Here is a 55,922-nt window from a genome sequence, read left to right on the forward strand (position 1 = left end):
CCTTCGACCAGTGGGGGGTCGAGCTGGGGAAGGTGCTGGCCCAGCGCATCGAGCCGGCGTTGACGGAGGGGGCGGAGGTGGCGGGGTTGGATGCGTCCACCACGGCGCTGGTCGCCAAGTATCGGGAGCTGCGGGGTCGGTAGGGTTGTGTTTCGCCCCCGCAGCCACCCGTCTCATCCCTGGGAGCTGCGCCCCCTGACCCCCCGCTACGGCCCTGAACGGGCCTTGTCCTCAATCGCCGGACGGGCTGGTTTTTCAGCCTCTCCGGCGATTGAGGAGCGGGGGTTCGGGGGCAGCGCCTCCGAGGAGGGGACGGGTCAGGGTGACGCCGGTGGGTACAGCGTCCTCGGGAGTTGGGATGCTGCCGCCGCGTCCAGTAGCCACAGGGTGCGTGACCTGCCGTACGCGCCTGCCGCCGGCGCCTGGATCTCGCCCGCGCCCGACAGGGCTATGGCCGCCGCACCCGCCTTGTCCTCGCCCGCCGCCAGCAGCCATACCTCGCGGGCAGCGCGGATCGCCGGGAGGGTGAGGGTGACCCGGGTCGGTGGGGGCTTCGGGGCGCCGTGGACTCCTACGACCGTGCGCTCCGTTTCCCGTACCGCGGGGAGTTCCGGGAAGAGTGACGCCACGTGGGTGTCCGGGCCCACACCGAGCATCAGGACGTCGAACGTGGGCACCGCACCATGGTTCTCGGGGCCCGCCGCCTTGGCCAGATCCGCCGCGTACGCCTCCGCCGCCGCCTCCACGTCGGAGCCGTACGGGCCGTCCGACGCGGGCATGGCATGGACGCGGGACGGGTCCAGCGGCACCGCGTCCAGCAAAGCCTCCTTCGCCTGGGAGACATTGCGGTCCGGGTCGCCCTCGGGCAGGAAGCGTTCGTCGCCCCACCACAGGTCGAGCCGGGCCCAGTCGATCGCGTCCCGGGCGGGCGCGGCGGCCAGGGCGGCCAGCAGACCGTTGCCGTTGCGGCCGCCTGTGAGAACCACCGACGCCGAGCCCCGCGAGGCCTGCGCGTCCACGATCGTCGTGATCAGGCGGGCCGCCGCGGCCTGGGCCATCAGCTCCTTGTCGCGGTGGACGGCGAGCTGCGGTGCCGTACTCACTGTGCGGTCACCTTCTTCACCGGCGGCATCTTGGCCGGCGTCGCCCTTTCCGGGGCATCAGACGCACTCGCCTTGTCCGCGGGCGCCTTCTCCGCCGGCGCCGGCGTCTCGGGTGTCGTCGAAGCGGTCAGCCGCTCCACCCCGTACCGCAGCGCCGACGCGTAGGTATCGTCCGGGTCCAGGCGCCGCAGTTCCTCCGCCATCAGCTCCGCCGTCTCACGGCGCTTGAGCGCCACCGCGCGGTCCGGCTGGCCCTCGATGGAGAGGGTCGCCAGGGAGCCGTCGGCGCGGTCGAGGGTGATGGGGCCCGTGCTCGTCTTCATCCGGACCGCCGTCAGGCCGGGGCCCGAGGACAGGGAGCGCTTCACCGGGACGTCCAGACGGTCCGCCAGCCACATCGCCAGCAGCTCGCAGCTGGGGTTGAACTCCTCGCCCTCCACCTCGACCGCGGCCACCTCACAGGTGACCTGGTCCAGAGCGGCGGCCAGCATCGAGCGCCACGGGGTGATGCGGGTCCAGGAGAGGTCCGTGTCGCCCGGCGTGTACGCGTCCGCGCGCGCGGCCAGCTCCCGTACCGGCTGCTCGGCCGCGTAGGTGTCCGTCACCCTGCGCTGTGCCAGGGCGCCCAGCGGGTCCTTCGCCGGGTCCTGGGGGGCGTTCACCGGCCACCAGACGACCACCGGGGCGTCCGGCAGCAGCAGGGGCAGCACCACCGAGTCGGCGTGCTCGACGACCTCGCCGTACAGGCGCAGGACGACCGTCTCGCCGGAGCCCGCGTCCGCGCCCACCTTGACCTCGGCGTCGAGACGGGACGTCGTACGGTCGCGGGGGGAGCGGGAGACGCGCTTGACGACGACCAGGGTGCGTGAGGGGTGCTCGCGCGAGGCGTCGTTCGCCGCCTTCAGGGCGTCGTACGCGTTCTCCTCGTCGGTGACGATGACGAGGGTCAACACCATTCCGACGGCCGGGGTGCCTATGGCCCGACGGCCTTGCACCAGCGCCTTGTTGACCTTGCTGGCCGTGGTGTCCGTGAGGTCGATTTTCATGGGCGCCGCCAGCTCCGTCCGTCTCGTTCGAGCATTTCGTCCGCCTCGACGGGGCCCCACGTGCCCGACGGGTACTGCGCGGGCTTGCCGTGCTTGTCCCAGTACTGCTCGATCGGGTCGAGGATTCGCCAGGACAGCTCGACCTCCTCGGTGCGCGGGAAGAGATTGGAGTCGCCCAGGAGGACGTCCAGGATCAGGCGCTCGTACGCCTCGGGGCTCGACTCCGTGAAGGACTCGCCGTACGCGAAGTCCATGGACACGTCCCGGATCTCCATCGAGGTGCCGGGCACCTTGGAGCCGAAGCGGACCGTGATGCCCTCGTCGGGCTGGACGCGGATGACGATCGCGTTCTGGCCCAGCTCCTCCGTCGCCGTGTGGTCGAAGGGGGAGTGGGGCGCCCGCTGGAAGACCACCGCGATCTCGGTGACGCGACGGCCCAGGCGCTTGCCGGTGCGGAGGTAGAAGGGGACGCCCGCCCAGCGGCGGTTGTCGACCTCGACCTTGATCGCCGCGTAGGTGTCGGTCTTCGACTTGGGGTCGATGCCGTCTTCCTGGAGGTAGCCGATGGCCTTCTCGCCGCCCTGCCAGCCTGCCGCGTACTGCCCGCGGACGGTGTCCTTGCCCAGGTCATGCGGCAGTTTGACCGCGCCGAGGACCTTGGTCTTCTCGGCGGCCAGCGCGTCCGCGTCGAAGGAGGCCGGCTCCTCCATGGCAGTCAGCGCCATCAGCTGGAGGAGGTGGTTCTGGATGACGTCACGGGCCGCGCCGATGCCGTCGTAGTACCCGGCCCGGCCGCCGATGCCGATGTCCTCGGCCATCGTGATCTGGACGTGGTCCACGAAGGACCGGTTCCAGATCGGTTCGAACATCTGGTTGGCGAAGCGGAGCGCCAAAATGTTCTGGACGGTCTCCTTGCCCAGGTAGTGGTCGATCCGGAAGACCTGGTCCGGGGCGAAGACCTCCTCGACGGTCGTGTTGAGCTCCTCGGCCGACCTGAGGTCGTGACCGAAGGGCTTCTCGATGACCGCGCGCCGCCAGGAACCCTTCTCCTGGTCCGCCAGACCGTGCTTCTTCAGCTGCTTGATGACCACCGGGAAGGCGGACGGCGGCACGGAGAGGTAGAAGGCGAAGTTGCCGCCCGTCCCCTGTGCCTTGTCCAGCTCCTCGATCGTCGAGCGCAGCCGCTCGAAGGAGTCGTCGTCGTCGAAGGTGCCCTGGACGAAGCGCATCCCCTGGATGAGCTGCTGCCAGACCTCCTCACGGAACGGCGTACGGGCGTGCTCCTTGACGGCGTCGTGGACCTCCGCCGCGAAGTCCTCGTCCGCCCATTCGCGCCGGGCGAAGCCCACGAGGGAGAAGCCCGGCGGCAGCAACCCGCGGTTGGCGAGGTCGTACACGGCAGGCATCAGCTTTTTGCGTGACAGGTCGCCGGTGACCCCGAAGATGACCAGGCCCGACGGCCCCGCGATACGCGGGAGCCGTCGGTCTGCGGGGTCACGCAGCGGGTTGCTGCTTGACAAGGTTTCAGCCCTCCGACGGGGCGAGGCGCGTCAGTTCCGCCTCGGTCGACTTGAGCAGGTCGGTCCAGGACGCCTCGAACTTCTCGACGCCCTCGTCCTCCAGGAGCTGGACCACTTCGTCGTACGAGATCCCGAGCTTCTCGACCGCGTCGAGTTCGGCGCGTGCCTGCTCGTACGTACCTGCGATGGTGTTGCCGGTGATCTGACCGTGGTCCTCGGTGGCGAACAGGGTCGCCTCCGGCATGGTGTTCACCGTGTTCGGCGCGACCAGGTCGTCGACGTACAGGGTGTCCTTGTACGCCTTGTCCTTGACGCCGGTCGAGGCCCACAGCGGACGCTGCTTGTTGGCCTGCGCCTTGTCGAGGGCCACCCAGCGGTCGGACGAGAAGACCTCCTCGTACGCCTGGTAGGCGAGCCGCGCGTTGGCCAGACCGGCCTTGCCGCGGGCGGCCTTGGCCTCGTCGGTGCCCAGCGCGTCGAGCCGCTTGTCGATCTCGGTGTCCACGCGGGACACGAAGAAGGACGCCACGGAGTGGATCTTCGACAGGTCCAGGCCGCGCTCCTTGGCCTTCTCCAGGCCCGCCAGGTAGGCGTCCATGACCTTGCGGTAGCGCTCCAGCGAGAAGATCAGCGTGACGTTGACGCTGATACCCAGGCCGATGACCTCGGTGATCGCCGGGAGACCCGCCTCGGTGGCCGGGATCTTGATCAGGGTGTTCGGGCGGTCCACCAGCCAGGCAAGCTGCTTGGCCTCGGCCACGGTCGAGAGGGTGTTGTGGGCGAGACGGGGGTCGACCTCGATGGACACCCGGCCGTCCTGGCCCTGCGTCGAGTCGAAGACCGGACGCAGGATGTCGGCGGCGTCACGGACGTCCGCCGTCGTGATCATGCGGATGGCCTCTTCGACGGTGACCCTGCGGGCGGCGAGCTCGGTGACCTGCGGCTCGTAGCCGTCACCGCTGCTGATCGCCTTCTGGAAGATCGACGGGTTGGTCGTGACGCCCACGACATGCTGCTGGTCGATCAGTTCGGCGAGGTTGCCGGACGTGATCCGCTGGCGCGACAGGTCGTCCAGCCAGATCGCTACGCCTTCCTCGGAGAGGCGCTTGAGTGCGTCTGTCATGGAAATGCATCTCCTACGTGTCGGTATGTCGGCGTCAGCGCTGGGCTGCGGCGATCGATTCCCTGGCTACCGCGGCGACGTTCTCGGCAGTGAAGCCGAACTCCTCGAAGAGGACCTTGCCGTCGGCGGACGCACCGAAGTGCTCCAGGGAAACGATGCGACCCGCGTCCCCGACGTACTTGTGCCAGGTGAGACCGATACCGGCCTCGACCGCGACGCGCGCCCTGACGGACGGCGGAAGGACGCTCTCCCGGTACCCCTGGTCCTGCTCCTCGAACCACTCCACGGACGGCATGGACACGACCCGTGTCGGCACGCCCTCCGCCTGGAGCTGCTCACGCGCCCCGACGGCCACGTGGACCTCGGAACCGGTGGCGATGAGGATGACCTCGGGCGTGCCGCCCTCGGCCTCGAAGAGCACGTAACCGCCCTTGGCCGCATCTTCGTTGGCCTCGTACGTCGGTACGCCCTGGCGGGTCAGCGCGAGACCGTGCGGGGCGCCCTTGCCGAAGACCTTCGTCCAGCGCCCGAGGATCTCGCGCCAGGCGATGGCCGTCTCGTTGGCGTCGGCCGGGCGCACGATGTTCAGGCCCGGGATGGCGCGCAGCGTCGCCAGGTGCTCGACCGGCTGGTGCGTCGGGCCGTCCTCGCCGAGGCCGATGGAGTCGTGCGTCCACACGTACGTCACCGGTACGTGCATCAGCGCGGACAGCCGTACCGCGTTGCGCATGTAGTCGGAGAAGACGAGGAAGGTGCCGCCGTAGACACGGGTGTTGCCGTGCAGCGCGATGCCGTTCATCTCGGCGGCCATCGAGTGCTCGCGGATACCGAAGTGGATCGTGCGGCCGTAAGGGTCCGCCTCCGGCAGCGGGTTGTCCGCCGGGAGGAACGAACTCGACGCGTCGATCGTGGTGTTGTTCGAACCGGCCAGGTCGGCCGAGCCGCCCCACAGCTCCGGGATGACCGCGCCCAGCGCCTGCAGGACCTTGCCCGACGCGGCGCGCGTGGCGACGCCCTTGCCCGCCTCGAAGACCGGGAGCTTCTCCTCCCAGCCCTTGGGCAGTTCACCTGCGGAGATCCGGTCGAACTCGGCGGCGCGCTCGGCGTTGCTGTTGCGCCACTCCTGGAACGACTTCTCCCACTCCGCCTTGGCCTGACGGCCGCGCTCCAGCGCCTCGCGGGTGTGGTTCAGAACCGCGTCCGAGACCTCGAAGGACTGTTCCGGGTCGAAGCCGAGGACGCGCTTGGTGGCCGCGACCTCGTCGTCGCCGAGCGCCGAGCCGTGCGCGGCCTCGGTGTTCTGGGCGTTCGGGGCCGGCCAGGCGATGATCGAGCGCATCGCGATGAACGACGGCTTGTCCGTGACCGCCTTGGCGGCCTGGACGGCGTTGTAGATGGCGTGCGGGTCGAGGTCGCCGTCCGGCTTCGGGGCGATCCGCTGCACATGCCAGCCGTACGCCTCGTACCGCTTGGCGACGTCCTCCGAGACGGCCGTCTCCGTGTCGCCCTCGATCGAGATGTGGTTGTCGTCCCACAGCAGGACCAGGTTGCCGAGCTTCTGGTGCCCGGCCAGCGAGGACGCCTCCGCGGAGATGCCCTCCTGGAGGCAGCCGTCACCGGCGATCGCGAAGACGAAGTGGTCGAACGGGGACTCCCCTTCGGGGGCCTCCGGATCGAACAGACCGCGCTCGTAGCGGGCCGCCATGGCCATGCCCACGGCGTTGGCGACACCCTGGCCGAGCGGCCCGGTCGTCGTCTCGACGCCCGTCGTGTGCCCGTACTCGGGGTGACCGGGGGTCTTGGAACCCCACGTCCGGAACGCCTTCAGGTCGTCCAGCTCCAGGCCGAAACCGGCCAGGTACAGCTGGGTGTAAAGGGTCAGCGACGAGTGGCCGGCAGACAGGACGAAACGGTCGCGCCCGACCCAGTCGGCGTCCGCCGGGTCGTGCCGCATCACCTTCTGGAAAAGGGTGTACGCGGCGGGGGCCAGGCTCATCGCCGTACCGGGATGGCCGTTGCCGACCTTCTGTACGGCATCGGCGGCCAGGACGCGGGCGGTGTCGACGGCCCGCTGGTCCAACTCGGTCCACTCGAGGTCTGTGGTGGTCGGCTTGGTGCTCACCCTGGGTCAGGGCTCCTCTCCACATGTCTAATGCCGGCGTCCTCGGTGTCCACCGGCTGCCGAGGGCTGACACCCTCGGCCTTTGTCGAGCCTACCCCCGTAAGAACGTGCGGTATTTCGAGTCATTCCAGACTGGCGGGACCGCTTCACATCCGCCTCCCGACCGCTGCCGGACTGCAATACGAAGCGGACCGCCCAACTGCTCAACCGAGCCACGTCACGCCCGTCACAAAGCACCCCCCAACACGACCCCACCCCCGCGAAGGGCGGGGTCTGGGCAACGTCTACAGTGGCGTGGTAAGCGCGAGCCTTTACCGGGACTTCACACCCGAGGGCTTGTTGGAATGTCTCTGTCAGGGGTGTGCGTGACGGCCGTTGAATCCCGTCCAGTGGGGATGACCGGGACGAGCCAGAGCCCGAGCCACCGGCCGTTCGGGGCCCGGGTCATGGCGTTCGTAGCTCTCACGAAGCCGCGGATCATCGAGCTGCTGCTCATCACCACCGTACCGGTGATGTTCCTGGCGGAGCAGGGTGTACCGGACCTGGGACTGGTCCTGCTCACCTGCCTCGGCGGCTACCTCTCCGCGGGCGGCGCCAACGCGCTCAACATGTACATCGACCGTGACATCGACGCGCTCATGGACCGCACCTCGCAGCGTCCGCTGGTCACCGGCATGGTCAGCCCCCGCGAGTGTCTGGCCTTCGGTATCACCCTCGCCGTTGCGTCCACTCTCCTCTTCGGCCTCACGGTCAACTGGCTGTCGGCCTGGCTGTCGCTGGGCGCGCTCCTCTTTTACGTGGTCATTTACACGATGATCCTCAAGCGGCGTACGTCGCAGAACATCGTGTGGGGCGGCATCGCGGGCTGTATGCCGGTCCTCATCGGCTGGTCCGCCGTCAAGGACTCGCTCTCCTGGGCGCCGCTCATCCTCTTCCTGGTCATCTTCTTCTGGACCCCGCCGCACTACTGGCCGCTGTCCATGAAGGTGAGGGACGACTACGCGCGCGTGGGCGTGCCGATGCTCCCGGTCATCGCATCCAACAAGACGGTCGCCCGCCAGATCGTGGCGTACAGCTGGGCGATGGTCGTCGTCTCGCTGCTGCTCACGCCGCTCGGCTACACCGGCTGGTTCTACACGGCGGTCGCGCTGGCGGCGGGCGGCTGGTGGCTGTGGGAGGCGCACGGGCTGCAGAGTCGCGCGCGGGCGGAGGCGACGGGCGGCAAGCTCAAGGAGATGCGGCTGTTCCACTGGTCGATCACCTATGTGTCGCTGCTTTTCGTGGCGGTCGCGGTGGATCCCTTCTTGCGGTGACGCTCTGTGGGCGCGGGCGGACGAGGGGCGCTGGTCGGCTGAGGGTCCGCTGTGGCCGGTCGCGCACTTCCCCGAGCCTCCTGTGGGGCGCCGCTGCCGGCCGGGGGGGCGTGGTCAAGGCCACTCGGCCCGGCCGTCGCCGTTTGATCTACCCGTCGGTAGCATCCTGACCATGGCAGATACGCAGGAGCGCACGGCGGCCAAGCTCGCCAAGCAGATCAACGGCTTCGCCAAGGAGCACGGCGGCGCCGAAGGACAGGTCGCGTACATCGGGGAGCGCGGGGCCAGGATCGTGCTCGTCGGTGAGGACGGCGGCTGGGGCGACCTCGTGGCCCCCACCTACGCGATCGCACGACAGGCCGTCGAGAAGGCCGGCATCACCGTCCACGAGGACTTCGACGGCGAGTTCGCGGCCAAGGTGACGACCGGCCCGTACGAGTGGACACGCATGGCCGGGATTCAGGTGGGCGGGCCGAGCAACTCGTGAGGCCGGGGAGTGGCCGATCGGCACCGGTCATTCCCACGGGGTGTGCGAGAGCAACACCTGATTGTCGGTTCACCCGTTAGGACCGTAGGAACACACGGTCCAGACACGGGGAGCCCGGATGATCGAAACGCCGTCCCTCGTGGACCAGTACTGCCACGGCGTACTGCGAACCGAGCTGGGCCTCGGCACCTTCGAGGCCCAGCTCGCGCGTACCGAGGGCCCGCCCGCCGCCGGAACCACCCTCTTCGACACCCAGACCGGGTTCGCCGTACGCCGCTGGTGCCCCCCGCTGCTCGGCCTGGAACCGCATGCTCCCCCCGCCCGCTATCTCGCCCGGCGCCGTGAACTCGGCGTACTCGAATCGGGCCGGCGGCTGCTGCGGGGCAGCGGAATCACGACATATCTGGTGGACGCCGGGCTGCCCGGCGATCTCACCGGGCCCGGTGAGATGGCCTCCGCCGGTGCCGCCGACGCCCAGGAGATCATCCGGCTCGAACTCCTCGCCGAACAGGTCGCCGACACCTCCGGCACCGTCGAGTCCTTCCTCACCAACCTCGCCGAGTCGGTGCACGGCGCGGCGAAGAGCGCCGTGGCCTTCACCTCCGTGGCGGGCGTACGGCACGGACTGGCCCTTGCACCCGATCCACCCGGGCCGGGGGAGGTGCGGGGAGCGGCGGGCCGCTGGCTGGCCGGACGCCGGGTCGGCGGCGCGCTCAGCGACCCGGTGCTGCTGCGCCATCTGCTGTGGATCGCGGTCGCCTCGGGCCTGCCGCTCCAACTCCACGCCGGGCTGGGCGAACCGGGTCTGCGCATCGACCGCACCGACCCGGTCCTGCTCACCGACTTCGTCCGCGCGACGGCCGGCCTCGGCACGGACCTGGTGCTGCTGCACGGGTACCCGTACCACCGCCACGCGGCCCACCTCGCCGGCGTCTTCCCGCACGTGTACGCCGACCTGGGCGCCGCCCTCGTCCGTACCGGTGCCCGGGCCGCCGCCGTCCTCGCCGAGATACTCGAACTCGCCCCCTTCGGCAAGATCCTCTTCTCCAGCGGCGCCCAGGGTCTGCCCGAACTCCACGTGGTGGGCGCCCGTCTCTTCCGCGAGGCCCTCGGCCGGGTGCTCGGGGGCTGGGTCGCCGAGGGGGCGTGGTCGCTGGGAGACGCGCAACGGGTGGCGGGGCTGATCGCGGCGGGGAACGCGCGGCGGGTGTACGGGCTGCGATAGCTGTACAGACTGGGGGCATGACGACACCCGGGACCCGGGCGGATGCCCTGACCGAAGCCTTGCTGGACCGCTAGCGGCGTGCCGAGCTGACGCGGAGCTACCTGGGCGCCGCGATCGACCGCCTGGTGACCTCGTACACGTGACCTCGCACGACGTGACGCACGCACGCGTGCGTCACGTCTTCGGCCTACGCGCGCGTGCCTACCGTCGCCTCGGTCGCGGGGCCGGCGGGTACGCCGGCCGGTGCGGTGGTCCCGGGGCGCTCACGCAGGGCGAGCAGGACCCGCAGGACCGCGATCCACACCAGCGCCGAGCCGAGCATGTGCAGGCCGACCAGGACCTCGGGGAGGTTGGTGAAGTACTGGACGTAGCCGAGGACACCCTGTGCGAGCAGGATCAGGAACAGGTCCCGCGTGCGGTCCAGGGGGTCCTTCGGGGCGTCGACCGCCCTGAGGACGAACCACAGGGCGAACGTCAGTGTCACCACGATCCAGGCGAGCACCGCGTGCAGCTTGCTGACGTTCTCCCAGTCCAGCGGCATGCGCTCGATCTCGCTGGAGTCGCCCGCGTGCGGGCCCGAGCCGGTCACCACCGTGCCGACCGCGATCAGCAGTACCGTGGCGACCACCAGGAACCACACCAGCTGCCGCACGGCCCTGCCGACCAGCGGGCGGGGCTCCTCGTCGCCCTCCCTCGTGCGCTGCCACATCACCACGGCGACCGCGATCAGGGCGGAGGAGAGCAGGAAGTGGGCCGCGACCGTGTACGGGTTGAGGCCGACCAGGACGACGATGCCGCCGAGGATCGCGTTGCCCATGACGACCCAGAACTGCGTCCAGCCGAGCCGGGTGAGGGAGCGTCGGTACGGCTTCTCCGAGCGGGCGGCGATGATCGCCCAGCCGACCGCGGCGCACAGTACGTACGTCAGCATGCGGTTGCCGAACTCGATGACGCCGTGCACGCCCATCGCGCTGGTGGTCGTCAGCGAGTCGTCGGTGCACTTGGGCCAGGTCGGGCAGCCGAGGCCCGAGCCGGTCAGCCGTACGGCACCGCCGGTGACCACGATGACCACCGACATGACGAGCGCGGCCAGCGCCGCGCGCCGCACCGTACGGGGATCCGGTGTCCAGCGGGCGGCGATGAAGGCGAGCGGGTTCCGCACGGCGGACAGGGCCTCGGCGGGGGGCATCTTTGGCACGCGTCCCATCGTAGGCGGCTGCTTGTGCACGCTTTCACGAGGGGTCCCCGGCCCCTCGGTCACTCCCAGCGGAAGAACCGGCCGGCCGCGGCCAGCCCCAAGACCGCCCACACCGCGAGAATCCCCAGGTCCCCCCACGGCATGCCGGCACCGTGCTGCAGCACGTCCCGCAAGCCGTCCGACAGAGCCGAGATCGGGAGCAGGGCCAGTACGTCCTGGGCGCCCGGCGGGAAACTGTCCAGCGGGACGATCACCCCGCCGCCCACCAGGAGCAGCAGGAAGACGAGGTTCGCGGCGGCCAGCGTGGCTTCCGCCTTCAGGGTGCCCGCCATCAGCAGGCCGAGCCCGGAGAAGGCGGCCGTGCCGAGGAGGAGCAGGAGGAGTACGGCGAAGGGGTTGCCGTGCGGGGACCAGCCGAGCGCGAAGGCGATCCCGGTCAGCAGGACTACCTGGAGGATCTCGGTGACCAGTACCGACGCCGTTTTCGCCGTCATCAGACCCCAGCGGGGGAGGGGGGACGAGGCGAGCCTCTTCAGGACCCCGTAGCGGCGCTCGAAGCCCGTCGCGATCGCCTGGCCCGTGAACGCCGTCGACATCACGGCGAGCGCGAGGATGCCGGGGGCGAGGAAGTCGACCGCCTTGCCCGCGCCCGTGTCGATGATGTCCACCGAGCCGAACAGCAGCAGAAGCAGGGCGGGAATGACCACCGTCAGCAGCAACTGCTCGCCGTTGCGCAGCAGCATCCTCGTCTCCAGGACCGCCTGCGCCGCGATCATGCGACGGAGCGGGGCCGCTCCGGGCTGCGGGGCGTAGGTTCCGGTGGCGGTCGTCATGAACGCAGCTCCTTGCCGGTCAGCTCCAGGAAGACGTCTTCCAGGGTGTGCCGTTCCACCGAGATCCGGTCCGGCATCACCCGGTGCTGGGCGCACCAGGACGTCACCGTCGCGAGGAGCTGCGGGTTGACCTTGCCGCCGACCCGGTAGGCGCCCGGGGTCAGCTCCGCGGCCGTGCAGTCCGCGGGGAGGGCCTTCAGCAGGGAGCCCACGTCCAGACCGGGCCGGCCCGTGAAGCGCAGGGTGTTCTCGGCGCCGCCCCGGCACAGCTGCTCCGGGGTGCCCTGGGCGATGACCTTGCCGGCGTCGATGATCGCGACATCGTCGGCGAGCTGCTCGGCCTCGTCCATGTGATGGGTGGTGAGGATGACGGAGACGCCGTCGGCGCGCAGGTCGCGGACCAGGTCCCAGGTGGCGCGGCGGGCCTGGGGGTCGAGACCCGCGGTCGGCTCGTCGAGGAAGACCAGTTCCGGGCGGCCGACGACGGCCATAGCGAGCGCCAGGCGCTGCTGCTGGCCCCCGGAGAGACGGCGGTACGTGGTCCGGCCGCAGTTGCCGAGGCCGAGGCGTTCGGCGAGGGAGTCCACATCCAGCGGGTGCGCGTGCAGTCTGGCCACGTGGCGGAGCATCTCGTCGGCGCGGGCGCCCGAGTAGACGCCGCCGGACTGGAGCATCACGCCGACCCGTGGACGCAGGGCGGCGGATTCCCGTACCGGGTCGAGGCCCAGGACGCGTACCGTCCCGGAGTCCGGTCTGAGGTATCCCTCGCAGGTCTCGACGGTGGTCGTCTTGCCCGCGCCGTTCGGACCGAGTACGGCGGTGATGCCCGCCGCGGCCACCAGGTCGAGGCCGTCCACCGCGGTCTTCGTGCCGTACCGCTTCACCAGGGCCTGGACCTGGACCACGGGCTCGCTTCGCATGGGTCCAGAGTCTAGGTACGGGAGGCGCCGCCCAGGTGCACGGGGCCCGGGTCCGGCCTTGCGCAGGCCCGGCGTCGGCCCTGCTCCCGTGCTGCTCGGGACCGGTCACCTGATCGATCAAAGATCGTTTGCGCAGGTCAGGTTAGGTGAGCCTAAGTGATGCAGGGCACCATCGAGTGGGCCGGACGCGGGTTGCCGCGCTCTGAGGAATTACGCAACAATGGTGTTGTGAAAAACGTCGGCGAGGATCGGGAGGCTCCCATGGGCGCCCCCCAGGAGGAGTTCACGACCGGTGAGCGCTCGACGCGCAACCGGGTCGTTCGGTCCATCCTGGACCACGGTCCGTCGACCGTCGCCGAGCTCGCCGGTCGACTGGGCCTGACCCATGCGGCCGTACGGCGTCACCTGGACGCGCTGGTGGCCGACGACGTCGTACAACCGCGTGAGCAGCGGGTCTACGGCGCCCGTACCCGTGGCCGGCCGGCCAAGGCCTTCGCGCTCACCGACTGCGGGCGCGACGCCTTCGACCAGTCCTACGACAAGCTCGCGATGGACGCGCTGCGCTGGATCGCCGCGCGCGAGGGCGGCGACGAGGCGGTTCTCACCTTCGCGCGTGCCCGGTTCGCCGAACAGGCCGCGAACTACCGCGAGGCGGTCGAGGCCGCAGGCCCCGAGGAGCGCGCCGAAGCCCTGGCCAAGGCCCTGAGCGCGGACGGGTACGCTGCTACGGCGCGTAGCGCACCGGTCGGAGAGCAGCTCTGCCAGCACCACTGCCCGGTGGTCCACGTCGCGGAAAAGTTCCCGCAGCTATGCGAGGCGGAAACCGAGATCTTCTCCCAGCTGCTCGGCACACATGTCCAGCGGCTCGCGACCATCGCCCACGGCGACGGTGTGTGCACGACGTTCATCCCCAAGGCCTCGCACGCCTCGCCTCCACCCGCTCCACAGTTGTCCACCGCCACCCATAAAGCATCTGCAAGTACCGCCGGGAGGAACCCAGCATGACGCTCCCCATCGAGGAGACTGCCCACCCCGAGCTCGAGGGTCTGGGCACGTACGAATACGGCTGGGCCGACTCCGACGTGGCCGGTGCCTCCGCCAGGCGCGGCATCAGCGAGGACGTCGTCCGAGACATCTCGGCGAAGAAGTCCGAGCCGGAGTGGATGACCAGGCTGCGTCTCAAGGGCCTGCGCCTCTTCGACAAGAAGCCCATGCCCAACTGGGGCTCGGACCTGTCGGGGATCGACTTCGACAACATCAAGTACTTCGTGCGTTCCACGGAGAAGCAGGCGGAGTCCTGGGAGGACCTGCCCGAGGACATCAAGAACACGTACGACAGGCTCGGCATCCCCGAGGCGGAGAAGCAGCGCCTCGTCGCCGGTGTCGCGGCTCAGTACGAGTCCGAGGTCGTCTACCACCAGATCCGTGAGGACCTGGAGGAGCAGGGCGTCATCTTCCTCGACACCGACACCGCGCTGAAGGAGCACCCGGAGCTCTTCAAGGAGTACTTCGGGACCGTCATCCCGGTCGGCGACAACAAGTTCGCGTCGCTGAACTCGGCGGTGTGGTCGGGTGGCTCCTTCATCTACGTGCCGAAGGGCGTGCAGGTCGAGATCCCGCTCCAGGCCTACTTCCGTATCAACACGGAGAACATGGGCCAGTTCGAGCGGACCCTGATCATCGTCGACGAGGGTGCCTACGTGCACTACGTCGAGGGCTGCACGGCGCCGATCTACAAGTCGGACTCCCTGCACAGCGCGGTCGTCGAGATCATCGTCAAGAAGAACGCCCGCTGCCGCTACACGACCATCCAGAACTGGTCGAACAACGTCTACAACCTGGTCACCAAGCGCGCCGTGGCGTACGAGGGCGCGACCATGGAGTGGATCGACGGCAACATCGGCTCCAAGGTGACGATGAAGTACCCGGCCGTCTACCTGATGGGCGAGCACGCCAAGGGCGAGACCCTCTCCATCGCCTTCGCGGGCGAGGGCCAGCACCAGGACGCCGGCTCCAAGATGGTCCACATGGCGCCGAACACCTCCTCCAACATCGTGTCGAAGTCCGTGGCGCGCGGTGGCGGCCGTACGTCCTACCGGGGTCTCGTCGAGATCGGCGAGGGCGCCCACGGCTCCAAGTCCAACGTGCTGTGCGACGCGCTGCTGGTGGACACCATCTCCCGCTCCGACACGTACCCGTACGTCGACGTCCGCGAGGACGACGTGTCCATGGGGCACGAGGCGACCGTCTCCAAGGTCTCCGACGACCAGCTCTTCTACCTGATGAGCCGCGGTCTGTCCGAGTTCGAGGCGATGGCGATGATCGTGCGCGGCTTCGTCGAGCCGATCGCCAAGGAACTGCCCATGGAGTACGCCCTTGAGCTCAACCGGCTGATCGAGCTCCAGATGGAAGGCTCGGTCGGCTGATCGCCGGTCGCCGTCCCATCAAGCCCCTTACGCAGGAAAGAGAGCAGACCGACAGCCATGGCTGAGGCTCAGAACATCCCGGTGGGTTCCACCACCGCCGGCTCGATCGCGGTCGCGGCCGCGGCCGAGTCGACCGTCGCCACACGCATGAGTGCGCCCCCCTCCTTCGACGTGGCGGACTTCCCGGTCCCGCACGGCCGCGAGGAGGAATGGCGGTTCACCCCGCTGGAGCGCCTGCGCGGGCTGCACGACGGCACCGCCGTCGCCACCGGCACCGGTGTGAAGGTGGACGTCCAGGCACCCGAGGGCGTCACCGTCGAGGCCGTCGGCCGTGACGACGCGCGCCTCGGCCGCGCCGGCACCCCCGTGGACCGTGTCGCCGCCCAGGCGTACACCGCCTTCGAGGTGGCCGGTGTGATCACCGTCCCCAAGGAGACGGTCCTCACCGAGCCGATCCGTGTCGCCGTCCACGGCGAGGGCGGTGTGGCCTACGGCCACCAGATCATCGAGCTGGGCGCCTTCGCCGAAGCCGTCGTCGTCATCGACCACACCGGTGACGCCGTGCTCGCCGCCAACGTCGAGTACGTCCTGGGCGACGGCGCCAAGCTCACCGTCATCTCCGTCCAGGACTGGGACGACCAGGCCGTGCACGTCGCCCAGCACAACGCGCTGATCGGCCGCGACGCCACCTTCAAGTCCTTCGTGGTCACCTTCGGCGGCGACCTCGTACGCCTCCACCCGCGCGTCGCGTACGCGGGCCCCGGTGGCGAGGCCGAGCTGTTCGGCCTGTACTTCACGGATGCCGGCCAGCACCAGGAGCACCGCCTCCTGGTCGACCACAACACCCCGCACTGCAAGTCGAACGTGGCCTACAAGGGTGCGCTCCAGGGCGAGGGCGCCCACGCGGTGTGGATCGGCGACGTGCTGATCGAGGCCAAGGCCGAGGGCACCGACACGTACGAGCTGAACCGCAACCTGGTTCTCACGGACGGCGCCCGCGTGGACTCCGTACCGAACCTCGAGATCGAGACCGGTGAGATCGTCGGCGCCGGGCACGCCAGTGCCACCGGGCGGTTCGACGACGAGCAGCTGTTCTATCTGATGGCCCGCGGCATCCCGGCCGACGAGGCCCGCCGACTGGTCGTCCGCGGCTTCTTCGCCGAACTGGTCCAGCAGATCGGCGTCGACGACATCGAGCAGCGTCTTCTCACGAAGATCGACGAGGAGCTGGAGGGGTCGGTCTGATGACTGTCTCTCCGACGTTCGTACGCGCCTGCGGGCTGAGCGAGCTGGACGAGGACACCCCGAAGCGGGTGGAACTCGGCGGCACGCCGGTCTCGGTCGTCCGTACCGAGGGGGAGGTGTTCGCGATCAACGACATCTGCTCGCACGCGAACGTCTCACTCTCCGAGGGCGAGGTGGAGGACTGCCAGATCGAGTGCTGGCTGCACGGCTCCAGCTTCGACCTCCGCACCGGCAAGCCGTCCGGCCTTCCCGCGACGCGCCCCGTCCCCGTATACCCCGTAAAGATCGAAGGGGACGATGTGCTCGTCTCCCTCACCCAGGAGTCCTGAGGCACCCATGGCAACGCTTGAAATCCGAGACCTGCACGTCACCGTCGAGGCCGACAACGCCACGAAGGAGATCCTCAAGGGTGTCGACCTGACCGTGAAGCAGGGCGAGACGCACGCCATCATGGGCCCCAACGGCTCCGGCAAGTCGACCCTCGCCTACTCGCTCGCGGGTCACCCGAAGTACACGATCACCCGCGGCACCGTGCTGCTGGACGGCGAGGACGTCCTGGAGATGTCCGTCGACGAGCGCGCCCGCGCGGGCCTGTTCCTGGCGATGCAGTACCCGGTCGAGATCCCCGGCGTCTCCGTCTCCAACTTCCTTCGTACGTCCGCCACCGCCATCCGCGGTGAGGCGCCGAAGCTGCGCACCTGGGTGAAGGAGGTCAAGGAGACCATGCAGCGCCTCCACATGGACCCCTCCTTCGCCGAGCGCAACGTCAACGAGGGCTTCTCCGGCGGCGAGAAGAAGCGCCACGAGATCCTCCAGCTGGAGCTGCTCAAGCCCAAGATCGCGATCCTCGACGAGACGGACTCCGGTCTGGACGTCGACGCCCTGCGCATCGTCTCCGAGGGCGTCAACCGCGTCCGCGAGAGCGGCGAGGTCGGCACCCTGCTGATCACGCACTACACGCGCATCCTGCGCTACATCAAGCCCGACTTCGTCCACGTTTTCTCCGACGGCCGGATCGCCGAGTCCGGCGGCGCCGAACTCGCCGACAAGCTGGAGAACGAGGGCTACGAGGCTTACACCACGAAGGGTGGCGTATCCGCGTGACACAGCTGCCTGGCCTCCTCACGGATACATCTCAACTACTTGACGAGGCGATCCGCAAGGACTTCCCGATCCTCGATCGGGTCCTCCACGACGGCAAGAAGCTCGTGTACCTGGACAACGCGGCGACCTCCCAGACGCCCCGCCAGGTGATCGACACTCTCTCCGAGTACTACGAGCAGCACAACGCCAACGTGCACCGTGGCATCCATGTGCTCGCCGAGGAGGCCACGGCGCTGTACGAGGGCGCGCGCGACAAGGTCGCCGCGTTCATCAACGCGCCCAGCCGTGACGAGGTGATCTTCACCAAGAACGCCTCCGAGTCGCTCAACCTCGTGGCCAACATGCTGGGCTGGGCCGACGAGCCCTACCGCGTCGACCACGAGACCGAGATCGTCATCACGGAGATGGAGCACCACTCCAACATCGTGCCGTGGCAGCTGCTCGCGCAGCGCACCGGCGCGAAGCTGAAGTGGTTCGGCCTGACCGACGACGGCCGCCTCGACCTCTCGAACATAGACGAGGTCATCACGGAGAAGACGAAGATCGTCTCCTTCGTGCTGGTGTCCAACATCCTGGGCACGGTCAACCCCGTCGAGAAGATCGTGCGCCGCGCGCAGGAGGTCGGGGCCCTGGTCCTGATCGACGCCTCGCAGGCCGCCCCGCACATGCCGATGGACGTCCAGGCCCTCCAGGCCGACTTCGTGGCCTTCACCGGCCACAAGATGTGCGGCCCGACCGGCATCGGGGTGCTGTGGGGACGCCAGGAGCTGCTGGAGGATCTCCCGCCGTTCCTGGGCGGCGGCGAGATGATCGAGACCGTGTCGATGCACTCGTCGACCTATGCTCCCGCCCCGCACAAGTTCGAGGCGGGCACTCCGCCGATCGCGCAGGCGGTCGGCCTCGGCGCGGCGATCGACTATCTGTCGGCCATCGGCATGGACAAGATCCTCGCCCATGAGCACGCGCTCACCGAGTACGCGGTGAAGCGGCTCGGGGAGGTCCCCGACCTGCGGATCATCGGCCCGGCCACGGCCGAGGACCGGGGCGCGGCGATCTCCTTCACGCTCGGCGACATCCACCCGCACGACGTGGGCCAGGTGCTCGACGAGCAGGGCATCGCGGTCCGCGTGGGCCACCACTGCGCCCGGCCGGTCTGCCTGCGCTACGGAATTCCTGCGACCACGCGAGCGTCGTTCTATCTGTACTCCACGCCGGCCGAGATCGATGCTCTGGTCGACGGACTGGAGCACGTACGGAACTTCTTCGGCTGAGGAGCTGGCTGAGTCGTGCTGTGTTTTCCCGGGGGACAGCCCCCGGACCCCCGGCCGGAAAAGCACGTGGTGCGAGCCTTGGTAGAGACGCGAGGTTGATGGGTGTGAAACTGGATTCGATGTACCAGGAAGTCATCCTGGACCACTACAAGCACCCGCACGGGCGCGGTCTTCGGGACGGCGACGCCGAGGTGCACCACGTCAACCCGACGTGCGGCGACGAGATCACCCTGCGCGTGAAGTACGACGGCACGACGGTCAGCGATGTCTCGTACGAGGGTCAGGGCTGCTCGATCAGCCAGGCCTCGGCCTCCGTGCTGAACGAGCTCCTGGTCGGCAAGGAGCTGTCCGAGGCGCAGAGGATCCAGGAGACCTTCCTGGAGCTTATGCAGTCCAAGGGCAAGATCGAACCGGACGACGCGATGGAGGAGGTACTGGAGGACGCGGTCGCGTTCGCCGGTGTCTCCAAGTATCCGGCCCGGGTGAAGTGCGCGCTGCTGAGCTGGATGGCGTGGAAGGACGCGACGGCCCAGGCACTGGGCTCGGACGCCGCCGAAAGGAAGACGGCATGAGCGAGACCATCGAGATGAAGCCGGCCTCGGAGGACGAGGTCCGCGAGGCGCTGTACGACGTCGTCGACCCGGAACTGGGCATCGACGTCGTGAACCTCGGTTTGATCTACGGCATCCACATCGACGACGCGAACATCGCGACGATCGACATGACCCTGACGTCGGCGGCCTGCCCGCTCACGGATGTCATCGAGGACCAGGCCAAGTCCGCCACGGACGGCCTCGTCAACGAACTGCGCATCAACTGGGTGTGGATGCCGCCGTGGGGCCCGGACAAGATCACGGACGACGGGCGGGACCAGCTCCGGGCGCTCGGGTTCAACGTCTGAGAGCCACTCGAACCAACACAACACCGCACACGAAGGCGGCGGCACCCGAGCAGGGTGCCGCCGCCTTCGTGTGCGTCTCAGGCGAGTGGGGCCACCACGCGGAAGGAGAAGTCCTCCCGGTTGGTCGTGTTGTAGCCGTACGGGTCCAGACGCAGCTGGAAGTTCTTGTGGCGCAGCGCGTGGTTGGGGTAGTTCACCGACTGCAGCACCGCCGCGCCCGTATACCCCGAGTACCCGCCACAGAAGGTGGCGTCCTGCTTGAACAGCGAGGAGCCGTCGTTGCGGTCGGCGCGCAGGATGAAGTTGCGGTGGCGCAGGTACTTGCCGTCGTGTGTCTTGAACGAGTAACACGAGCTGTTGGACAGCCCCTTGACGACACTGAAGGTGGAGTCCTCGCGGGACTCCGGGCCGCGGACCTGATCGAGCTTCACCAGGCCGTCTGACACGTGCCAGTAGCGACCGGGGTAGTTGGCCGACTCGACGGACCTCAGGAGGGAGGAGTCCGGCGCCGTGGGAGCGGCCGAGGACTTGCTGGGGGACGGGGAAGCGGCGGGCTTCTCGGGGCCCTCCGAGACGGGAGCGGAGGCGGAGCCCTTGGCGTCCGGGGCGGCGGGTGCGGGGGTCGTGGCGGCCGGTGCGCTCGGCTGCGCCGACGACAGGCCGCTCTTCCCGCTCGGGGGCGTGGCCGCGGACGCCGTCGGGGAGGCGAAGGTGAGGAGACCGGGATACGTCGAGCCGGGCGACGGCACGGGGGCCTTCGCCACCGGGACCGGCTCCTCGGCCTGCCGCTCCGTGATGATGATCGCGGTCACACAGGCGGCCACGACCGACAGGGCCAGGGTGCCCGCCATCCAGAGCCGCCGCGTCCCGGGCACGCGTGAGGCGTCCGGGGCCCAGCCGTTCTCCCACGGTTGAGTTGGGATGGGCCGGGGCTTTTCTTCTGTCATGCGCTGTTCCTCCGGCGTCGCCTGTGGCGAACGTGTGAACGAGTGGTTGAAACAGTAATGGACGCGAGGCTAGGTGACGTCCAGTGCCGTGAGAAGGGTTGTTTCCTCAATGAGACCGAGTGCTGGGGGAGTTGGTGGCCTGGTGCGCAGTGGGGGTGGTTTTGGGTGGCCGCTGTGTACGAGTGTACGTATCGATGCGTACACTTGTACACATGGGATATCTGCTGCTGGTCGGAGCCATCGCCGCCGAGGTGGGCGCCACGACCGCCATGAAGTACAGCGACGGTTTCAGCAGGCTGTGGCCTTCCGTGCTGACCGGACTGGGCTACGCCGTCGCGTTCGCGCTGCTCGCACAGACGCTGAAGACGGTGTCCGTCGGTACGGCGTACGCGATCTGGTCGGGGATCGGGACCGCGGCCGTCGCGACGATCGGCGCGGTGTTCCTCGGGGAGGGCGTGAACGCGGCCAAGGTCGCCGGGATCGTGCTCATCATCTGCGGGGTCGTCGTGCTCAACATGGGCGGTGCGCACTGATGGGGCGGCGGTACGACCCCGAGCGGCGCCAGCGGATCATCGACGCGGCGATCCGGGTGGTGGGGGAGAGGGGGATCGCCGGGCTCAGCCATCGATCGGTCGCCGCTGAGGCGGATGTGCCGCTGGGTTCCACGACGTATCACTTCAGAACGCTGGACGAGCTTCTGGTCGCCGCGCTGAGGCAGGCGAACGAGGGGTTCGCGAAGGTGGTGGCCGCGAGGGGTGGGCTGCGGGACGACCGGGTCGATCTGGCGGGGGAGCTTGCCGGGTTGCTGGGGGAGTGGCTCTCGGGGGATCGGGCGGGGGTCGAGCTGGAGTGCGAGTTGTATCTGGCGGCGGTTCGGCGGCCGGCGTTGCGGCCTGTTGCGGCTGAGTGGGCGGAGGGGGTTGTGGAGTTGCTGGTGGGGCGGACGGATGCGTTGACGGCTCGGGCGCTGGTGGCGGTGATGGACGGGATGTGTCTGCAGGTGCTGCTTACGGGGGGTGCGTACGAGGAGGAGTTTGCCCGGGAGGTGTTCGGGCGGGTGTTGAAGGGCTGACGTGGGTACAGCGTGGGTCGTGGTTCTCGCCCCCGCAGTCCCTACCCGTCCCGTCCTCGGGGGCGGCCTCTCTGCCCCCGAAGCCCTGCTCCTCGAACTCCCGCAGAGGAGGGTCCCCCGAGGGGCTGGATCTTCCCGGGCGGCGCAGACATGTCCAGCGCCCCTCGGGCACTTTCAGCGCCGGCCCGCATCTTCGGCCCGTCCGGCGACGGGGGGCGAGGCTGTTCAGGCCGACAGCGGGGGGCTGGGGGTGACAGTCCCAGTGGGCGGTCACCGCAGTGTCGGGGGGCCTCTGCCCGGTCCTTGAGATCCGCTCCGTACCGGTTCGCCCGGGCGGGCTCCCTCAAGTTAGGTTTTCTCCATGACCGACACGACTGCTTCCCGCACCACCGGCGCCGTGGCCGCCGGGCTTGCCACCGTCGCCGCCGACGGCACCGTTCTCGACACCTGGTTCCCCGCCCCCGAACTGTCCGCCGAGCCCGGCCCCGCCGGTACCGAGCGGCTGTCCGTCGAGCGGGCCGTCGAGGTACTCGGCGAGGGTGCGGCGAAGGCGGTCGGGCCGGACGCGCGCCGCGGTGTCGAGGTGGTCGCGGTCCGGACGGTCATCGCCTCCCTCGACGACAAGCCGCTGGACACGCACGACGTCTACCTCCGCCTCCACCTGCTCTCACACCGGCTGGTGCAGCCGCACGGCCAGAGCCTGGACGGTATCTTCGCCCACCTCGCCAACGTCGCCTGGACCTCGCTCGGCCCGGTCGCCGTGGACGACGTCGAGAAGGTGCGGCTCAACGCCCGCGCCGAGGGCCTGCACCTCCAGGTCACCTCCATCGACAAGTTCCCCCGTATGACCGACTACGTGGCCCCCAAGGGCGTCCGCATCGCCGACGCCGACCGGGTGCGCCTCGGCGCGCACCTCGCCGAGGGCACCACCGTCATGCACGAGGGCTTCGTCAACTTCAACGCGGGCACGCTCGGTACGTCGATGGTCGAGGGCCGTATCTCCGCCGGTGTCGTGGTCGGCGACGGTTCCGACATCGGCGGCGGTGCCTCGACGATGGGCACGCTGTCCGGTGGCGGCCAGGTCCGTATCACCATCGGCGAGCGCTGCCTGATCGGCGCCGAGGCCGGCGTGGGGATCGCGCTCGGCGACGAGTGCGTGGTCGAGGCCGGGCTGTACGTCACCGCCGGCACCCTCGTCACCATGCCTGACGGACAGATCGTCAAGGCCCGCGAACTCTCCGGCGCCTCCCACATCCTCTTCCGCCGCAACTCGGTCACGGGCAGGGTCGAGGCCCGCCCGAACAACGCGGTCTGGGGCGGTCTGAACGACATCCTGCACAGCCACAACTGACGTACCCGTACGGGTGCCGGCGTCGGCGCCCAAGATCACGTACGGGTTGCTCCGCGTGACCTCGCCGGGCTTCAGGCAGATGAACGGGTGGACACAGGGTCCGATCAACTGCCCGAGCAGAAGCACAGGACGAGGGGTGGAGCAATGACGGACGAGCGGTCGAGGATCGTGGCGCGTTGGCTGACGGGGGCGGTCTCCGCAGCGGTGGTCTGCGGGATCCCCGCGGGGACGGCGTACGCGGACGAGACCAACACGGGCTCGCACAACGGTCCCCGGGTCGGCCTGGTCAACATCGGCCAGGTCGACGATCCGATGGAGGACGTGCTGGAGCACTTCCTGCTGTTCGGCGACGGGCATCGCTGGGACTGATCTGCGGTTCAGAACAGGAAGGGCCGGGGTCCGTACCGCGCGCACCGAAGCGACGGTACGGACCCCGGCCCTATCCGGTTCCCGGTCCGCGGTCTCCGGTGGGGCGGCTACATGGTCAACTCCTCGTACGCCGCCAGCAGTCCGTCCGTCGACTCCCGGTCGGCCGGTCGCAGCGGCGCCCGTACCGGACCCGAGGGCAGGCCGAGCGCGCCGAGCAGGGCCTTGGCCGTCACCGCGCCGGGCAGCCCCGACGCCATCATCAACTCGGTGAGCTGAAGCGTCCGCCGCTGGCAGCGGGCGGCCTCGGTGCTTTCTCCCGCGTCGAACGCGTCGATGACGGCACGGAACTGACGGGGAATCACATTGGCGACGGTGCTCATGTAGCCGGTGCCGCCCAGCGCGTACAGCGCCAGCACGTATTCGTCGCAGCCCGTGTAGTACGCCAAGCCGGTCCGGGCCAGTACCTTCTGAGTGCCCATCAGGTCGTATGCGCAGTCCTTCACGGCGACGATTCTCGGGTGACCGGCCAGCCGGATCATCGTCTCCGGCTCGATCCGGACGCCGGTGCGGCCCGGGATGTCGTACAGCGCGAGAGGCAGGCCGGAGGCGTCCGCCAGCTCCCGGAAGTGGGCCTCCAGCGCGTCCTGCGGAGGTCGGCTGTAATAGGGCGCGACCGCCAACAGGGCGTCCGCGCCCGCCTTTTCGGCCGCCAGGGCCAGCTCGACGGAGTGCCGGGTGTCCGCGGTGCCGATGCCCGCCACGATCGACGCCCGCGCACCGACCGCCTCCCGTACCGCCCGTACCAGCGCCGACTTCTCCGAGTCCGTCGTGGTCGGGGACTCACCCGTCGTGCCGGAGAGCACGAGGCCGTCGCAACCCCCGGCCACCAGCCGGTCGGCGAGCCGCTGCGCGCCGCCGAGGTCCAGGGCGCCTTCGGCGGTGAAGGGGGTGACCATCGCGCACAGGGCGCGGCCGAAGGGCGGGGCGGGGTGTGCGGGAGAAGCGGGTGGTGTTGTCATGCGAGTAGTCTCGGCGGGACATCTGTGAAGCTCTACTTAATTCTCTTACCTGGTATTGGTAAGTGATGCTGAGGTGAGGTGGGGTTCGAGGGTGTCCGAACTCGTGGGCTCGTCCCTGAATGACGGGACCTCGCCGGACTCCCTCGCCGACTACTTTTCTTCCCTGGACAAGAAAAGTGTTCGGTGAGACAGTGGAGCCATGCTGGACGTCACCGTGATCGAGGACCCGGCGGCCGCCGCCGTCTCGCTGGACCCCACAAGGGGCCGGCTGCTCGCCGAGCTGGCCGCCGGGCCCGCGTCGGCCGCCATGCTGGCCGGCAAGGTCGGACTGCCCCGGCAGAAGGTGAACTACCACCTCAAGGCGCTGGAACGGCACGGCCTGGTCGAGCTGGCCGGGGAGCGCCGCAAGGGCAATGTCACCGAGCGGCTGATGCGGGCGACCGCCGCGTCGTACGTCATCTCACCGCTCGCCCTGGCCGCCGTGCAGCCCGATCCCGACCGCTTCCGGGACCAGCTCTCCGCGCGCTGGCTGCTGGCGGTCGGGGCGCGGCTGGTGCGGGACGTCGGCACGCTGATCACCGGCGCCACCCGGGCCCGAAAGCGGCTCGCCACCTATGCGCTCGACGGTGGGGTGCGGTTCGCTTCCGCCGCCGACCGGGCCGCGTTCATCGAGGAGTTGACGGCGGGCGTCAGCGCGCTGGTGCGCAAGTACGACTCGCCCGATGCCGAGGGCGGGCGCGATCACCGGATCGTCGTGGCCGTGCACCCGACGGTCAAGCCCCGGGCCGACGAAGCGACTTCGAGCGCGACAGACACCGCAGACACCGCAGACACCGCGGACGTCGCAGAGATCCAGGAGTGAGCACCATGTCCGAGGACGTGTCCAGGGAATTCGAGATCGCGCGTGAGTTCGAGGTCGACGCCCGCCCTGAGGAGGTGTGGGAGGCGATCACCACCGGGACCGGCGGGTATCTGTGGCCGATGGAGCCGCCGGAGCCCCGCGTCGGCGGCAAGGGCCCCTTCGGGTCCACGGTCACCGCCTGGAACCCGCCGCACCGCTACACCAACCGCGTCGAGGACGTCGAGGGCATCGCCGAGCAGACCGTCAACCAGCTCGACTACACCGTCGAACCGCGTGACGAGGGCCGCCGGGCCTGGGTGCGTTACGTGCACAGCGGCATCTTCGTCGACGACTGGGACAACCAGTACGACGGCGCCGCCAGGCACACCGACTTCTATCTGCACACCCTGCGCGAGTACCTCACCCACTTCGCGCCCCGGCCGGCCGCCTTCGCGACCTTCGACGGGCCCGAGGCGTCCAAGGCCGCAGACGCTCTCGCCGTCGTCGGACGGGCGCTCGGTGTCGGGGAGGACGTCTCCGCCGGTGCGCGGGTGACGGTCCGGGGGCCGGACGAGTTCGACGCCGTGGTCGACTTCCGCGACCCGTACTTCATCGGGCTGCGCACGGACAGGGGCCTGACCCGCGTCTTCGGGCGCAACCACTGGGGCTATCCGGTCGGCATCTCCCTGCACGACTTCACGCCGGGCGCCGACATCAAGGAGTGCGAAGCCGCCTGGCAGGGCTGGCTGAACGGTGTGTTCAGCCAGCCCTGATCCAGCCCTGATTTAGAGGGAGTTACGGCTTGAAGCGCAGCACCTGCGGGTCGTGGTCGCTGATCTGGTCGTTGAACTCCGCGTTGATGTGCACGGAGTCGTAGTCGAAGTCGCAGCCCCGGCTGATCGACGGGCTGACCAGGATCTGGTCCAGGACCTGGCTGTTGCCCTGGTAGTCGTAGGTGTAACGCTCGCTCTTCGGCAGCGACTTGATCGCCGACCACAGCGCGCCGCCGCTCTCCAGCAGCTTGGTGGTGTCGGAGAACTCGAAGTCGTTGATGTCGCCGAGTGTGACCACGTGCGCGTTCTTCTGGACCTTCAGGATGTCCTTGACGAACCCGTTCACCGAAGTCGCCTGGAGGTGACGCTCGGTCTCCGAACTGCGCGTCGGCGGCTGGTACTGCGCGTGCAGGCTCTGGTCGCCTCCCTTCGAGGCGAAGTGGTTGGCGATCAGGATGACGGTCTTGCCGCGGAAGACGAACTCGCCCACGAGAGGCTTGCGGCTGTTGTCCCAGGCCGGGTTGGACGGGTCTATTCGGCCCGGGGAGACCGTCAGTGCCGCCTTGCCGCGCTCCCTGGTGACACCGGCGGCCGTCGTGGCGTCGCCGCCCGCGCGGTCGGTGAAGGAGACCCGCGCCGGGTTGAACAGGAACACCTGACGGATGTTGCCGCCGGGCTGGCCGCCGTCCGTGAGGTCGACCGGGTCGATCGAGCGCCAGTCGTACGCCGGGCCGCCCGCCGCCACGATCGCGTCGATCAGTTTCTCGACCGTCTGGTCGGCGGCGACCGTACCGTCATTCGTCGCGCCGTTGTTGTCCTGGATCTCCTCCAGGGACAGGATGTCGGGCGACTGCAGGTTGTTCACGATCGCGGCGGCGTGCTCCTCGAACGTGGCGTCGGACGGGTCGAGGTTCTCGACGTTGTACGTCGCCACCGCCAGCTCGCTCCGCGACTGCTTGCGGGTCGTCTCGCGTTCCAGGCCGCCCTGCTTCAGGGTGCCGATCTCGTTGGCGACGAGGGTGTAGCCACCGAACCGGGTGTAGTCCAGCGGGCCGGTGGTGGCGCCCTTCAGGCTGTCGCCGACGTTCGCGGCCGGGAAGTCGGCGACCGCGCCCAGGGACTGGATCTGGATCCGGCCCGTGTTCTGCGAGGTGTACGCGCCGTACACCGTGCCGCCGCGTCGGTTGGCGTTCTCGCGCGGCTTCACCGTGACCCACAGCTCGGTGTACGGGTCGGTGGCGGTGACCACGCGGGCGTCCTTGACCTGGACGTTCATGCCCTCAAGGGACTCGTAGTAGTCCAGGGCGTACTTCTTGGGCCGCAGCGTCAGCGCGTTCACCGAGCCGCTCGCGGCGCTGTCGCCGGCCGGGGTGTATGCGGCCGGTACGGACCTGGCGTCGACGACCGTCGCGGCCGGGACCGCGTTGCCGCTGGAGACGACGGTGACCGTCGGCTTGACGATCTCCGTCACCGACTGGTTGCCGGACGACGCGCCACCCGGCACGTACTCCGAGACCGTGCCGGTGACGGTGACCGAGTCGCCGACCGCGACGGCCGGCCTGGAGCTGGTGAAGACGAAGACGCCCTCGCTGGTGGCCGGATCGGCGTCCGGAGCGGTGTCCTGGATCCAGAAACCGCGCGACGAACCGTAGGTGCGGACGCCGGTGACGATTCCCGCCACGTCCGTGACCTTCTCGCCGGCGAGCGGGGAGAGGCGCGTGGTGCCCTGGATGTCATGAATGCGCACGGTGTCGGCGTGCGCGGCCGACGGAACCACGACCAGAGTGGCGACCGTGGAACAGACGGCGGCGACAGTGAGCGCGGCGAGACGCGCGGAAGACTTGCTCGGCAACGGGATCCCTCCGGGGACAAACATGGGTGCCGGGACGAAGGTGACAAGGGTTGTGCAGTGGGGGAACGCGACCTGCCGGGCGGCTGGCGACGCGCGTAGACATCCGGTGAACACTCGGTGCGGAAAGCTCCGCGCCGAAGGTTCGGCACCGGGTGGTCGGCAGTGAACGCCCGGCTTGGGAGAACAGTGAACACGATGGAACACGACGGACGACGAGGGGATGCGGTAAATCGGCGCCCCCTCGACTTCTACGCGCGTCAATCTCCTGCCTGGTCAGGCCACTTGTCAAGGTTTCAGCCATCTACCACGTCTGACAGGTTCATGAACCGGGCGGCATGCTGCCAAATCCGTCTAGGCTGAGCGGCTGGGTCGTACGGCCTTCGACGCAACGCCGTACGGTCGTCAGACGCCGTCGTCGGACTCCGGGCGCATCCGGGTGCCGTCGTACGGCCATTCGGGCGCCTGAGGAGAAAACAGCCAATGTCAGACAGCTCCCCCCTGCCGCCGGTGCGACTGCACTCCGAAGCGGAGTTGGCGCGGGACGCGCTCGCCGCCCCGCTGGTCTCCCACGCCGCCCGGCTCGCCCGCTGGGCCGGACCGGACACCCGGGTGGAGGCCGGCGGCGAACTCGTCGAGGAGCAACTGCCGGCGGCGGCGGAGGCGCTGGGGCTGATCGGGGGCGAGGGTGCCGCTGAGGCGAGCGTCGAGGACGCGCTCGCGTCCGCCGCTGAGGCATGGCGGGTCGCCGTGGACACCGGGCTCGTCGAGGTCGTCGACGAGGAGGAGGGCACCGTCACGGTGGGCGAGGACCTGGCGCTGCTCACCTCCGGGTCCCCGCACGAGGTCCTCGCGGTGTGGCTCGGGGCGCTGGAGACCGTCCTCGCCGACGCGAGCGTGCCCGACCTCGACGATCTCCTCGACGCCGTGGACGAGGGCACCGAGGTCGACTTCTCCCAGCTGGACTGGGATCCCGAGGCGGAGGCCGACCTCCTCGACGGGGTGCTCGCCAACCTCTACCTGCTGAGCGTCGGCGACGGTGCCGCCGACAGTCCGGTACCGCTGCCGGCGCTCGCCGCGTCCGTCGTCGTACCGAGCGACATGGGCGAGCCCACCAACGACGTCCTGGAGCAGGTCTCGGACACGATGATGCGCCTCGACGACCAGTTCCGGCTGCTCGAACCCGTCGGGCTCGTCGCCTACTGGCCCGTCGACGAGGCGCTCATGGCGGACAGCGACGACCCCGCCGCGGGTGCGGCTACGGGCGACGACACCGACGTCTCCCGCTACGGCATGGTGCGGCTCACCCCGCTCGGCCTGTACGGCGTACGGGCCCGGCTGCTGGAGTCCGGCTTCGAGGCGCCCGCCGTCGGAGACCTCGCAGACAAGGGCGCGGACGCGCTCCTCGACGGCACGGCGACCTTCCCCGCGACGGCCGCGCGGGCCGAGACCGAACAGTGGCTGACACGCCGCGAACCCCTCGCCGCGGCACGGGAGTTGCTTGCGGCAGCCCGGGGCGGCGACGCCGGCGCGCCACTGCGCCGGCTGCTCTGCCAGCAGGCCCTGTCCCTCGTCGGCGCCGAGGCCGGACCCGCGCTGCGCGAAGTCCTCGACGACCTCGAACTGGGCGGTCTCGCCCGCGTCTGGCTCAGCGAGCACGGCGCGCCCGACGTGCCGGCCCCGTCCGAGGCGATGGTGTTCTGGCTGACCATCGACACGGTGGCCGCGCAACTGGCGGCCGAGGGTAACTCGGCGGAGCTGCGCGGGCTGGTGGAGGGGCTGGCACAGCAGCACGGCGGGTTCTTCGAGGCGGCCTGGCGCGTGGAACATCCGGCGACGGCGGATGTGCTGGAGGCGATGGGACGGCTGCATCCGGACAAGCGGGTGGCCAAGGAGGCGCGGAAGGCCGCGTTCAAGGCGCGGTCGCAGCAAGGGGGGTGAGCCGGGGGAGAGGAGGGGGCCGGTCCGGCCCTGGAACGGCGTCGGGGTGACTTGACGGAGCGGGTCCCGTGGAGGCGACCCCGCGCTCAACCCGATTTCAGGCGTGGGCGGGACGCTGGGCACGAACCGAGTGCGCCGCCCTCCGCGCCGCCCCCTCCCCGGCACCTCCACCGTCACGCAAGACACCCCCGCATACAGCGAGTTCACCGGCGTGGCCTTCTCACCCGACGGCAGGACGCGGTACGCCGGCATTCGGACGCCGGGGATCATGCCGGCGATCACCGGGCCGTGGAAGCCGCAGAGGCGCGGATGATTAATTCGGTCGCCCGGCCCGCGGTACGCCTCCTAGAGTGATGAACGTCCAGGTGCGAAGGCAGGACCTACTTCCACTCATAATGGGGCGGCCGCGGGTTCGAGTCCCGTCACCGGTACAACGCGCCGGTGTAGCTCAGGGGTTAGAGCACCTACGTCGGTTCCGCCGGCTTCGATCTCTGGACACCCAGAAACCTCATGCACCTCCCGGTGCGCGATCTGATCTCGGGGAGGCGCAGCAAATGGTGGGTGCCCGGTGCGCAGGCAGCGGATACTTCGGGAACTGATGGGGATGAATCTCCCGTGCGGGTTCGAATCCCGTCATCGACCTCGGGTCGGTGTGGCGGAACGGCAGACGCGCCAGTTATGAGCAACCGTCGCCGATTTCGACCTCGGGCACCCTCCTTTTGCTGTGCCTCCCTCCGAAACAATCCTTCCACGCACGAAGTGCTGGCGAATTCGGGGGAATTCATCATGGCGCGATTCAACACGAAGGCCACCAAGGCGCAGCCCACCTCGCGGGTCACCTCGACGGGGCGTGTGCTCCGTACGTACCAGGGCGGCCGCGGCCGTGGGCGGGACGAGCGCTCGGAGCTGTTCCTGCTGTCGATCGCCAACTTCGTCGCGCAGAAGACCTTCTACGAGAGCGGCGAGGACCGGGACGACCGGTTCGCCGCACTCGTACGCCGGCTCGCCGTCACCGACCCCGCCTGGACGGCCGGCCTGCTCGGCTGGCTGCGCGGCGAGGGCAACCTTCGTACGGCCTCCATCGTGGGTGCCGCGGAGTACGTGAAGGCGCGCCTCGACACGGGTGCCACCGACGGCCCCACCAACCGTCAGGTCATCGACTCCGTACTGCGCCGCCCGGACGAGCCCGGCGAGCTGCTCGCCTACTGGACCTCCCGGTACGGCCGCAACGTGCCCAAGCCCGTCAAGCGAGGCATCGCCGACGCGGTGCGCCGTCTGTACCACTCGAAGTCGCTGCTGAAGTACGACACCGCGTCCAGGGGCTACCGCTTCGGCGACATCCTCAACCTCGTGCACGCGGCGCCGGACCCGGACAAGCCGTGGCAGGGCGAGCTGTTCCAGTACGCGCTGGACCGGCGCCACAACCCGGACACGGCCGTCGTCCCCAGGTCGCTGCCCATGCTCGCCGCCCACCGTGACCTGATGGCTCTGCGGCCCGCCAAGCGGCGCAAGGTCGTGACCGGAGCACACGGCGCCGAGCGCCTGGCGGAGGCGGGCATGACCTGGGAAGCGCTGGCAGGCTGGCTGCAGGGACCGATGGACAGGGCGGCCTGGGAGGCGGTCATTCCCTCCATGGGGGCCATGGCATGCGTCCGCAACCTGCGGAACTTCGACGAGGCCGGGGTCAGTGACGAGGTGGCGGCGCGGGTCGCCGCGAAGATCAGCGACCCGGCAGAGGTCGCGCGCTCGCGGCAGTTCCCCTTCCGCTATCTCGCCGCGTACCGGCACGCGCCCTCGCTGCGCTGGTCGTACCCGCTGGAGCAGGCGCTCGGGCACTCGCTGGCCAATGTGCCGGCGCTGGGCGGGCGGACACTCGTCCTCGTCGACCGCTCGGGCTCGATGTTCTACTCCCGGCTGTCCGAGCGCTCGGAACTCAACCGGGCCGACGCGGCGGCGATCTTCGGCTCGGCGCTCGCGCTGCGGGCGGCGGACGCGGATCTCGTCGAGTTCGGCACGTCGAGCAACCGCGTGCCGTTCCGCACGGGCGAGTCGGTGCTGAAGGTTCTGGACCGATTCGGCGACCTCGGTGGCACCGACACGACCGAGGCGGTCCGGCGCCACTACCGGGGGCACGACCGGGTGCTGATCGTCACGGACGAGCAGTACACGCACAGCCGGCACGGCGACCCGACCGAGCAGGTACCGGCGGGCGTACCCGTCTACACCTGGAACCTCGCCGGGTACCGGGCGGGCCACGGACCCTCGGGGACGGGGAACCGGCACACGTTCGGAGGGCTCTCGGACGCGGCGTTCCGGATGGTTCCGTTGCTGGAAGGCGCGAGTGACTCGGACTGGCCATGGGCCGGCTGAGCGGAGTCGAAGCGATGTGAGGTGGGTGTGGCCCGTACTTCGGTGCGGGCCACACCTTTGTGCACGCGCCTGAGCGGCCTCTTGCACGTCACCGAAACTGACATCTAACATTTCAGTTGTGGAAGCGATACGGCCCGTTCCCCGCACCCTGCTCAGGGACCGGGCGTACGAAGCGATCCGGGACGCCATTGTCGCCGGGGAGATCGAACCCGGTGCCGTGGTGCGTGACGCCGAGCTCGCGGAGCGGCTAGGGCTGTCCCGGGCGCCCGTACGCGAGGCGTTCTCGCGGCTCGTCGACGAGGGGCTGCTGGAGAGCAAGCCGCAGAGTTACACCCGGGTGACTCCGGTCGTGGCCACCGAGGTGCGGGACGCGGCGGCTGTGGTCGGGGCCATGCACGAGTTGGCGGTGCGGGTGGCCGTACCCCGGTTGCGGGACGCGGACGTCGACGTCATGCGCGCGGCCAACGAGCGGTTCGCCGCTGCCGTGCGCACGGGTGACGTGGACGCCGCCCTGCACGCCGACGACGAGTTGCACGACGTGCTCGTCCGCGTCAGCGGCAACCGCGCCGCCGCCGCCACCGTCGCCCGCTACACCCCGCTGATCCGCCGCCTGGAACGACGGCGCTTCGGGGAAGGCGGCAACTGCCGTTCGGCCGGGCTGCACGAGCGGCTGATCGAGGCCTGCGCGGCGGGTGACGCGGACGGCGCGGTCCGGGTCACCGCGGAGATCTGGCGGGGCCTGGAGCGGCTCGCCGGCGAAGAGGCCCACTGATACCGGGAGGAAACCCCATGTCCCTTGCCTCGTACGAGCGTTATCCCCTTCTCTTCGGCCCCTCGCCCGTGCATCCCCTGGAGCGGCTCACCGCGCATCTCGGCGGCGCCGCACTCTGGGCCAAGCGCGAGGACTGCAACTCCGGTGTCGCGTACGGCGGCAACAAGACCCGCAAGCTGGAGTACCTCGTCGCCGACGCGCTCGCCCAGGACTGCGACACGCTCGTCTCGATCGGCGGTGTGCAGTCCAACCACACCCGTCAGGTCGCCGCCTGTGCCGCCCGCGCCGGGCTCAGGTGCGTGCTTGTGCAGGAGAGTTGGGTGGAGTGGCCCGACTCCGTCTACGACAAGGTCGGCAACATCCTGATCAGCCGCCTCGCCGGGGCGGATGTGCGGTTGGTGCGCGCAGGGTTCGGCATCGGGTTCAAGGAGAGCTGGGAGCTGGCGCTGCGGGAGGTGGAGGAAGGGGGCGGCAAGCCGTACGCGATCCCGGCGGGCGCCTCCGACCACCCGCTGGGCGGACTCGGGTTCGCCGGTTGGGCGTATGAGGTCGCCGAACAGGAAAGGGAGTTGGGCCTCTTCTTCGACACCGTGGTGGTGTGCTCGGTGACCGGGTCGACCCAGGCCGGCATGGTCGCCGGGTTCGCGGCGCTGGAGGAGGCGGGCGGCCGGTCGCGGCGCGTGCTCGGCATCGACGCGTCGGCGGCGCCCGCCCGGACCAAGGAGCAGATCGCGCGGATCGCCCACACCACCGGCCAACTCATCGGTGTCAAACGTGAGTTGACCCAGGCCGACGTTGAGCTGGACGGGCGCTACCACGCGGGTACGTACGGCATCCCCGACGACACGACCCTGGACGCGATGCGGCTTGCCGCCCGTACGGAGGGGATGGTCACCGATCCCGTGTACGAGGGGAAGTCGATGGCCGGGATGGTCGATCTCGTGTCGCGGGGCGAGATCGGGCGGGACTCCACTGTGCTGTACGCGCACTTGGGCGGGCAGCCTGCGCTGAATGCGTACAGCGCGCTGTTCTAGTCCTTCTGGAGGGCTGGTTCCGGGTTCGGGAAGAGTGGTCGCGGTGCGGTGAAGGCGAGTTCGGCGAAGCGTTCGCCGATGCGGCGGTGGGTGGCCGCGTCCGGGTGGAGCTGGTCGGGCAGGGGCAGTTCGGCGAAGTCGGACTCGCCGTAGAGGGCGCGGCCGTCGAGATGGCGGAGGTTCGGATCGTCCGCCGTCCGCTGCTTCACGATGCGGGACAGCTCCTCCCGGATGACGTTGAGTGTCAGTTTTCCGGCGGCGCGCTCGGCCGGGTCGCCCATGGGCTGGAAGCGCAGTTCACCCGTGCCGATCGTGGTGAGGTCCAGGGCGGTGGGGCCGGGGGTGTCCTCGTGTATGGGGCAGTAGAGCGGGGAGACGACCAGTAGTGGTGTGGTCGGGTGACCCTCACGGATGGTGTCGAGGAAGCCGTGGACCGCGGGGCCGAACGCACGCAGGCGCATCAGATCAGTGTTGACCAGATTGATGCCGATCTTGACGCTGATCAGGTCGGCGGGGGTGTCGCGCATCGCGCGGGCGGTGAACGGGTCGAGCAGCGCGCTGCCGGCCAGGCCCAGGTTGATCAGTTCCACGCCGCCGAGGGCGGCGGCGAGGGCGGGCCAGATGGCGGTGGGGCTCGCCGCGTCCGAGCCGTGGCTGATCGAACTGCCGTGGTGCAGCCAGACCTTGCGGCCCTCATCGCCTGCGGTTACGGGTTCGACGGGGGCGTTGCCGCGCAGCGCCACGAGCTCGGTGGTCTCGTTGTGGGGCAGCCAGATCTCGATGTTCTTCATGCGGTCCGGCAGACCGTCGAAGCGGAGGGTGCCCGGCGCACCGGGTTCGTGCGTCGCGGTTCCGGCGGTCATGTCGACGGTCAGGGTGTTGCCGCCGCCCCTCACGCTGGACTGAGCGGCCGGCCGGCCGTCGACGAGCAGGTCGTACACGCCGTCGGGGCGGGGTGGGGCACCCGCGTAGACCCGCTTGGTGGGCAGCGTGTCCAGCTCGACGGAGGTCGCCCGGGTGCGGAAGACCAGCCGTACGCCGGAGGGTTGGGCTTCCGCCGCGACGAGCTGTGGGTCTGTGTTCTGGGCGCGGGCCCGGGCGGGTAGGCGGTGGGGGAGTACACCGTGGGGGGTGTGCTCCAGGTCCAGGGCGCCGCGTATGAGGTCTGCGGTGATGGGTGTGGTGATCCAGTCGTGCTCGGTGTGCATGTCGGTCCTCTCGGTCCTCGGCCCTCTCTGTCCTCGCCGGGTCGTCAGAGGGCGGACGGGGCGGGCCAGTTGCGCAGCAGGGCGTCGAGGGCGTCCAGGGTCCGGGTCCAGGTTTCCTCGGTGTCGGGGGCGCTGTGGCTGAAGCCGCCTGCCGTCTCCAGGCTGACGTAGCCGTGGAAGACGCTGCCGAGAAGGCGGACCGCGTGGGTCTGGTCGGGTTCCGTCAGGTCGTAGCCGCGCAGGATCGCCCGCGTCATCCGGGCGTGCCGGACGCCCGCACTGGCGGCCGCTGTCTCGGGGTCGAGCCTCATCCGGGTGGCGGCGGCGCGGCCCGGATGCTCCCGGCCGTAGTCCCGGTAGACGTTCGCGAAGGCGGTCAGAGCGTCCTTGCCGGCCCGGCCTGCCACGGCGTCGGCGGCACGGTCGGCGAGTTCCTCCAGGGCGAGGAGGGCGATCCTGGTCCTGAGGTCCTGGGTGTTCTTCACGTGCGAGTACAGACTCGCGACCTTGACGTCGAAACGCCGGGCGAGCTCCGATGCGGTCACCTGGTCGAAGCCGACCTCGTCGGCGAGGTCCGCTCCGGCTCTGGTCAGGCGTTCCGTGGTCAGTCCTGCGCGTGCCATGACCTTCCCTCCTGCCCGACCTGTGGGATTTGTGGGACCTATTTTACTGAATCGATTATGCGTTTGCCTAAAGTGTTTAGGCAAATTAGCCTGCCGTCATGGAGCCGCTGACCGAGCAAGAGATCCGTGCCGCGTTCGTGAACTGCAGCAAGGGGGAGGCGCAGCGCCTGTCCGTCCCGCGTGACCTGGCCGACCGGCCCTGGGAGGACCTGGACTTCTTCGGCTGGCGAGATCCGCAGGCCCCCGGCCGCGCCTACCTCGTCGCGGAGCTGGACGGCCGTCCGACCGCCCTCGCCCTGCGCAGCTCCGAGCCCGCCTTCGGGCGGACGCGGCGCAGCATGTGCTCGATGTGCCTGACGTCCCACACCGGCGGGGTGTCCCTGATGGTCGCGCCGAGGGCGGGGAAGGCCGGGAAGCAGGGCAACTCGGTGGGGGCGTACTTATGCGGCGACCTCTGCTGCTCGCTGTATGTGCGGGGCAGGAAGGACGCGGGCGCCGGAGCGCGGCTCCACGAGACGATCACTCTGGAGGAGAAGGTCCGGCGGACCGTGGGGAACGTCGCCGCGTTCATCGCCAAGGTGACGGCTTGACGCGATGACGGGGGTGGCGAGACAGGGCCCCACGGCCCGCTTCGGTGCGTGGTGGTGAGCGGTGTGGCCGTTACAGCGACTGGGCTGCCGGCTTCACCATTCCCCTGACCGTGCGGGACTTGACGAAGTCGCCGATCGCCGTCATCTCCCACTCGCCCGAGAACTGCTTGATCATCTTCGCCATCATCACGCCCGTCTGCGGTTCGGCGCTGGTCAGGTCGAAGCGGACCAGTTCCTCGCCCGTCGCGGCGTCCAGGAGGCGGCAGTAGGCCTTCGCCACCTCGGTGAACTTCTGGCCGGAGAAGGAGTTGACCGTGAAGACCAGACCGGTGACCTCCTGGGGGAGGCGGCCCAGGTCGACCACGATGACCTCGTCGTCTCCCCCGCCCTCGCCCGTGAGGTTGTCGCCCGAGTGCTTGATCGCGCCGTTCACGATGGACAGCTTGCCGAAGTAGCAGCTGTCGATGTGGTTGCGCTGCGGGCCGTACGCGATGACCGACGCGTCCAGGTCGATGTCCTTGCCCCGGTACGCCGGCTCCCAGCCGAGGCCCATCTTGACCTGGGAGAGGAGAGGCTGGCCGCCCTTGACCAGGGAGACGGTCTGGTTCTTCTGGAGGCTTACACGGCCCTTGTCGAGGTTGATCTTGCCGGCGCCCGGGGCCGGGGCCGGGGGTGCGGCGGGCGCGGGCGGAGGGGTGACCGAGGCGATCGGGGCGGGCGGTGCCATCGGGGGCGCCGGGGGCTGGACCGGGGTCGGCTGCGCGGCCGGTGCCGGGGCCGGTTCCTCCACGCTCACGCCGAAGTCCGTGGCGATGCCGGACAGGCCGTTCGCGTACCCCTGGCCCACCGCGCGGGCCTTCCAGGCACCGTTGCGGAGGTAGATCTCGACGATCACCAGTGCCGTTTCCGTGCCGAGTTGCGGGGGTGTGAACGTGGCCAGTACGGCGCTGTCGTTCGCGTTGCGGATCGTGGCCGTCGGCTCGATGCCCTGGAAGCTCTGGCCCGCGGCGTCCGGGCTCGCCGTGACGACGATCTTCTCGATGCCCGGGGGGAGCGCTGCGGTGTCGACCGTGATCGAGTCGGGAGTGGTGCCGCCGCCCGAGCGGTACGTCACGCCGGGGCCGGTCGGCTGGTTGTAGAAGATGAAATCGTCGTCGGAGCGCACCTTGCCGTCGGCGGTGAGCAGCAGGCCCGATACGTCGAGCCGCACCGGTGCGGCGACGTCCACCGTCACGCGTGTGGTGGAGAGAGGGATGTTCGAGCCGGGGGTCATAGCTGTCATGACCGGTGAACGACCGGGCCCGTTTTGCCGTTCCCTTACTCGGCGGCCGATTGGGGGAAGCGTGGGGTGGGGGTGCGGGTGCTTTCTCGCCCCCGCCGCCCTTACCCGGCCCATCCCCTGGGGGCTGCGCCCCCAGACCCCCCTTACGGCCCTGAACGGGCCTTGTCCTCAAACGCCGGACGGGCTGGGGTGCGGGCCGGTGCTTGAGGGTGCCGGATGGGCTGGGGGGTGTGGGCCGGTGGTCTGGGGGTGCCGGACGGGCTGGGGGTTGGGGGTGTCGGAGAGGCTGGGGGTCTGGGGCTGGGCTGTAACAGTGGTGGGGGTGGGTGGGAAAGAGGGGCGGGCTGTGCGGGCCTTGTCTTCGGTCGCTGGGTGCGCTGAGATGCCTCGGCCCGCGCTGGACAGATGCGGCGAACGGGTGGGTGGGAAGCGCGGCCTGGGCCGAACCGGCGTTGCCCCGCAGGTGCCGGACGGACAGAGACGCCCTACGGCACCACCACTGTCTTCCGTCCCACCCCCGACGCGAACTGTTCCAGTGCCTGCGGATAACTCCCCAGCGGCAGGCGGTCGCTGATGAACACCTCCGGGTCCAGAACTCCCGCCGCGAACAACTCGGCCGCCCGCTCGAAGCTGTGCAGCACCGCCATCGACCCCGTGATGGTGATCTCCTGGTTGTAGACGCGGTACGGGTCGATCGTGACCCGGGTCGCGTAGTCCGCGACGCCGAACTGGAGGAACGTGCCCGCCTTCGCGACCCGGTCCAGGCCGTCCTGGATCGCCGCCGCGTTGCCCGTCGCGTCCACCACCACGTCCCAGCCCTGCGGACGGTCCAGCTCGTCCGCGTTCGTCGCCGACCCCGTCACCCCGAGCAGCTGGGCCGTCGACAGGCGCTGGGCGTTGATGTCGACCACGTCGACGCTCGCCGCGCCCGTCCGTTTGGCCAGCTCCAGCATCATCAGGCCCATCGTTCCCGAGCCGTAGATCAGAACGTGCGCGCCGAGGCGGGTGCGCAGGACGTCGTACCCCCGTACCGCGCACGACAGTGGTTCCACCAGCGCCGCGTCCTGGGTGCGGATGTGCTCGGGCAGACGTACGCAGTTCGCGACCGGCGCCACCGCGTACTCCGCCGCGCCGCCCGCCGTCGTCACGCCGATCGCCGCCCAGCGTTCGCAGAGGTTGTTGTGGCCCGTGCGGCAGTATCGGCACTCGTGGCAGTAGAGGGAGGGGTCCACGGCCACGCGGTCGCCGACCGACAGTTCCGTGACCGCTGTACCCACGCCCACCACCTCCCCCGCGAACTCGTGCCCCGGCACGATCGGCAGCGTGGGGGCGAACTCGCCCTGGAGGATGTGCAGGTCGGTGCCGCACAGGCCGCAGGCCGCGACCTCGACGACGACCTCGCGGGGGCCCGGTGTCGGGTCCGGGACCTCCAGGACCACGGCCTTGCCGACGGACTCGATGACGGCTGCCTTCACTTCACGGCTCCCAGTGACAGGCCCTGGACCAGTTTGTCCTGGGCGGCGAACCCCGCGGCGAGCACCGGCAGGGAGATGACCAGCGACGCGGCGCACACCTTCGCCAGGAACAGGCCCTGGCTGGTGATGAAGCCGGTCAGGAAGACGGGGGCCGTCTCCGCGACCACGCCCGTCAGCACCCGTGCGAACAGCAGCTCGTTCCAGCTGAAGATGAAGCAGATCAGAGCCGTCGCGGCTATGCCGGGGAGGGCTATCGGGGCCACCACCCGGGTGAGGACCGTGGACAGCCTCGCTCCGTCCACCCTTGCCGCCTCGATGATCGCCACCGGGACCTCGGAGAGGAAGGACTGCATCATCCACACCGCGATCGGCAGGTTCATGGACGTGTAGAGGATGACCAGCAGCCAGATGTTGTCCAGCATGTGCGTGTTCTTCGCGAACAGGTAGATCGGGAGCAGGCCCGCCACCACCGGCAGCATCTTCGTCGACAGGAAGAAGAACATGACGTCCCTCCATTTCCTCACCGGGCGGATCGAGAGGGCGTATGCGGCCGGGAGCGCCAGGAACAGGACGCACATCGTCGACACCACCGACGCCACCGTCGAGTTGACCAGGGACGGCCAGGGGCTCGCGCCGCCTCCGGTGCCGAAGAACTCGCGGTAGCCGTCAAGGGTCAGCGCGGCGCCGAAGGACGGGGGGTTGGTCGCCGCGTCCTCCTCCGAGTGGAAGGACGTCAGGGCCATCCACGCGATCGGGAGGAAGAAGAGGATGCCCGCCAGCCAGGCCAGCATCCCCAGGCCCGCTCCTCGCGCGCGGCGGGGACGTACACGTACTGGCGTGGCGCTCATGCTCGGGACGCCTCCTCACGGAACAGGGACGAGACCACGCGCAGGGCGAAGGTCGCGATGATGATCGAGCCGATGACCACCAGGACTCCGGCCGCGGAGGCCAGGCCGTTCTCATGGGCCTGGTAGAAGCTCTGGTAGACGGTGTAGGGGAGGTTCGCCGTGCCCAGGCCGCCCGACGTGATCGTGAAGACCGCGTCGAAGTTCTGGACGATGTAGATCGAACCCAGCAGCGCACCAAGTTCCAGGTAGCGGCGCAGGTGAGGGAGGGTCAGGTGGCGGAAGATCTGCCAGTCGCTCGCGCCGTCGACCTTCGCCGCCTCTGTCTGCTGCTGGTCGCGGCTCTGCAGGCCCGCCAGCAGGATCAGCATCATGAACGGCGTCCACTGCCAGACCAGCGAGGCCTCCACCGCGAGCAGCGGGGTGTTCGAGATCCAGTCCGGCTGGGGGCCTCCCACGTACTGCAACAGGCCGTTGAACAGGCCGTATTCGGGGTTGTAGAGCACGTGCTTCCACAGGAGGGCCGCCGCCACGGGGACCACCAGGAAGGGTGCGATGAGGAGGGTGCGGACGATGCCCCTGCCGCGGAACCTGCGGTCCAGGAGGAGGGCCAGGCCCAGGCCCAGGATCAGGCTGGCCAGGACCACCGCCGCGGTGAGCAGGACCGTCGTCCACACCGACTGGCGCAGGTCCGTGTCGGTCAGGACCTCCGTGTAGTTGGCGAAGCCCGTGAACCGGCGGGTGTTCGGGTAGAGCGAGTTCCAGTCGAAGAACGAGATCACCAGGGTGGCCACGAACGGGAGTTGGGTCACGGCGATCATGAAGATCAGGGCGGGGAGCAGCGGGGCCCGGGTGGCCCAGGCGCGCAGTCGGCCCGAGGGGCGTTTCGGGGCGCGTACGGCTGGTGCGGCGGCTGTCGGGGCTGTGGTGGTCGCGGTCATCGTCCCTCGTACTCCTCGGAGATCTCCTCGGCCAGCTTCTGGGACTTCTTCAGGGCCGAGTCGACGGACTGGCGTCCGGCGATGGCCGCGCTGATCTCCTGCGAGACCCTGGTGCCGAGATCGGTGAACTCGGGGATGCCCACGAACTGGATGCCGGGTGCCGGGCGGGGCTGTACTCCGGGGTCGTTGGGACGGGCGCCTTCGATGGCCTCCCTCGTCATCTCCTGGAAGGCGGCGGCCTCCTGACGGTATTCCGCGTTCTCGTACGTCGACGCGCGCTTGCCCGCCGGGACGTTGGACCAGCCGATCTCGTCGCCGACCAACTGCTCGTACTCCTTGCTGGACGCCCAGGACACGAACTTCCAGGCGTCGTCGGCGTTGCGGGAGGCCTTCTGGATGCCCCAGGCCCAGGTGTAGAGCCAGCCGGAGGACTCCGTCTTCTCGACGGGGGCCGGTACGTAGCCGATCTTGCCCTTGACCGGGGAGTTCGCCGATTCCAGGGAGCCGGCCGCGGACGTCGCGTCGTACCACATGGCGACCTTGCCCTGGGTCATGTTGTTGAGGCACTCGGCGAAGCCGGACTGGGGGGCGCCGGACTCGCCGTGCTCGCGGACCAGATCGACGTAGAAGTTCACCGCCTGCTTCCACTCGGGGGAGTCGAGCCTCGCCTTCCAGTTCTGGTCGAACCAGGTGCCGCCGAAGGTGTTCACCACTGTGGTGAGCGGTGCCATGACCTCGCCCCAGCCCGGCAGTCCGCGCAGGCAGATGCCCTTCATGCCGGACTCGGCGCCGTCGGTCTTCGCCGCGAGGTCGGCGACCTGGGTCCAGGTGGGGTGCGGGGGCATGGTGAGGCCCTTCGCCTCGAACACGTCCTTGCGGTACATCAGGAAGGACGACTCGCCGTAGAAGGGCTGGCCGTACAGCTTTCCGTCGTCCCCGGTGAGGGACTGGCGCATCGGGGTGAGGACGTCCTGTTCGTCGTACGCGCTGTCCTTGGCGACGTACGTGTTCATCTCGTGCAACCAGCCGTTGCGGGCGTAGATCGGTATCTCGTAGTTGGAGAGGGTCGCCACGTCGTACTGGCCCGCCTGGTTGGCGAAGTCCTGGCTGATCTTGTCGCGGACGTCGTTCTCGGGCAGGACGGTGAAGTTGACCTTGATGCCGGTCTCTTCGGTGAAGTGGGCGGCGGTGAGTTTCTGCAACTTCGTCATCTGCGGGTTGTTCACCATCAGGACGTTGACGGCGTCGCCGCCGGAACCGGACCCGCCCGCCCCGGCCCAGCAGCCGGAGAGCAGCGTCCCTGCGGCGGCCAGGGCGAGTGTGGCTCGCGGCCTCCGTCGGCTCGGGGTTCGCATGGATCGCTCCTGGAGGTATGGGGGCACAAAGGGCGCCCTTGGGGGTGGGGGTGCCCTCGCGGGGTGTCCTTGAAGGGGGAGGGAGATGGGTGCGTCGGGGTTTCGGACTCGGCTCAGACTCGGATGACCTGCGGGCCTTGGAGGGAATAGCGGTGTGCCTCCGCCGTGGGCAGCAGTGTGCTCGTGACGATCGTGTCCAGGTCGCCGATGCCGGCGAACCGGCAGAAACTGACCGCCCCGAACTTGGTGTGCACGCCCGCGAACACCGTGCGCCGCGAGGCCCGGATCGCCTGCGCCTTGACCTCGCTGACCGCGGGGTCGGGGGTGGTCAGGCCGTGCTCGCGGGAGATGCCGTTGGCGCCGATGTAGGCCAGGTCGATGACGAAGCCGGCCAGCATCTTCGTCGTCCAGTGGTCGACCGTCGCGAGGGTGCCGGGGCGGACCCTGCCGCCGAGCAGCAGGACCGAGGTGTTCTCGGCCTCGGCGAGTGCGCCCGCGACGGGCAGGGACGCGGTGACCACCGTCAGTGGCCGGTCCCCGGGCAGTGCCTCGGCGATGAGCTGCGGGGTGAACCCCTCGTCGACGAAGACCGTTTCGGCGTCCCCGAGCAGTTCGGCCGCCGCTGCGGCGATCCGGCGCTTCTCGGGCACATGGCTGGTGGCGCGGAAGGCGAGGGTCGTCTCGAAACCGGCGCTCTCCACGGGGTAGGCGCCACCGTGCGTACGGCGGACCAGGCCGTGGTCCTCCAGGGCGCGCAGATCGCGCCGTACGGTCTCCTTGGCCACGCCCAGGTCGGCGGCGAGCGTGGTCACGTCGACCGAGCCGGTGGCACGGGCGGTGCGCACGATCTCCCGCTGGCGTTCTTCAGCCGTCCTGCTGTGCATGGCCGACACCTGCCTCCGCCGCTCGCCTGCCCGTTCGGGCCCATGGGGGAAGTTCTACAGCCGGTGTGCGGTACGGACCAGGTCTGTCGCAGGCCCCATGCTGCCCGTGTGTGCCCGTTCGCGGCGCGGAGTGTCCGCCTCGGACCTGCGTCGCTGTGGATCGGCGCGAGGGACCGGGCGCGGGCGGCGCCCGAGTGAGACGGCGGGCGGGCCCGTTCGGTGCCCGCCCTCCCTCTCGATGCTCTCGCGCGGGTGTCAGTGCGGCCAGATCGGCGGGTCGCTCACGAAGTGGCCGCCCAGGTGGGCGTGGCCCGTGTTCTGCGGGTCGAGGTCGCCATGTTCGGCGATCAGCTTCTCGGCGTACGGCTCGGAGTCGTCCCGCGGTGCGTAGCCGAGCGCCCGCGCGGTGCTCAGGTCCCACCACAGGCGCGTGTTGGCGGACGAGCCGTAGACGACGGTGTGGCCGACGTCCTCGGCGGTCAGGGCCGCGTGGAAGAGGCGGGCGCCGTCGGCGGGGCTCATCCACAGGGACAGCATGCGCACACTGGTCGGCTCGGGGAAGCAGGAGCCGATGCGGACGGAGACGGTCTCCAGGGCGTGTTTGTCCCAGTAGAGCTGGGCCAGGTCCTCGCCGAAGGACTTGGAGAGGCCGTAGAAGGTGTCCGGGCGGTGCGGGGTGTCGACCGGGATCAGGGGATCGGCGCCCTGGGGGCGGGGTGTGAAGCCCACCGCGTGGTTCGAGGAGGCGAAGACGACACGCCCGACGCCCTCCTCGCGCGCGGCCTCGTACAGGTTGTACGTGCCCTCGATGTTCGCCTTGAGGATTTTCTCGAAGGAGGATTCCAGCGAGATGCCCGCGAGGTGGATGATCGCGTCGACGCCCCGTACGGCCTCGCGCAGCGCCGCCCTGTCGGTGAGGTCCGCGGTGATCGCGTCCGGTTCGCCCTCGATGGGGAGCAGGTCGAACAGGCGCAGGTCGTAGCCGTATGACGGGAGCAGGTCCCGCATCAGGGTGCCGAGTCCGCCGGCGGCGCCGGTGAGCAGAACGGTGCGGGGAGCGGGCATCCTCGGGTCTCCTTGGGGCTCCTGGAGGGGTCTCCTGGATGTGACAGCCCTATGTGATGGCCCTATGCGTGCACGGCATTCACATCCGTGGACACGCTATGGAGGGGTGGCCGGTGTCGTCAAGTGTGGCGCAGAGCTGTGGATTCCGCCCCCGATCGGGTCCTGGTCGGGTGTCGGTCGGCTTGACCCGTCCCGCAGTGGGCCCTTAGCGTGCATGTGTTCAGAAATGTAGACGTGGATCAGAAGCGTGCACGAATGCATGCCCCAGGGAGAGCCCGTGACGCCAGCCCCCCTCGCCACCCGACTCACCGTCCCGAGCGGTCCGCTGTTCTTCCCCGTCACCGCGTACGGCCCCGACGGCTCGCTCGACCTCGACGTCTACCGCGCGCATGTGCGCCGGGGCGTGGAGGCGGGGGCCGCGGCCGTCTTCGCGTGCTGCGGCACCGGGGAGTTCCACGCGCTGACGCCCGAGGAGTTCCAGGACTGCGTACGGGCGGCGGTGGAGGAGACGGCCGGGCGCGTGCCCGTGGTCGCGGGCGCCGGATACGGCACCGCGCTGGCCGTGCGCTACGCGCGTCTCGCGGAGGAGGCGGGGGCCGACGGACTGCTCGCCATGCCGCCGTATCTGGTCGTGGCCGGGCAGGAGGGACTGCTGCGCCACTACCGGGAACTGGCCGCGGCCACCACCCTGCCGGTCATCGTCTACCAGCGTGACAACGCCGTGTTCACGCCCGGGACCGTCGTCGGTCTTGCGCGTGCCGAGGGGATCATCGGGCTCAAGGACGGACTCGGCGACCTGGACCTGATGCAGCGGATCGTGAGCGCCGTACGCACGGAAGTGCCCGGCGACTTCCTGTACTTCAACGGGTTGCCGACCGCGGAACTGACCGGACTCGCCTACAAGGGCATCGGCGTCACCCTCTACTCGTCGGCCGTCTTCTGCTTCGCGCCCGAGATCGCGCTCGCCTTCCACAAGGCGCTCAACACCGGCGACGACGAGACCGTGAACCGGCTGGTGGACGGCTTCTACCGGCCGTTCGTCGAACTGCGGGCGCAGGGACGCGGTTACGCCGTCGCGCTCGTCAAGGCCGGTGTGCGACAGACCGGACTAGACGTCGGGGAGGTCCGGCCACCGCTGCACGAGCCGAGCGAGGATCATGTGAAGCAGCTCGCGCGGCTCGTGGAGCGCGGTCACGCGCTGCTCGGGGCCGAGGCTGCTGTCGATTCCGAGACCGATGGTGATTCCGAGTTCGAGGAGAACGTGTGAAGGCGTCCGCATTCGTCTACCCCTGGGACGTCAACGGCGACCCCGACGCCGCCCGGCGGATCGCCGCACTCGGCGTGGAACAGGTGACCCTCGCCTCCGCGTACCACTCCACGCGCGCGTTGACCCCCCGCCACCCGCGCCACCGCATCGTCACCGCCGGGCACGCGGCCGTGCTGTACCCCACGGACGAGCGCTGGGCGGGCCGCGGACTGCGGCCGTACACGGCGGGGGCGTGGGCCCCCGGGGACGCGTACGGCGAGGCCGCCGCCGCCCTCACCGAGGCGGGCCTGGACGTGCACACCTGGGTCGTCCTCGCGCACAACTCCCGCCTGGGAGCCGACCATCCGGACACCTCCGTGGTCAACGCCTACGGCGACCACTACCCGTGGGCCCCCTGTATCGCGCAGCCCGCCACGCGCGCGTACCTCGTCGATCTCGCCGCCGAGGCGGCCGTACGGCCCGGAGCGCGCGGTACGGAACTGGAGTCCCTCGGCTGGTACGGACTCACGCATCTGCACGCCCACGACAAGACCGGCGCCATCGCGCTCGGCGACGCCGGCCAGTATCTGATGGCACTCTGCTTCTGCCCGTCCTGCCGGGCGGGGTACGGCGGCCAGGGCCTCGATCCCGACGAGCTGGCGGCGGCCGTACGCGCCGCGCTGGAACCGCTTTGGCGCGGCGAGCAGGATCACGGGGGGTGGGTGGGGGTCGAGAAGGCCCTCGGCGACGAGAAGGCGGCCCTCACGCGCGCGTGGCGCGAGGAAACGGCACGCACGCTCCAGGAGGCGGCCGTCACGGCGGTCCGGGACGCGGCTCCGGACGGATTCCAGGTGATGCTGCACGCCGACCCCGTCTCGTACCACGTCGGCGCCAACCCGGGCGTGGACCCCGCGCACATCCTGTCCGTCGCGGACGGTGTGGTGGTGCCGTGCACGGGCGGAGCGGGCCTGCTGACACCGTTCGCGGAGGTGGACCGGCCGGGCGCTGTCCTGGCCGCCAACTTCGTGGTGGTCTCCGGGATGGGTGGCAGGCCCGGCACCCTCGCGGCGGACGCGGAGCGCGCGGCCGGGCTCGGGGCCACCGAACTGCGGCTCTATCATGCCGGGTTGGCGTCGGACGGCGACCTGGATGCGGTACGGGACGCGCTCGCCCGGCGCTGAAACAGGGGGACCGCGGTCAGCAGCAGAGCGAGGGCGCAGGCCACCAGAAGCACCTGATGGTGGACGAGTTGGACCAGAGCCGCGCCCACCGCCAGACCGATCGCCGTGGGCGCGAACATCAGGGTGTTGGCGGTCGCGGCGGTACGGCTCAGCAGTTCCTCCGGGGGTCTCCCGCTGTACCGCGGTGAGGCCCGCGATCAGGACGCACGGCAGGCCCAGCCCGACGGCCGTGCTGGAGCCGAGGACCGCGAGGGCGGCCGGGACCACCCACAGGGCCGTGGCGGCGCCGGTCAGGGCGGTCCCGTACGCGGCGAACCCGTACTCCCCGAAGCGGCGCAGAAGTGGACCCGGGGCCACGCCGGCGGAGGGACCGCCGCCTGATCGGGAGCGTACGACGGCCCCTGCCTGCGCGGCCTTCCATTCCCCGTACGTCCGCCCGCACCGCCCCGTACGCTCCCCGCATGCCCCTGAGCCTCACCGTCCTCGGCACCGCCTCTCCGCATCCGGCGCCGGGACGCCCCTGCTCCGGCTATCTGGTGCGCGGCGGGGGCGCCGAGGTGTGGGTGGACGCCGGGCCCGGCACCTTCGCGGAGTTGCAGAGGCACACCGATCCCGCACGGCTCACCGCGATCTGGATCTCCCATCTCCACGCCGACCACTTCGCCGATCTGCTCGCCGCCGTCTACGGGTTCGCGTACGGCGGGCTCACCCCGCCCGCGCCGATTCCCGTCTACGCGCCGCGCGGGTGCGCGCGCCGGCTCGCGGGGTTCTTCGGGCAGCCCAACCTCGGCTTCCTGAGCGGAATCCTCGACTTCAGGCCGCTGCACGACGGCCACACCGTCCGGCACTGGAACCTGCGCCTCACGACCATCGCCGTCTCCCATGGCATGGAGGCGTACGGGCTGCGCGCCGAGTCGCAGGGGAAGGTCTTCGCGTACTCCGGGGACACCGGACCCTGTGACGCGCTCGCCGGACTCGCCAGGGGCGCCGACCTGTTCCTGTGCGAGGCCGACATCGACCGGAATGGCGAAGGCGAACAGGTGCATCTGACGCCGGAGGACGCCGGGGCGTACGCCAGGGGGGCCGGCTCGCTGCTCATCACCCACGTCGGGCCCGCACTCACCGTCGACGCGGCCACCGACCGCGCCGCCGCTGTCTTCGGCGGGCCCACAGACAGCGCGTACGAAGGCACCACGAAGATCATCTGACCCACGGGGTGACCCCTGCCCCTCGTGCGTCATCTCCACTTCTTTTGTCAGAAGCGTTGACGAAACACGGAGCGTCTCCCTACCTTCAAGCCGTCGTACTTCGTACGTCATATATGAGACGCGATATGTGAGATCCGATACGCGAGACATGGTCCGGTGGATCAGGTCCGTCAAGATCCGAGAGGCACGCATGACCTCTGTGCCCACGCCGATCCCGTCCCGCACGCAGTTCGTGCTGGAGGGGATCAAACACCGCATCCTCACCGGGCAGTTGACGCCGGGTCAGGCTCTGGTCGAGACCGAGCTCGCCGCACAGTTCGGGGTGTCGAAGACCCCGGTGCGCGAGGCGCTCAAGACGCTGGCCGGCACCGGGCTCGTCGTGATGAACCAGTACAAGGGCGTCACGGTGCGCATGGTGGACGCGGACATGGCGCGAGAGGTCTACGACGTACGGCTGCTGCTGGAGCCGGAGGCGCTCAAGCGCTCCGTGCGCCGAGGAGCTTCGCTCGACGCCGCTCGGGAGGCGCTGACCAGCGCCGACGAGGCCACCGACACCGCCGAACGCTCCCTGGCCAACCGGGAGTTCCACCGCTCCCTCTACGTCCGGTGCGGCAATCCGCTGCTCGGCCGGATGCTCGACGAGGTGCGCGACCAGGCCGCCCTGGTCTCCGCCGTCGCCTGGGCCGCCAACCCCTCCTGGGAGCGGGAGGCGGACGAGCACCGGGAGATCCTGCGGCTCGCCCTCGGTGGTGACGCCGACGGTGCGGCGCGCGCCCTGCATGCCCATATCGAGTCGTTCGTGCACCGGGCTTTCCCCGCAGGGGAGTCCGAGCTCCAGGGAGAGGACGGTCAGGAATGAGCGGCGTGGCGTTCGAGACCCAACGGACGGCCCTGGCCGACGTGGTGGCGATCCCGGTGACCCCGTTCGCCGGGGACGGCACCGTCGACCAGCCCGCCCACCGGGCCCTGCTGCGCCGGCTGCTCGACGGAGGCATCAGCACCCTCACGCCGAACGGCAACACGGGCGAGTTCTACGCACTCACCCCCGAAGAGCGGCGCCTTGTCACCGAGTTGACCGTCGACGAGGTCGGCGAGCGGGCCGTGATCCTCGTCGGCGTCGGACACGACGTACCGACCGCCGTCGACGCAGCCCGGCACGCCCGGGACATCGGGGCGGCGATGGTGATGGTCCATCAGCCCATTCACCCGTACGTCTCGGAGGGCGGCTGGGTCGACTACCACCGGGCCATCGCCGAGGCCGTTCCGGAGTTGGGCGTCGTTCCGTACATCCGCAACTCCTCGCTGAGCGGCCTGCGCCTCGCCGAACTCGCCGACGTCTGCCCGAACGTCATCGGCGTGAAGTACGCGGTTCCCGACGCCGCCCGGTTCGCCGCCTTCGCACGGGACGCCGGACTCGAACGCTTCGTCTGGGTGGCCGGGCTCGCCGAGCCCTACGCGCCCTCCTACTTCTCGGCCGGTGCCACCGGCTTCACCTCGGGGCTGGTGAACGTCGCCCCGGCCGTCTCGATGAACATGATCGAAGCGCTTCGATCGGGCGACTACCCGGCCGCCATGAAGGTCTGGGAGCAGATCCGCCGCTTCGAGGAGCTGCGCGCCGCAGGCGCCTCCGCGAACAACGTGACCGTCGTCAAGGAGGCACTCGCCTCCCTCGGTCTGTGCCGCCGCGACGTCCGCCCGCCGAGCCGCGCGCTGCCCGAGGACGAACGCGCCGAGGTCGCCGCGATAGCCGCCGGGTGGTCCATATGAAGCCCGCCCAGGCACGAAAGGCGCCGGAGGAGCTCAGAAGCCATCAGTGGTACGGCGCCGAGGGACTGCGTTCCTTCAGCCACCGGGCCCGCACCCGCCAGCTCGGCTACCTCCCCGAGGAGCACCTCGGCAAGCCCGTCATCGCGATCCTCAACACCTGGTCGGACATCAACCCCTGTCATGTGCACCTCCGCGACCGGGCGCAGGCGGTGAAGCGGGGAGTGTGGCAGGCGGGCGGATTCCCTCTGGAGTTCCCGGTGTCGACCCTGAGCGAGACCTTCCAGAAGCCGACCCCGATGCTCTACCGCAACCTCCTCGCCATGGAGACGGAGGAGCTGCTGCGCTCGTACCCGGTCGACGGGGCCGTCCTGATGGGCGGCTGCGACAAGTCCACGCCCGCCCTGCTCATGGGCGCCGCGTCCGTCGATCTGCCCGCCGTCTTCGTGCCCGCCGGGCCCATGTTGCCGGGGCACTGGCGCAACGAGGTCCTCGGCTCCGGCACCGACATGTGGAAGTACTGGGACGACAAGCGCGCCGGGCTCATCGGCGACTGCGAGATGACGGAACTGGAGAGCGGGCTCGCCCGTTCGCCCGGGCACTGCATGACCATGGGTACGGCGTCCACGCTCACCGCCGCCGCCGAGGCGCTCGGCGTGACCGTGCCGGGGGCTTCCAGCATCCCCGCCGTCGACTCAGGGCACGACCGGATGGCCGCCGCGTCCGGCCTGAGGATCGTCGAACTGGTCTACCAGGACCGGAAGTTGAGCGACATCCTCACCGCCGACGCCTTCACCGACGCGGTCACGACCGTCCTCGGTCTCGGCGGCTCCACCAACGCCGTGATCCATCTGATCGCCATGGCGGGCCGGGCCGGCGTCCGGCTCACCCTGGACGACTTCGACCGCATCGCGCGGACCGTGCCCGTACTCGCCAACGTGCGGCCCGGTGGACAGACGTACCTCATGGAGGACTTCCACTTCGCCGGCGGCCTGCCCGGATTCCTCTCCCGGATCACCGACCTGCTGCATCTGGACCGGCCGACGGTCTCCCACGACAGCATGCGCGAGCAGCTCGACGGCGCCCAGGTGCACAACGACGACGTCATCCGCCCGCGCGACAAGCCGGTCGCGAGCGAGGGCGGGGTCGCCGTCCTGCGCGGCAACCTCTGTCCGGACGGCGCGGTCATCAAGCACATATCCGCCGAGCCGCGCCTGCTCCGGCACACCGGCCGCGCGGTCGTCTTCGACGACTACCGGACGATGCAACGCACCATCAACGACCCGGAGCTGGACATCACCGCCGACACGGTCCTGGTGCTGCGCGGCTCCGGACCCAAAGGCGGCCCGGGCATGCCCGAGTACGGGATGCTGCCCATCCCCGACCACCTGCTCAAGCAGGGCGTACGGGACATGGTGCGGATCTCCGACGCCCGGATGAGCGGGACCAGTTACGGCGCGTGCGTGCTGCACGTGGCACCCGAGTCGCATGTCGGCGGGCCGCTCGCACTCGTCCGCACCGGCGACTCCATCACCCTCGATGTCGAGGGACGGTCACTGCAACTCAACGTGGACGACGATGAGTTGGCGCGCAGGCGGGCGGAGTGGACGCCGCCGGCCGAACGGTACGAGCGCGGGTACGGCGCGCTCTACAACGAGCAGATCACGCAGGCCGACACCGGCTGCGACTTCGAGTTCCTCGCCAGGCCGGGCAAGGTGAGCGACCCGTACGCGGGCTGAACCACCCTTCGTTCCACGGCACGTTCAGAGCACTTGGCCGACTTGCCGAACCACGCACGCGAAGCGCTTCACCTAGAACGGAGAACAGTCATGGCCCAAGCCGCAGCCGTGGCGAAACCGCCAGCGCCACCCCGGCGGCGACGTGCCTCAGCGACGCCGCGCAGGCTCCCTTACCTGCTGATCGCACCGGCCGCCCTGCTCATGGTGGGCTTCATCGCCTACCCGGTCATCAGCGTCTTCTACTACAGCCTGCAGCACTTCAACCCCACCAAGCCATGGCGCAACGGCTACGCGGGTTTCGACAACTTCGTGCACGCCTTCACCGACGACCCCCAGTTCTGGGACACGCTGGTCTTCAGCGGGAAATGGGTCGTCGTCGAGGTCGGCCTGCAGCTGATGTTCGGTCTGGCACTCGCGCTCATCGTCAACCAGACCTTCGTGGGGCGCTCGATCGGCCGCGCGCTGGTCTTCTCGCCCTGGGCCGTCTCGGGCGTACTCACCTCCGCTATCTGGGTACTGCTCTACAACTCCCAGACCGGCATCACCCGTTACCTCGCCGACATGGGCATCGGGACGTACGGAACGAGCTGGCTGTCGGACACCTCCACGGTGTTCCCGGCGGCGATCGTCGCGGACCTGTGGCGGGGCGTGCCCTTCTTCGCGATCCTCATCCTCGCCGACCTCCAGTCCGTCTCCAAGGACCTCTACGAGGCCGCCGAGGTCGACGGGGCCAGCCGGATCAAGCAGTTCTGGCACATCACGCTGCCGCACCTCAAGGACGCCATCGTCCTGTCCACGCTGCTGCGCGCGGTCTGGGAGTTCAACAACGTCGACCTCCTCTACACCCTCACGGGCGGCGGACCGGCCGGCGAGACCACGACACTCCCGCTCTACATCGCCAACACCAGCGTCGACGCACACAACTTCGGCTACGCCTCGGCCCTGACGACGGTCGCGTTCGTGATCCTGCTCTTCTTCTCGATCGTCTACCTGCGGCTGAGCAAGTTCGGAGGGGAGAGCAAGTGATCACCAAGGAAGCCACCGCGATCGTGCCCACGCCCGTGGACGACATCCCCGAGCCGCCGCGCCCGCACAAGAAGCAGCGACGCGCCTGGGACGAGGCCCCGCGCTGGCAGATCTACCTCCCCCTGGGGATCTACCTCGTCTTCACCCTCATCCCCTTCTACTGGATCCTGCTCTTCGCGCTGCGCCCGGCCGGTTCGACCTCCCTGGTCCCCTGGCCGATGACCCTCGACCACTTCGAGAAGGTGTGGACCGAGCGAAGCTTCGGCACGTACTTCGAGAACAGCATCCTCGTCGGCCTCGCCACGCTGGTGACGACGACGCTTGTCGCCCTGGCCGGCGGTTACGCTCTCGCCCGCTTCGACTTCAAGGTCAAGCGCGCGTTCATGCTGGCCCTGCTCTGCTCCCAGTTCGTGCCGGGTGCCCTGCTGCTGGTGCCGCTGTTCCAGATCTTCGCCGAGCTTCAGATGATCAACTCGCTGGGCGCGGTCATCATCGCCGAGACGGTCTTCCAGCTCCCGCTTTCGATGATCCTCATCAGCGGTTTCATCAAGAACGTGCCGTACTCCCTGGAGGAGGCCGCCTGGGTCGACGGCTGCAACCGCTTCACCGGGTTCCGTATCGTCGTACTGCCGTTGCTGCGGCCCGGGCTGATCGCCGTCGGCTCCTTCGCCTTCGTGCACTCCTGGAACCACTTCCTGTTCGCCCTGATGTTCCTCAGCGACCAGGGCAAGCAGACCATCCCGGTCGGCCTCAACACTCTGATGAGCGCGGACAGCGTCGACCTGGGCGCCCTCGCGGCGGGCGGCATCATCGCCGCCGTACCCGTGGTGATCGTCTTCGCCTTCATCCAGAAGTGGCTGATCACCGGCTTCAGCGCGGGGGCGGTGAAGGGATGAGGCGGCTCCTTCAAGTGATCGCCGCAGTAGGCCTGTTGGGTGCGGTGCTCAGTACGCCGGCCGGCGCTGAGGCCCGTGACATCAGCCGCGACACCCTGCCCGCAGGCGACGGCTGGGCCTCCGCCGACGGCGGGACCACCGGCGGCGCGGCGGCGGACGACGCGCACGTGTTCACCGTACGCAACCGCGGTGAACTCGTCCGCGCCCTCGACGGCGGCAGCGCCACCCCGAAGATCATCCGGGTCGTGGGGACGATCGACGCCAACACCGCTGACGGTGGCGGGCGCCTGAGCTGCGGCGACTACGCGAAGGGGACCGGCTACAGCGTCCAGCGGTACCTCGCCGCGTACGACCCCCGCACCTGGGGTTCCGCCAGGCCGAGCGGCGTCCTGGAGGAGGCCCGGCAGGACGCCGCGGCCCGGCAGGCCGAGCGGGTCGTGCTGTCCGTCGGGTCCAACACGACCATCGTCGGGCTCGGTTCGGGCGCCGTCCTCAAAGGCGCCGGCCTCCAGGTCAAGAACGCGGACAACGTGATCGTCCGCAACCTCGAACTCCGCGACGCCTACGACTGCTTCCCCGTCTGGCAGCCCAACTCCGGTGGCCTGGGCGACTGGAAGACCGCCTACGACTCCATCTGGCTCAACGGCGCCACCCATGTGTGGGTCGACCACGTCACCGCCTCCGACAAGGGCCACGCGGACGCCGACGAGCCCACCTACTTCGCCCGCAACTACCTGCGCCACGACGGCCTGCTGGACATCACCAACGGCTCCGACCTGGTCACCGTCTCCTGGAGCCGGTTCGCCGACCACGACAAGGCGATGCTCATAGGCAGCGGCGACACGGCCACCGGCGACCGCGGGAAGCTCCGCGTCACCCTGCACCACAACGAGTTCCGCTCGGTGACACAGCGCGCCCCGCGCGTCCGCTTCGGACAGGTGCACGTCTACAACAACCGCTACCTGATCGACCACGGCGACGACTACCGCTACTCCCTCGGCGTCTCCACCGAGTCCGCCGTGTACGCGGAGAGCAACGCCTTCACCACCCCGGGGCACGTCGAGGCCGCCGACCTGGTCAAGAGCTGGAACGGCACCGCCCTGCACCAGACCGGCACCCTCTTCAACGGCTTTCCCGTCGATCTTCTGACCATCTACAACGCCTACAACTCGGGCAGCGAGCGCGACCTCACGGCCGACGTCGGCTGGACGCCTACCCTGCACACAAAGATCGACAGCGCCGAAACGGCCGACCGAGAGGTGGCACGCGGCGCGGGCGCAGGGAGGCTCCCATGAACACGACACCGCTGACCACCTCGACGAGCACTTCGCCGGCCACGCCGCTTCCGGTGGTTCTCGCGGGAGCGCGCGGGCACGGCCACTGGCATCTCGCGAACATCCGCCGGCTCCAGGACAAGGGGCTCGTACGGCTGGCGGGCGTCTGCGAGCTGACCCCGATGACCGACGAGGAGCTGGACGGCCTCGGCGCGCCCGAGCAGTCCGCCGACTTCGGCGCCCTCCTCGACTCCACCGGTGCCGCCATCGCCGTGATCTGCACGCCCATCCCCACCCACACCGACCTCGCGCTCGTCGCCGCCGCCAAGGGCGTGCACCTGCTGCTGGAGAAGCCGCCTGCGCCGTCGTACGCGGAGTTCCGGCGGATGGCCGACGGGATCGCGGCGGCCGGGGTCGCCTGCCAGATCGGGTTCCAGTCGCTGGGCTCGCACGCCGTGCCCGCGATCCGTGAACTGATCGCCGAGGGTGCCATCGGCACCGTGACCGGCGTCGGCGGGGCCGGCGCATGGGCGCGCGACGAGGCGTACTACCGGCGCGCGCCCTGGGCCGGCAAGCGCAGGCTGAACGGAGTGGACGTCATCGACGGCGCCCTCACCAACCCGCTCGCGCACGCCGTCGCCACCGGACTCGTCCTCGGCGGCAGCACCCGCGCCGAGGACGTCACCGGCATCGAGACCGAGCTGCTGCGCGCCAACGACATCGAGTCAGACGACACCTCGTGCGTACGCGTCAGCACGGCGAACGGCGTCCCGGTCACCGTCGCCGCCACCCTGTGCGCCGAACACCCGGACGACCCGTATGTCCTCGTGCACGGCACCAGCGGCCGGATCACCTTCTGGTACAAGCAGGACCGCGTGCTCCTCCAGCGTTCGGGACACGGCCCGGAGGAGTACGAGTACGACCGCACCGACCTGCTGGAGAACCTCGTGGCCCACCTCACCGAGGGTGCCGAGCTGCTGGTCGTGCCCGACAAGACGGGCGCGTTCATGCGGGTCGTCGAGGCGATCCGGCAGGCCCCCGACCCGGCCGAACTCCCGTCGGACGCCTGGGAGTTCGCGCCCGGTGAGGGCCGCCGCCGAGTGGTCCCCGGCATCGACGGCCTCGTCGCGGACGCCGCAGGCACC

The 55,922-nt window shown here is 69.7% G+C and carries 54 protein-coding genes and 1 pseudogene (1 of these 55 running past the window's edge); 35 read left to right on the forward strand and 20 right to left on the reverse strand.

All coding sequences use genetic code 11. From position 1 onward, the window contains the following. Positions 1-143: hypothetical protein (locus RB628_RS17915; RefSeq protein WP_318321521.1), on the forward strand; the 143-nt coding region annotated here is incomplete at its 5' end. A gap of 174 nt (positions 144-317) precedes the next feature. On the opposite strand, the gene pgl is transcribed toward RB628_RS17915, so the two are convergent. Genes pgl through tkt form a run of 5 tightly spaced genes read right to left on the reverse strand, consistent with a single transcriptional unit; the run spans position 318 to position 6,914 of the window. Then, positions 318-1,103 (reverse strand): 6-phosphogluconolactonase, encoded by a 786-nt coding sequence (pgl, locus tag RB628_RS17920; protein ID WP_318321463.1) that lies wholly within the window; start codon positions 1,101-1,103, stop codon positions 318-320. Beyond that, positions 1,100-2,149 carry a glucose-6-phosphate dehydrogenase assembly protein OpcA gene (gene opcA / locus RB628_RS17925; RefSeq protein WP_318321464.1) on the reverse strand — a complete coding sequence of 350 codons (1,050 nt, stop codon included), beginning with the start codon at positions 2,147-2,149 and terminating at the stop codon, positions 1,100-1,102. The genes pgl and opcA overlap by 4 nt, the downstream gene beginning before the upstream one ends. Next, complete coding sequence (gene zwf, locus RB628_RS17930; RefSeq protein WP_318321465.1) at positions 2,146-3,669, reverse strand: glucose-6-phosphate dehydrogenase; 1,524 nt, start codon at positions 3,667-3,669, stop codon at positions 2,146-2,148. Before zwf ends, opcA begins: the two co-directional genes overlap by 4 nt. Before the next feature lie 4 nt (positions 3,670-3,673). Then, the gene (gene tal / locus RB628_RS17935; protein ID WP_318321466.1) at positions 3,674-4,792 is read right to left on the reverse strand and encodes a transaldolase; all 1,119 of its coding nucleotides are present in this window, start codon (positions 4,790-4,792) and stop codon (positions 3,674-3,676) included. A 34-nt stretch (positions 4,793-4,826) separates the two neighbouring features. Then, positions 4,827-6,914, reverse strand: coding sequence for a transketolase (gene tkt, locus RB628_RS17940; RefSeq protein WP_318321467.1), 2,088 nt, complete (start codon positions 6,912-6,914; stop codon positions 4,827-4,829). A 395-nt stretch (positions 6,915-7,309) separates the two neighbouring features. On the opposite strand from tkt, the gene RB628_RS17945 reads away from it, so the two are divergent. The 3 genes from RB628_RS17945 (at position 7,310) to RB628_RS17955 (ending at position 9,939) form a co-directional block, all read left to right on the forward strand. Then, on the forward strand, positions 7,310-8,227 hold the full coding sequence (locus RB628_RS17945) for a heme o synthase (protein ID WP_318321522.1): 918 nt from the start codon (positions 7,310-7,312) through the stop codon (positions 8,225-8,227). 172 nt (positions 8,228-8,399) lie between these two features. Beyond that, the gene (locus tag RB628_RS17950; protein WP_318321468.1) at positions 8,400-8,714 is read left to right on the forward strand and encodes a hypothetical protein; all 315 of its coding nucleotides are present in this window, start codon (positions 8,400-8,402) and stop codon (positions 8,712-8,714) included. Between the two features lie 118 nt (positions 8,715-8,832). After that, a complete protein-coding gene (locus RB628_RS17955) occupies positions 8,833-9,939 on the forward strand; it encodes an amidohydrolase family protein (RefSeq protein ID WP_318321469.1) in 1,107 nt (368 codons plus the stop codon). Between the two features lie 187 nt (positions 9,940-10,126). On the opposite strand, the gene RB628_RS17960 is transcribed toward RB628_RS17955, so the two are convergent. From RB628_RS17960 to RB628_RS17970, 3 genes are read right to left on the reverse strand one after another with little or no spacing between them, the layout of a single operon-like run. After that, positions 10,127-11,146: a COX15/CtaA family protein gene (locus RB628_RS17960; RefSeq protein ID WP_318321470.1), complete on the reverse strand. Its 1,020-nt coding sequence runs from the start codon at positions 11,144-11,146 to the stop codon at positions 10,127-10,129. A 50-nt stretch (positions 11,147-11,196) separates the two neighbouring features. Beyond that, complete coding sequence (locus RB628_RS17965; RefSeq protein WP_318321471.1) at positions 11,197-11,970, reverse strand: ABC transporter permease; 774 nt, start codon at positions 11,968-11,970, stop codon at positions 11,197-11,199. Next, positions 11,967-12,890 carry an ABC transporter ATP-binding protein gene (locus tag RB628_RS17970; protein ID WP_318321472.1) on the reverse strand — a complete coding sequence of 308 codons (924 nt, stop codon included), beginning with the start codon at positions 12,888-12,890 and terminating at the stop codon, positions 11,967-11,969. Before RB628_RS17970 ends, RB628_RS17965 begins: the two co-directional genes overlap by 4 nt. A 228-nt stretch (positions 12,891-13,118) precedes the next feature. Between RB628_RS17970 and RB628_RS17975 the strand changes: the two genes are divergently transcribed. The 8 genes from RB628_RS17975 to RB628_RS18010 all read left to right on the forward strand — a co-directional run bounded on the left by RB628_RS17975 (position 13,119) and on the right by RB628_RS18010 (position 19,837). Next, a complete protein-coding gene (locus tag RB628_RS17975; protein ID WP_318321473.1) occupies positions 13,119-13,895 on the forward strand; it encodes a metalloregulator ArsR/SmtB family transcription factor in 777 nt (258 codons plus the stop codon). Beyond that, a complete protein-coding gene (gene sufB, locus RB628_RS17980; RefSeq protein ID WP_318321474.1) occupies positions 13,892-15,316 on the forward strand; it encodes a Fe-S cluster assembly protein SufB in 1,425 nt (474 codons plus the stop codon). The genes RB628_RS17975 and sufB overlap by 4 nt, the downstream gene beginning before the upstream one ends. Positions 15,317-15,373: 57 nt before the next feature. Further along, positions 15,374-16,561: a Fe-S cluster assembly protein SufD gene (gene sufD, locus RB628_RS17985; RefSeq protein ID WP_318321475.1), complete on the forward strand. Its 1,188-nt coding sequence runs from the start codon at positions 15,374-15,376 to the stop codon at positions 16,559-16,561. After that, the gene (locus RB628_RS17990) at positions 16,561-16,890 is read left to right on the forward strand and encodes a non-heme iron oxygenase ferredoxin subunit (protein WP_318321476.1); all 330 of its coding nucleotides are present in this window, start codon (positions 16,561-16,563) and stop codon (positions 16,888-16,890) included. The genes sufD and RB628_RS17990 overlap by 1 nt, the downstream gene beginning before the upstream one ends. A gap of 7 nt (positions 16,891-16,897) precedes the next feature. Then, positions 16,898-17,665, forward strand: coding sequence for a Fe-S cluster assembly ATPase SufC (gene sufC, locus RB628_RS17995; protein ID WP_318321477.1), 768 nt, complete (start codon positions 16,898-16,900; stop codon positions 17,663-17,665). Further along, positions 17,662-18,936 carry a cysteine desulfurase gene (locus RB628_RS18000; RefSeq protein WP_318321478.1) on the forward strand — a complete coding sequence of 425 codons (1,275 nt, stop codon included), beginning with the start codon at positions 17,662-17,664 and terminating at the stop codon, positions 18,934-18,936. The genes sufC and RB628_RS18000 overlap by 4 nt, the downstream gene beginning before the upstream one ends. 104 nt (positions 18,937-19,040) lie before the next feature. Then, positions 19,041-19,508, forward strand: a complete 468-nt coding sequence (gene sufU / locus RB628_RS18005) for a Fe-S cluster assembly sulfur transfer protein SufU (protein ID WP_318321479.1) — start codon at positions 19,041-19,043, stop codon at positions 19,506-19,508. Then, positions 19,505-19,837, forward strand: coding sequence for a metal-sulfur cluster assembly factor (locus RB628_RS18010; protein WP_010352445.1), 333 nt, complete (start codon positions 19,505-19,507; stop codon positions 19,835-19,837). Before sufU ends, RB628_RS18010 begins: the two co-directional genes overlap by 4 nt. 77 nt (positions 19,838-19,914) lie before the next feature. Here RB628_RS18010 and RB628_RS18015 read toward each other — a convergent pair whose 3' ends face one another. Further along, entirely contained in the window at positions 19,915-20,784 is an 870-nt protein-coding gene (locus RB628_RS18015; RefSeq protein ID WP_318321480.1) for an AbfB domain-containing protein, read from the reverse strand. Between the two features lie 212 nt (positions 20,785-20,996). On the opposite strand from RB628_RS18015, the gene RB628_RS18020 reads away from it, so the two are divergent. From RB628_RS18020 to RB628_RS18035, 4 genes are all read left to right on the forward strand, one after another. Continuing rightward, positions 20,997-21,317 carry a multidrug efflux SMR transporter gene (locus RB628_RS18020; protein WP_318321481.1) on the forward strand — a complete coding sequence of 107 codons (321 nt, stop codon included), beginning with the start codon at positions 20,997-20,999 and terminating at the stop codon, positions 21,315-21,317. Continuing rightward, the gene (locus RB628_RS18025) at positions 21,317-21,856 is read left to right on the forward strand and encodes a TetR/AcrR family transcriptional regulator (protein ID WP_318321482.1); all 540 of its coding nucleotides are present in this window, start codon (positions 21,317-21,319) and stop codon (positions 21,854-21,856) included. The genes RB628_RS18020 and RB628_RS18025 overlap by 1 nt, the downstream gene beginning before the upstream one ends. A gap of 361 nt (positions 21,857-22,217) precedes the next feature. Beyond that, complete coding sequence (gene dapD / locus RB628_RS18030) at positions 22,218-23,207, forward strand: 2,3,4,5-tetrahydropyridine-2,6-dicarboxylate N-succinyltransferase (protein ID WP_318321483.1); 990 nt, start codon at positions 22,218-22,220, stop codon at positions 23,205-23,207. A 144-nt stretch (positions 23,208-23,351) separates the two neighbouring features. Beyond that, positions 23,352-23,576 (forward strand): hypothetical protein, encoded by a 225-nt coding sequence (locus RB628_RS18035; protein WP_318321484.1) that lies wholly within the window; start codon positions 23,352-23,354, stop codon positions 23,574-23,576. Between the two features lie 107 nt (positions 23,577-23,683). Here RB628_RS18035 and dapA read toward each other — a convergent pair whose 3' ends face one another. Continuing rightward, positions 23,684-24,595, reverse strand: a complete 912-nt coding sequence (gene dapA, locus RB628_RS18040; protein WP_318321485.1) for a 4-hydroxy-tetrahydrodipicolinate synthase — start codon at positions 24,593-24,595, stop codon at positions 23,684-23,686. Positions 24,596-24,794: 199 nt separating this feature from the next. On the opposite strand from dapA, the gene RB628_RS18045 reads away from it, so the two are divergent. Together RB628_RS18045 and RB628_RS18050 are read left to right on the forward strand one after the other, a co-directional pair. Continuing rightward, the gene (locus tag RB628_RS18045) at positions 24,795-25,457 is read left to right on the forward strand and encodes a winged helix-turn-helix domain-containing protein (protein ID WP_318321486.1); all 663 of its coding nucleotides are present in this window, start codon (positions 24,795-24,797) and stop codon (positions 25,455-25,457) included. A gap of 17 nt (positions 25,458-25,474) precedes the next feature. Beyond that, complete coding sequence (locus tag RB628_RS18050) at positions 25,475-26,209, forward strand: SRPBCC domain-containing protein (protein ID WP_318321523.1); 735 nt, start codon at positions 25,475-25,477, stop codon at positions 26,207-26,209. Positions 26,210-26,231: 22 nt separating this feature from the next. On the opposite strand, the gene RB628_RS18055 is transcribed toward RB628_RS18050, so the two are convergent. Continuing rightward, on the reverse strand, positions 26,232-28,061 hold the full coding sequence (locus RB628_RS18055) for an endonuclease/exonuclease/phosphatase family protein (RefSeq protein ID WP_318321487.1): 1,830 nt from the start codon (positions 28,059-28,061) through the stop codon (positions 26,232-26,234). Positions 28,062-28,541: 480 nt separating this feature from the next. On the opposite strand from RB628_RS18055, the gene RB628_RS18060 reads away from it, so the two are divergent. From RB628_RS18060 to RB628_RS18075, 5 genes and pseudogenes are all read left to right on the forward strand, one after another. Then, complete coding sequence (locus tag RB628_RS18060; protein WP_318321488.1) at positions 28,542-29,999, forward strand: hypothetical protein; 1,458 nt, start codon at positions 28,542-28,544, stop codon at positions 29,997-29,999. 175 nt (positions 30,000-30,174) lie between these two features. Continuing rightward, positions 30,175-30,312 (forward strand): annotated as a pseudogene (locus RB628_RS42650) (alkaline phosphatase PhoX); the annotation flags it as partial. Positions 30,313-30,785: 473 nt separating this feature from the next. Beyond that, a complete protein-coding gene (locus RB628_RS18065; RefSeq protein WP_318321489.1) occupies positions 30,786-32,369 on the forward strand; it encodes a TROVE domain-containing protein in 1,584 nt (527 codons plus the stop codon). A gap of 118 nt (positions 32,370-32,487) precedes the next feature. After that, complete coding sequence (locus tag RB628_RS18070; RefSeq protein WP_318321490.1) at positions 32,488-33,141, forward strand: GntR family transcriptional regulator; 654 nt, start codon at positions 32,488-32,490, stop codon at positions 33,139-33,141. Between the two features lie 17 nt (positions 33,142-33,158). After that, on the forward strand, positions 33,159-34,175 hold the full coding sequence (locus RB628_RS18075; RefSeq protein WP_318321491.1) for a 1-aminocyclopropane-1-carboxylate deaminase: 1,017 nt from the start codon (positions 33,159-33,161) through the stop codon (positions 34,173-34,175). Here the strand turns inward: RB628_RS18075 and RB628_RS18080 are convergent. Further along, complete coding sequence (locus RB628_RS18080) at positions 34,172-35,383, reverse strand: GDSL-type esterase/lipase family protein (RefSeq protein ID WP_318321492.1); 1,212 nt, start codon at positions 35,381-35,383, stop codon at positions 34,172-34,174. The genes RB628_RS18075 and RB628_RS18080 overlap by 4 nt on opposite strands. A 44-nt stretch (positions 35,384-35,427) precedes the next feature. Further along, positions 35,428-36,006 (reverse strand): TetR/AcrR family transcriptional regulator, encoded by a 579-nt coding sequence (locus RB628_RS18085; RefSeq protein ID WP_318321493.1) that lies wholly within the window; start codon positions 36,004-36,006, stop codon positions 35,428-35,430. 98 nt (positions 36,007-36,104) lie between these two features. On the opposite strand from RB628_RS18085, the gene RB628_RS18090 reads away from it, so the two are divergent. Then, positions 36,105-36,596, forward strand: coding sequence for an FBP domain-containing protein (locus RB628_RS18090; protein WP_318321494.1), 492 nt, complete (start codon positions 36,105-36,107; stop codon positions 36,594-36,596). A gap of 70 nt (positions 36,597-36,666) precedes the next feature. Here RB628_RS18090 and RB628_RS18095 read toward each other — a convergent pair whose 3' ends face one another. The 7 genes from RB628_RS18095 to RB628_RS18125 form a co-directional block, all read right to left on the reverse strand. Continuing rightward, complete coding sequence (locus tag RB628_RS18095) at positions 36,667-37,869, reverse strand: TerD family protein (RefSeq protein WP_318321524.1); 1,203 nt, start codon at positions 37,867-37,869, stop codon at positions 36,667-36,669. 494 nt (positions 37,870-38,363) lie between these two features. Next, complete coding sequence (locus RB628_RS18100) at positions 38,364-39,353, reverse strand: zinc-dependent alcohol dehydrogenase family protein (RefSeq protein WP_318321495.1); 990 nt, start codon at positions 39,351-39,353, stop codon at positions 38,364-38,366. Beyond that, positions 39,350-40,201 (reverse strand): carbohydrate ABC transporter permease, encoded by an 852-nt coding sequence (locus RB628_RS18105; protein WP_318321496.1) that lies wholly within the window; start codon positions 40,199-40,201, stop codon positions 39,350-39,352. Before RB628_RS18105 ends, RB628_RS18100 begins: the two co-directional genes overlap by 4 nt. After that, positions 40,198-41,139, reverse strand: coding sequence for a sugar ABC transporter permease (locus RB628_RS18110; protein WP_318321497.1), 942 nt, complete (start codon positions 41,137-41,139; stop codon positions 40,198-40,200). The genes RB628_RS18105 and RB628_RS18110 overlap by 4 nt, the downstream gene beginning before the upstream one ends. After that, positions 41,136-42,494: a sugar ABC transporter substrate-binding protein gene (locus RB628_RS18115; RefSeq protein WP_318321498.1), complete on the reverse strand. Its 1,359-nt coding sequence runs from the start codon at positions 42,492-42,494 to the stop codon at positions 41,136-41,138. Before RB628_RS18115 ends, RB628_RS18110 begins: the two co-directional genes overlap by 4 nt. Before the next feature lie 113 nt (positions 42,495-42,607). Beyond that, positions 42,608-43,378 carry a DeoR/GlpR family DNA-binding transcription regulator gene (locus tag RB628_RS18120; RefSeq protein ID WP_318321499.1) on the reverse strand — a complete coding sequence of 257 codons (771 nt, stop codon included), beginning with the start codon at positions 43,376-43,378 and terminating at the stop codon, positions 42,608-42,610. Positions 43,379-43,633: 255 nt separating this feature from the next. After that, positions 43,634-44,443: an NAD(P)-dependent oxidoreductase gene (locus RB628_RS18125; RefSeq protein ID WP_318321500.1), complete on the reverse strand. Its 810-nt coding sequence runs from the start codon at positions 44,441-44,443 to the stop codon at positions 43,634-43,636. 277 nt (positions 44,444-44,720) lie between these two features. On the opposite strand from RB628_RS18125, the gene RB628_RS18130 reads away from it, so the two are divergent. From RB628_RS18130 to RB628_RS18180, 11 genes are all read left to right on the forward strand, one after another. Then, a complete protein-coding gene (locus RB628_RS18130) occupies positions 44,721-45,710 on the forward strand; it encodes a 5-dehydro-4-deoxyglucarate dehydratase (protein ID WP_318321501.1) in 990 nt (329 codons plus the stop codon). Further along, positions 45,707-46,870, forward strand: coding sequence for a hypothetical protein (locus tag RB628_RS18135; RefSeq protein ID WP_318321502.1), 1,164 nt, complete (start codon positions 45,707-45,709; stop codon positions 46,868-46,870). The genes RB628_RS18130 and RB628_RS18135 overlap by 4 nt, the downstream gene beginning before the upstream one ends. A gap of 105 nt (positions 46,871-46,975) precedes the next feature. After that, positions 46,976-47,251 (forward strand): hypothetical protein, encoded by a 276-nt coding sequence (locus RB628_RS42655; protein WP_412180680.1) that lies wholly within the window; start codon positions 46,976-46,978, stop codon positions 47,249-47,251. Between the two features lie 80 nt (positions 47,252-47,331). After that, positions 47,332-48,078, forward strand: a complete 747-nt coding sequence (locus tag RB628_RS18145) for an MBL fold metallo-hydrolase (protein WP_318321503.1) — start codon at positions 47,332-47,334, stop codon at positions 48,076-48,078. 190 nt (positions 48,079-48,268) lie between these two features. Beyond that, complete coding sequence (locus RB628_RS18150) at positions 48,269-48,937, forward strand: GntR family transcriptional regulator (protein WP_318321504.1); 669 nt, start codon at positions 48,269-48,271, stop codon at positions 48,935-48,937. Continuing rightward, the gene (locus RB628_RS18155) at positions 48,934-49,845 is read left to right on the forward strand and encodes a dihydrodipicolinate synthase family protein (protein WP_318321505.1); all 912 of its coding nucleotides are present in this window, start codon (positions 48,934-48,936) and stop codon (positions 49,843-49,845) included. Before RB628_RS18150 ends, RB628_RS18155 begins: the two co-directional genes overlap by 4 nt. After that, entirely contained in the window at positions 49,842-51,581 is a 1,740-nt protein-coding gene (araD, locus tag RB628_RS18160; protein ID WP_318321506.1) for an L-arabinonate dehydratase, read from the forward strand. The genes RB628_RS18155 and araD overlap by 4 nt, the downstream gene beginning before the upstream one ends. 90 nt (positions 51,582-51,671) lie before the next feature. Beyond that, complete coding sequence (locus tag RB628_RS18165) at positions 51,672-52,607, forward strand: sugar ABC transporter permease (protein WP_318321507.1); 936 nt, start codon at positions 51,672-51,674, stop codon at positions 52,605-52,607. Continuing rightward, positions 52,604-53,503: a carbohydrate ABC transporter permease gene (locus RB628_RS18170; RefSeq protein ID WP_412180681.1), complete on the forward strand. Its 900-nt coding sequence runs from the start codon at positions 52,604-52,606 to the stop codon at positions 53,501-53,503. Before RB628_RS18165 ends, RB628_RS18170 begins: the two co-directional genes overlap by 4 nt. After that, on the forward strand, positions 53,500-54,798 hold the full coding sequence (locus tag RB628_RS18175) for a pectate lyase (RefSeq protein ID WP_318321508.1): 1,299 nt from the start codon (positions 53,500-53,502) through the stop codon (positions 54,796-54,798). The genes RB628_RS18170 and RB628_RS18175 overlap by 4 nt, the downstream gene beginning before the upstream one ends. Continuing rightward, a protein-coding gene (locus tag RB628_RS18180) for a Gfo/Idh/MocA family oxidoreductase (protein WP_318321509.1) crosses the window boundary here: on the forward strand, positions 54,795-55,922 show its 5' portion. The gene runs 60 nt beyond the window's last position; only the first 1,128 of its 1,188 coding nucleotides appear in the window; the start codon lies at positions 54,795-54,797; its stop codon lies off the right edge, out of view. Before RB628_RS18175 ends, RB628_RS18180 begins: the two co-directional genes overlap by 4 nt.

Origin of the sequence: Streptomyces sp. ADMS (genome assembly GCF_033441795.1) — a bacterium.
Classification (GTDB): Bacteria; Actinomycetota; Actinomycetes; order Streptomycetales; family Streptomycetaceae; genus Streptomyces.

Bases quoted from the DNA above. Each gene is read 5' to 3' on its own strand.
- RB628_RS17990 (WP_318321476.1), top strand. From the start codon at position 16,561: ATGACTGTCTCTCCGACGTTCGTACGCGCCTGCGGGCTGAGCGAGCTG.
- dapD (WP_318321483.1), top strand. From the start codon at position 22,218: ATGACCGACACGACTGCTTCCCGCACCACCGGCGCCGTGGCCGCCGGG.
- RB628_RS18120 (WP_318321499.1), bottom strand. From the start codon at position 43,378: ATGCACAGCAGGACGGCTGAAGAACGCCAGCGGGAGATCGTGCGCACC.
- dapA (WP_318321485.1), bottom strand. From the start codon at position 24,595: ATGACAACACCACCCGCTTCTCCCGCACACCCCGCCCCGCCCTTCGGC.
- RB628_RS18115 (WP_318321498.1), bottom strand. From the start codon at position 42,494: ATGCGAACCCCGAGCCGACGGAGGCCGCGAGCCACACTCGCCCTGGCC.
- RB628_RS18165 (WP_318321507.1), top strand. From the start codon at position 51,672: ATGGCCCAAGCCGCAGCCGTGGCGAAACCGCCAGCGCCACCCCGGCGG.
- RB628_RS18105 (WP_318321496.1), bottom strand. From the start codon at position 40,201: ATGAGCGCCACGCCAGTACGTGTACGTCCCCGCCGCGCGCGAGGAGCG.
- RB628_RS18125 (WP_318321500.1), bottom strand. From the start codon at position 44,443: ATGCCCGCTCCCCGCACCGTTCTGCTCACCGGCGCCGCCGGCGGACTC.
- RB628_RS18025 (WP_318321482.1), top strand. From the start codon at position 21,317: ATGGGGCGGCGGTACGACCCCGAGCGGCGCCAGCGGATCATCGACGCG.
- RB628_RS18010 (WP_010352445.1), top strand. From the start codon at position 19,505: ATGAGCGAGACCATCGAGATGAAGCCGGCCTCGGAGGACGAGGTCCGC.
- RB628_RS18175 (WP_318321508.1), top strand. From the start codon at position 53,500: ATGAGGCGGCTCCTTCAAGTGATCGCCGCAGTAGGCCTGTTGGGTGCG.
- RB628_RS18065 (WP_318321489.1), top strand. From the start codon at position 30,786: ATGGCGCGATTCAACACGAAGGCCACCAAGGCGCAGCCCACCTCGCGG.
- RB628_RS18075 (WP_318321491.1), top strand. From the start codon at position 33,159: ATGTCCCTTGCCTCGTACGAGCGTTATCCCCTTCTCTTCGGCCCCTCG.
- sufB (WP_318321474.1), top strand. From the start codon at position 13,892: ATGACGCTCCCCATCGAGGAGACTGCCCACCCCGAGCTCGAGGGTCTG.
- RB628_RS18150 (WP_318321504.1), top strand. From the start codon at position 48,269: ATGACCTCTGTGCCCACGCCGATCCCGTCCCGCACGCAGTTCGTGCTG.
- sufD (WP_318321475.1), top strand. From the start codon at position 15,374: ATGGCTGAGGCTCAGAACATCCCGGTGGGTTCCACCACCGCCGGCTCG.
- RB628_RS17970 (WP_318321472.1), bottom strand. From the start codon at position 12,890: ATGCGAAGCGAGCCCGTGGTCCAGGTCCAGGCCCTGGTGAAGCGGTAC.
- RB628_RS18095 (WP_318321524.1), bottom strand. From the start codon at position 37,869: ATGACCCCCGGCTCGAACATCCCTCTCTCCACCACACGCGTGACGGTG.
- tal (WP_318321466.1), bottom strand. From the start codon at position 4,792: ATGACAGACGCACTCAAGCGCCTCTCCGAGGAAGGCGTAGCGATCTGG.
- RB628_RS17945 (WP_318321522.1), top strand. From the start codon at position 7,310: ATGACCGGGACGAGCCAGAGCCCGAGCCACCGGCCGTTCGGGGCCCGG.
- RB628_RS17965 (WP_318321471.1), bottom strand. From the start codon at position 11,970: ATGACGACCGCCACCGGAACCTACGCCCCGCAGCCCGGAGCGGCCCCG.
- RB628_RS18045 (WP_318321486.1), top strand. From the start codon at position 24,795: ATGCTGGACGTCACCGTGATCGAGGACCCGGCGGCCGCCGCCGTCTCG.
- RB628_RS17955 (WP_318321469.1), top strand. From the start codon at position 8,833: ATGATCGAAACGCCGTCCCTCGTGGACCAGTACTGCCACGGCGTACTG.
- RB628_RS18110 (WP_318321497.1), bottom strand. From the start codon at position 41,139: ATGACCGCGACCACCACAGCCCCGACAGCCGCCGCACCAGCCGTACGC.
- RB628_RS18145 (WP_318321503.1), top strand. From the start codon at position 47,332: ATGCCCCTGAGCCTCACCGTCCTCGGCACCGCCTCTCCGCATCCGGCG.
- RB628_RS18060 (WP_318321488.1), top strand. From the start codon at position 28,542: ATGTCAGACAGCTCCCCCCTGCCGCCGGTGCGACTGCACTCCGAAGCG.
- RB628_RS17960 (WP_318321470.1), bottom strand. From the start codon at position 11,146: ATGGGACGCGTGCCAAAGATGCCCCCCGCCGAGGCCCTGTCCGCCGTG.
- RB628_RS17950 (WP_318321468.1), top strand. From the start codon at position 8,400: ATGGCAGATACGCAGGAGCGCACGGCGGCCAAGCTCGCCAAGCAGATC.
- RB628_RS18085 (WP_318321493.1), bottom strand. From the start codon at position 36,006: ATGGCACGCGCAGGACTGACCACGGAACGCCTGACCAGAGCCGGAGCG.
- RB628_RS18155 (WP_318321505.1), top strand. From the start codon at position 48,934: ATGAGCGGCGTGGCGTTCGAGACCCAACGGACGGCCCTGGCCGACGTG.
- sufC (WP_318321477.1), top strand. From the start codon at position 16,898: ATGGCAACGCTTGAAATCCGAGACCTGCACGTCACCGTCGAGGCCGAC.
- araD (WP_318321506.1), top strand. From the start codon at position 49,842: ATGAAGCCCGCCCAGGCACGAAAGGCGCCGGAGGAGCTCAGAAGCCAT.
- RB628_RS18015 (WP_318321480.1), bottom strand. From the start codon at position 20,784: ATGACAGAAGAAAAGCCCCGGCCCATCCCAACTCAACCGTGGGAGAAC.
- RB628_RS18080 (WP_318321492.1), bottom strand. From the start codon at position 35,383: ATGCACACCGAGCACGACTGGATCACCACACCCATCACCGCAGACCTC.
- RB628_RS18020 (WP_318321481.1), top strand. From the start codon at position 20,997: ATGGGATATCTGCTGCTGGTCGGAGCCATCGCCGCCGAGGTGGGCGCC.
- opcA (WP_318321464.1), bottom strand. From the start codon at position 2,149: ATGAAAATCGACCTCACGGACACCACGGCCAGCAAGGTCAACAAGGCG.
- RB628_RS18090 (WP_318321494.1), top strand. From the start codon at position 36,105: ATGGAGCCGCTGACCGAGCAAGAGATCCGTGCCGCGTTCGTGAACTGC.
- RB628_RS18035 (WP_318321484.1), top strand. From the start codon at position 23,352: ATGACGGACGAGCGGTCGAGGATCGTGGCGCGTTGGCTGACGGGGGCG.